Genomic DNA, 46,094 nt, shown 5'->3' with positions numbered 1-46,094 from the left:
CCCACCTGACCCCATGCCGAACTCAGCAGTGAAACGCCGTAGCGCCGATGGTAGTGTGGGGTCTCCCCATGTGAGAGTAGGACACTGCCAGACATTCATTAGACGAGAAAGCCATCCTTAACCGGATGGCTTTTTTGCATTTATGGAGATAAATCATGGCATTCCAGTGCTGATTTGCTCATTTTTAAAACTCAATTCATCTGTATTAAATCATTACTTTCAAAAAATTAATGCGCTTTCCCTTGTTCAATTCCAATCCCTGTTTGTGAACGGATAAACTGGTTCCTGAACATTTTTCTTTCCTGTTGCCCCTGTGCCGATGCATCTGTTATTGAAAATAGCCACGCCCCAATAAATGCTAGAGACATAGAAAAAATAGCCGGATATTCATAAGGATAAATTGGTTTTTCATGGCCAAGTATACTGACCCAGATCGTAGGGCCAAGGATCATGAGCACAACCGCAGTCAGTAAGCCCAGCCCTCCGCCAATCATAGCCCCTCGCGTTGTCAGCTTGCTCCAATACATCGACAGCAAAATAATGGGGAAATTGCAGCTTGCAGCAATAGAGAAAGCCAGACCAACCATGAAGGCAATATTTTGTTTTTCAAATAAAATACCTAAGCCGATAGCAACAATGCCCAGAATAACAACAGTAATTTTGGAAACCCTTAGCTCATCTTGTTCGCTGGCTTGTCCTTTTTTGATCACATTCGCATAGAGATCGTGAGATACCGCTGAAGCGCCCGCCAGCGTCAATCCGGCTACAACAGCTAAAATAGTGGCAAAAGCAACCGCAGAGATAAATCCAAGGAAAAAATCACCGCCAACAGCATTGGCGAGATGGACTGCAGCCATATTAGTGCCACCAACCAATGCCCCGCTTGCATCTTTGAATGCGGGATTCGCGCTGACCAATAAAATCGCCCCGAATCCAATAATGAACGTCAGGATATAAAAATAACCGATAAAACCCGTGGCATAGAAAACGCTTTTACGTGCTTCTTTTGCGTCATTGACGGTAAAAAACCGCATGATGATGTGAGGTAATCCGGCAGTTCCAAACATTAACGCCAACCCTAAAGAGAGTGCAGAAACAGGATCGGATACCAATCCACCGGGTTTCATGATCGCGGGGCCGAGAGAATGCACTGCAATGGCTTCTTTAAACAGAGTATTAAAATTGAAGTTAACGGTTTTCATGACCATTAAAGCCATAAAGGTTGCCCCTGCCAGTAACAGGATTGCCTTGATGATTTGAACCCACGTAGTTGCCAGCATCCCGCCAAATAGCACATAAAGCACCATCAAAATGCCCACCAGAACAACAGCAATGTGGTAATTCAAACCAAATAATAGCTCGATAAGTTTTCCGGCTCCGACCATTTGAGCTATCAGATATAGTGCGACAACAACCAGTGATCCCATTGCAGACAGAGTTCGGATTGGCTGTTGTTTCAAGCGGTAAGAAGCAACATCGGCAAATGTATAACGCCCCAGGTTTCTCAATCGTTCGGCAATGAGGAATAGAATGATTGGCCAGCCGACAAGGAAACCAATCGAATAGATCAATCCGTCATAACCGGAGGTATAAACTAATGCTGAAATTCCCAAAAAAGAGGCCGCAGACATATAATCGCCAGCAATTGCCATACCATTTTGGAACCCGGTAATGCGACCGCCAGCCGTGTAATAATCTGATCGTGAAATGGTTCGCTTAGAAGCCCAATAAGTAATACAAAGCGTGAACCCGACGAATAACAGGAACATAACAATAGCCTGAATATTCAAAGGTTGTTTTTCTACATTACCTGAAATAGCTTCTGCTTGAGCCAGCATGGGGAAGAGGGAGGAAAATAGCGGTATTGAAGACAATACAATTTTTTTCATTTTCTCACCTCATTGAGGATAGTTGATACCAGACGATCAAACTCACCATTCGCCCGAATAACATAAATGCCCGTCAATATAAAAGAAACAAAGATAATCCCTACCCCAACGGGGATACCTCGGGTTATATTGCTCCCTTCACTAATCGGTGTTCCAAGCCATTGCGGGGCAAAAGCAATAAGGAAAATAAATCCAACATAAAGCACTAACATGATGATGGATAGCAGCCATGCAAAATGCCCTCGTTTCTTGATTAATTCCTTAAAGCGGGGATTATTTTCAATCTCTTGATAAATGTCGGCATTCATCAGGGTATCTCCTTGTTGATTTTAAACGACACACCTTAGGTCACATTATTAAGTGCCGGACACGGGATAGCCGTCACCGAGAGAATCCATGGCTATTGGCCATATCCCTACACAGTTCTGCATTTTTGGTGGTACGTTATTCAAGCCGCCTTGCGGCGGCCCATATGTTTTACGAAATGGTTTACGCCATTTTTATGGATTGTTTTTCTTCCAGCAGTTTTTCAACAACTCCCGGATCGGCCAGAGTAGAGGTATCTCCTAAGTTACTGGTATCCCCAGAAGCAATTTTGCGCAAAATGCGTCGCATAATTTTTCCGGAACGTGTTTTAGGAAGCGAATCAGTCCAATGGAGGATATCAGGTGTTGCAATTGGACCGATTTCTTTGCGAACCCAGTTCCTGACTTCGGTATATAGATCCGGGGTAGGTTCTTCGCCATGAACTAGCGTGACATAAGCGTAAACAGCTTGTCCCTTGATATGATGGGGAATACCAACGACAGCCGCTTCCGCAATTTTAGGATGAGCGACTAAGGCTGACTCAATTTCCGCTGTTCCCAGACGATGGCCTGAAATGTTCAAGACATCATCAACCCGTCCAGTGATCCAGTAATAACCATCTTCATCACGTCGAGCGCCATCACCGCTAAAATACGCCCCTTTAAAAGTTGAAAAATAGGTCTGTTCGAAGCGTTCATGATCGCCATACAGCGTGCGGGCTTGCGCGGGCCAGGAGTCCGTGATGACAAGATTGCCTTCATTTTCCCCTTCTAAAATCTCTCCAGAATTATCAACTAACGCCGGGCTAATACCGAAAAATGGCAAAGTAGCGGAGCCGGCTTTGAGATCGGTTGCACCCGGTAATGGTGTAATCATGAATCCACCGGTTTCGGTTTGCCACCAAGTATCAACAATCGGACATTTACTGTTGCCTATTTTTTTGTAATACCATTCCCATGCTTCTGGGTTGATGGGTTCACCGACAGAGCCCATGATCCGCAAAGATGTACGTTGTGTACCTTCTATGGCTTTGTCGCCTTCCGCCATTAGTGCTCTGATAGCCGTTGGCGCTGTATAAAGAATATTGACCTGATGTTTATCGACAATTTGGCAAAGCCTATTTACATCAGGGTAGTTAGGCACACCTTCAAACATCAGAGTTGTTGCACCGCAAGAGAGTGGCCCGTATAACAGATAGCTGTGCCCTGTTACCCAACCAACATCGGCCGTGCACCAATAAATTTCCCCAGGATGATAATCAAATGTGTATTTGAACGTTAAAGATACGTAGACTAGATAACCGCCGGTTGTATGCAGGACACCTTTGGGTTTTCCCGTTGAGCCAGAGGTATAAAGAATGAATAATGGATCTTCAGCACTCATCTCTTCCACGGGGAAATCAGAACTGACATTTTCGATCAGCTCATGCCACCATAAATCACGTCCATCATGCCAATTTTGGGTATTCCCTGTGCGTTTGAAGACAACCACATTAGAAACGCAGGTAACGGCGGAATTACTTAATGCTTCATCAACATTTTTTTTCAGTGGAATGGTACGGCCAGCACGTAAGCCTTCATCTGCGGTAATAATAAGTTTGGCATTCGAGTCGATAACCCGGCCAGCAATGGCTTCTGGTGAGAAACCACCAAAAATCACGGAGTGAATAGCTCCGATGCGGGTACAAGCCAACATGGCAACTGCGGTTTCTGGCACCATCGGCATATAGATAGCGACGACATCACCTTTTTTGATCCCCAAATTTTTCAAGACATTGGCGAACTGGCAGACGTCATGATGCAACTCACGATACGTTACATGGCGGGATTCTGTTGGATTATCTCCTTCCCAAATAATGGCTGTTTGGTTGCCGCGCTCTTCTAAATGACGATCAAGGCAATTGGCACTTAGATTCAGAGTACCATCTTCAAACCAGCGGATGCTGATGTGCCCGGGATCGAAAGACGTATTTTTAACTCTGGTATAGGGTTTGATCCAATCTACGACCTTACCTTTTTCACCCCAAAATCCTTCAGGATCCTGCAATGACCATTGGTAATCTTGTAGATATTGTTGTTTGCTTATCAGGGCAGTATCTGCGATATCAGCAGGAATCAGATGCTTGATTATTTGTGTCATATTTTTCTCTCCTTGCAATTGTTAATACTATGTCAAAACAAGGTTAACTAAAGTGCAAGTGAAATTTTTGTTTCTTTTTTGCGCGGAAGATCACGCAATAAAGAGAATGAATTTCATGGCATGATCATTTAATGCGGTGTATTTTTGTAACATAAAATAACAATTAAAAGCTAAATGTTAGAGTATAAATCTCAATTTACTGTTTTTGTTTGGATTTTATATCTGATTGAGTGGATGTTTAAGATGCATAAGGGAAACCATAGCAATGCTATGGGAATTGATAATTATTTTCATTATCATTCAATTCACTATAATAAATGGACTGCTCACAAGATGTGAGATTGATACATTTTAAACAATTGGAGATATGACATGAGCTATTCACTGCCTTCTCTACCTTATGCGTACGATGCCCTAGAGCCCCATTTCGATAAACAAACGATGGAAATTCATCACACCAAACACCATCAAACCTATGTCACTAATACGAATACGGCCTTGGAAGCTTTTCCCGAATTAAATAAACTGGATATTGATTCTCTCGTTCAGCAGCTTGATAAGCTCCCGGCAGATAAGCGTAATTTTGTTCGCAACAATGCGGGTGGGCACTCAAATCACAGCCTGTTCTGGAAAGGCCTAAAACTGGGAACAGAATTAAAAGGTGATTTGAAAGCCGCTATTGAGCGTGATTTTGGCAGTATCGATAGTTTTAAAGAGAAATTTGAACAGGCGGCTGCAACCCGTTTTGGTTCTGGCTGGGCATGGCTGGTACTGAAAGATGATGGAAAACTTGCAGTTGTGTCAACCGCGAATCAGGATAGCCCATTAATGGGTGAAGAGGTTGCAGGCGCTTCTGGTTATCCGATAGTTGGTTTGGATGTGTGGGAACACGCCTACTACCTGAAATATCAAAATCGCCGCCCCGATTACATCAAGGCATTCTGGCATGTTGTGAATTGGGATGAAGCAGCAAAACGCTACGAAGAAAAAATTAAATAATTAAATTAATAGATTGTTACTAAAATGCTGGTCATTATCGTGATCGGCATTTTTATTTTTCATTATTTCTCTTTATTATTTAACATATTTTATGTTTCAAGATAACAGGTGCAATACAATAATGAAGAAAAATATAATCATGATAGCAACAACCCTTATGGCATCCTCTCTAATGTTCGGATGTGCCCAGACAAATACGAGTGCTGAACGTAATGCCAGAAATTTTATTTATGCTTCTTATGACGATTTTGATCCTAATTTCAATACGCATAAATACAATAGCATCCAGCTTTCTATCCCTTTTTTCGAACAGTTTTGGCAACTGGGCAAAGAAGATAGAGAAGCAGGGATCACACAAGAAGAAGCACAGCAGCGCTTGCGTTACTTAACCAGTGATGAGTTTCTGAATTCCATTCCGCAAAAATCAAAATTTGCAGGCAAGTGGTACAACGAAAGTACGACACCAAAATGGGTTAAGGCTATGTCTGACGCGATATCAACGACTTACTTGGATGGCTACGAAGGCCGGAACTAATGCTTGCCTGTGCAGGAGGGAAAATGCACCCTCCGTTCTCTCTTTTTCTTTCCGTAATTAAGTGAAGCTTAACTTGCTGCCTCTATCCTGTCAGAGTAATATTTATACTCGTCTATTGAGAGGGAACAGTGATGTATTACCTACAGGCATATAGAGGCAAAATAATTTCTTCTGAAAAATTGGGTTCCAGTGCCATTAACAAATTGTTGGTTAATGGTCTGCTACAGCTGACCTCTCTTGGCTTGGAAGGTGATGAACAGGCAGAGAGCCGTTTTCATGGCGGCCCTGATCGTGCACTTTGCCATTACCCTATGGAACACTATCTTTTTTGGAAAAGGCAATTTCCTGAGTTAACGGAATTATTATCCCCGCCACTTTTTGGTGAAAATATATCAACAGAAGGGATGACTGAAGAGAATGTTTATATCGGGGATATATTCCAATGGAGTGAAGCCTTGATTCAGGTCACCCAACCACGTTCCCCCTGTTATAAACTCAATCTGGTGACAAACATCCGTGATTTTGCTGCAATTATGCAAGGCAGTGGGCGTTGTGGTTGGTTATACCGAGTTATCTCGCCAGGTTTGGTCAACGCTGGTGAACCGCTAAGATTATTAAGTCGCAATAGTGATGTTTCTGTAAAGGAAGCTATTTCCATTGCTTTCCATAGTCCCTTTGATGAAGAGCAATATCGTCGCTTAATGGGAGCCGCAGGTTTATCTGCCAGTTGGAATTTAACTATGCAAAAGCGTATATCGGATGGAAGAATTGAGGATTTCAATCGCCGTTTATTTGGAAGGTAATTTAATTCATAAATGACATCCCTTTTACCTTTCAATCTACAGCATTGTTAACTTCTGGCTATTCCTGCTAGATAGTTATTATTTATATGAAAGAGGATTTATTCTTTTCCCTCTGTATATCATATTTATTGAGGATGAACTTAATTCATTAATTATTTTAAAATGTAAAGGTTGAGCTATGAATATTCCAAAGAAAATACATTATTTCTGGGCGGGAGATAATATACCTGAAAATTTCATGGAAAATATCATGAAAATGAAATTAGCAAATGCTGGTTTTGAAATTAATTTGTGGTCAAATAATAAATCATTATTTTTAAGCACATTTAGATCTATGACAAAAAACGTTGGAGAGATATTTGGTTATGAATTTGATAAAGTTAAGCGTGGATCTAATTCTTTATATATTAGGGATATGAAGGATGCATTTAAACTATTAGATAGAGAATCATTAAAAAGAGCAGCATTAACTGGTGAACCGCCAGAAATAGACTTTTTATTATTAAAATCATTATATTACCGTAACGTTAATGGATGTTACCATAATTATGCTTTAGCGAGTGATATAGCACGCCTAGTCATTTTATATGTTGAAGGAGGCATTTATTTGGATGTTGATGTGGAATTGAAAGATTCTCTTTCAGATTTACTAAAAATAACGAGAGCTAAATTCAAAGATACTTATGCTCCTTTAGGAATTGCTTTTGGAGATATAACAGTTGGTAAAGAGCCAGAAGGTGATCTGGAAAATAGGGCATGGGTAAATAATAACTTTGGTGGAAATGCTATAATTGCAGCTCCACGTAAATCAGATAAAATATTGGGTATTTTAAGATTTTCTCAAAGTAAATTTAATGTAAATAAAGATTACTATGACATCAATAAAAAGGTAACACCATCAAACAAGCCAAGAAATATTAATTTACATTATTCACCAAATCCTATTTCTTCAGCCAATCATATTCGGTTATTAAATATCGCTGATCCTTCCAAACCGATACCAAATAACCCCATTAATCAAAATGGCTGGCAAGAGAGTGCATATAAAAAATATCCAAATGGAATGAAAGACACGTGGTCTGCTTCAAGAGTGATTCCAGATATTCGTTCAGATATTACCACAGGTAATACCGGGCCATATTTATATAAAGAATATTTAAAGGGCATTGATACGGATAGATTACCTACAAATATGAGGCCTTCTGCGAAATTTAGGATTGAAAAAAATGACGAGCGCCTATTTAGAAAGGTTGATGCGCAAAAATCGAGTTGGAGTACAGTAGGAAAAGAGAATATTGGGCATACTGATGATACCGAGTTCCCTTCTAGGTCTGGTTGGAATCGTATGTATCACAAGAGGATAATGGAATTTCTGAAGAAATGGTAATGTCGTGTTACGAAAAATCGGCAAAAATAAATGCCAAAGAATGAATTGAATCCTTTGGCATTATTTGTGAACGTTTATTTATGGGTGAGCAATCAAACCTACCGCATTATAGACTTTATCTAAAGTCGCCTGAGCACGAGCCTGTGCCTTAGCTGCGCCTTCTACCATGATTTGGTTGAGTAACGCCTCATCATTACGGAAATGATGGTAACGCTCCTGAAGATCTGCCAGCATTTCACATACAGCATCGGCGACAGCGCCTTTCAAATGACCGTACATTTTACCTTCAAACTCAGCTTCTAATTCAGGAATGGTTTTGCCGGTGACGCCAGAAAGAATATCCAACAGGTTGGAAACGCCAGGTTTGTTTTCCAGATCATAACGAACACGAGGCGGCTCTTCAGAATCGGTAACGGCACGTTTGATTTTCTTCGCCACGGATTTAGGGTCTTCCAGCAGGGCAATCACATTGTTGCGGTTATCATCCGATTTCGACATTTTCTTGACCGGGTCTTGCAATGACATGACGCGAGCACTGCCGCCTTGCGGGATAAAAGGTTCTGGCACCGTAAAGATATCGCCATATAACGCATTAAAACGCAGTGCTAAATCACGGGTTAATTCAAGGTGCTGTTTCTGGTCACCGCCAACTGGGACTTGGTTAGCTTGATAGAGCAAAATGTCCGCAGCCATCAAAACCGGATAATCAAACAGACCCGCATTGATGTTTTCTGCATAGCGGGCTGATTTATCTTTAAACTGAGTCATACGGCTCAGTTCACCGAAATAAGCGTAGCAGTTCAATACCCAAGATAATTGAGTATGTTGTGGCACATGTGACTGAACGAAGATGGTGCTTTTCTTTGGATCAATGCCGCAGGCGAGGTAAAGCGCCAGCGTATCCAATGTACGTTTTTTTAGTTCATTGGCATCTTGGCGTACAGTAATGGCATGCTGGTTAACGATGCAGTAGATGCAATCATAATCATCTTGCATCTTAACCCACTGACGTAACGCCCCCATGTAGTTACCGATGGTTAATTCACCGGAAGGCTGCGCGCCGCTGAATACAATAGGTTTTTGGGAGTTTGTTTTGTTTACAGTGGGTTCATTCATTTTATTACGCTTCCTGTTTTTTCGAAGTAGATAATTGTTTCAAAGTGGATAATCCAATCGTTGGGAGTAAATCCGGGAAATGATCCAATACATAATTGGGATGGCTTAATGCTATCGATTCTCCGTAGTTATATCCATACGTCAGCCCAACACAAGGGCAGCCTGCCGCTTGTGCCGCCAAAATATCATTACGGGAATCGCCAACGAAAAGCAATTCTTCTTTATGTAAGCCAAACATCCCCATTGTCAGATAGAGCGGGGCAGGATGGGGTTTTTTCTCTTTGACATCGTCACCACCCAATACCAATGAAAAGTATTCACTGATACCTAATGATTCCAGCAGTGGGGCAATAAAAGGGGTTGGTTTGTTCGTGATTATTGCCATTGGCAAGCCATGTGTTGCCAGCTCTGCTAAGGTCTCTTTAACATGGGGAAATAGCTGGCTGCCCGTGGTTACGCTGACTGCGTAGAATTGATCAAACAGTTTGCGAACTTCACTGTGCAGCTCGGAGGACAGTTCTGCGCCAGCCCATGTTAGTGCGCGCTCAACCATCACATCTGCACCGTTACCAACCCAGACAGCAACTCGTTCTTTGCCGGCAGCGGGTAACCCTTTGGCAATCAAGGCCTGATCCAACGCATCAGCCAAGCCGCCAGCACTGTCAACCAGAGTGCCATCTAAATCAAATGCGATGGCACGGATCTTTTTCACCTGTTTATCTGTCATCACGCAACCTTTGATAATTCACGGCGCATTTCATCAATCACCGCTTTATAATCTGGCTGGCTGAAAATTGCAGAGCCAGCTACGAACATATCTGCGCCAGCCTGAGCTGCTTCAGCGATATTGTTGGGTTTGATCCCACCGTCAACTTCAAGCAGGATATCGTGCCCGCTGTTATCAATAATGTTACGTACCTGACGCAGTTTATTCAGCGTTTCTGGAATGAAAGACTGACCACCAAAACCGGGGTTGACGGACATCAACAGGATCACATCCAATTTATCCAATACATAATCAAGGTAACTGAGTGGAGTTGCTGGATTGAAAACCAACCCTGCTTTACAGCCATGCTCTTTGATTAATTGCAAAGTACGGTCAACATGTTCGCTCGCTTCAGGATGGAAAGTAATATAGGTTGCTCCTGCCTTGGCAAAATCAGGGATAATGCGATCAACCGGCTTTACCATCAGATGGACATCAATCGGCGCGGTGATGCCATAATCACGCAACGCCTGACAAACCATCGGGCCAATAGTCAGATTTGGCACATAGTGGTTATCCATAACATCAAAATGGACAACATCAGCACCTGCTGCCAACACTTGAGCTGTATCTTCACCTAATCGGGCAAAATCTGCGGATAGAATGGATGGGGCGATCAGAAAGTCTTTCTTCATTATTATCTTCTCCAATTCATTGTTTATCCCCGTAATTTCACGGGCTGGAAACCTCAATCACTTTTGGCAGTATAACGCTAAAAGTTCATCAACCTTACTTCGGGCAAGAATATTTCTGCTTATTGTCCGGCGGGCTTTAACAATGTAAAGGGAAGCTTGGTGGTACCATTCCCGGGTCATCGGTGTGTCATGATTGGAGATAAGCACCGGAATACTTTGTTGAGACGATAGATAATAGGCTATCTGCGCCAGATTTTCTTGATCCTGAAGGTTAAAGTTATTTGTATGGTAGGCAGTAAAATTCGCCGTGGCCGAAAGCGGGGCATACGGCGGATCACAGTAAACAACCGAACCTTTTGGAGCGTTATTTAATGTGGTTTCGTAATGTTGACAGATAAAAGTCGCTTTTTGGGACTTTTCAGCAAACCAATAAAGCTCATCTTCTGGAAAATAAGGTTTTTTGTAACGCCCGAAAGGAACATTAAATTGCCCCCGTGAATTATAGCGGCAAAGGCCGTTATAACAGTGTCGGTTCAAGTAAAGAAACAACAGACTGCGCCGAAAGGGGTCTTGGCTTTTGTTGAACTCTTCTCTCAGGCGATAGAAATTTTCGGAGGTATTGAACTCCGATGTAAATAGTGGACGGGCATGACTAATAAATTCATCTGCACGAGATTTTACCGTGTCGTACAGATTGATCAGATCACTGTTGATGTCTGACAAGATGTAAGAATCATAATCGGTATTCAAAAATACCGAGCCTGCGCCAACAAATGGCTCAATCAAGCAATCGCCCGCTGGCAGATGACGTTTAATATCATCCACCAAGGGGTATTTTCCACCGGCCCATTTTAAGAAAGCGCGTTTTTTTTTCATGCCGTCAAATTAGTTATTCAATAATTTCAGAGCCGCAGATTGTACTCTGTTTAGGACAGCATATCAGCGCCTAATAAAAATAGTTTTATTTTTTCAGATCTTGCTGAACTTGTTGTAGTTTTCTGACCCATGGTTTTTTGGCCTGAATCTCCGCAGGGAATGAAGAGATGGCTTTTTTAGCATCAGAAACAGTATGATAGTTGCCTTGAATCAAAATAAACCAGATTTTACCATCGCGTTTGGTTTCATAAACCTTATAGTTGATAAGGTTATGTTTTTTTGCAAAAGCAATCAAGGTATCAGAGCGGCTTGCACTGCTTAGTTGGAGTGTGAATCGGTTTGCGGGGGCTTTCAGCAAATCACCGCCTGCATCAGCCACGTTCTTTCTGTTGGCCTGCTGAGTGCTTGTGACATGCCTGTTTTCTGCCTTGGGCTGACTTTCCCTGCCTTTATTTTCTATTATTCTTGGCGGCGTTTTCTCGGTTCTTTTCTGCTCCAGAGGGTTGGTCTGCTCTATAGGTTTGGTCTGAGATGGAGTCAGGTTTTTCTGTACTGAATTATTAATATTGCTTTGTTGTTGGTTCAGGGCATCTGAAATGTCACCGGGTAATTCTATACGCTGGTGATACCCGCCTGTCTCATTTCCAGTGACAGGAGCCAGATCTTGATTTGGTGCACTGCCAATAGACGGTGGAGGGCTGATTTCTTGAGTATGAGTTGTAGGGGCGGTAGTTGCAGGCATAGACGTGTTTTCCTGCCCATGACCTTGAATACTGCTCTCTTGCTCGTTGGTCGATACAGCAGAAGAATCAGAAAGGTTAATACTTTTTTCAGTTGCATTTGAAGATTGTTGCTTCTCATGCTCAGTGGGTGACTTTAAGGCTGAACTGATGGCTATGATCAGAAGCAACAGCACCAAGATGCCGACACCAATCATCATTTGCTGACGAGATACCGCCAGTTTAGGCCGATCGGTTTGGTTTTTAGAACGCGGGGGCCGGCGATCAGAAGTATCAGGTTTAAATTCGTTTTCTATTTTTTGTTTATTTTCTGGTTTTAATTCGTCCATATGCCTTCCCCACAGAGATAATTCTGCCAATTGTTGTTTAAGAGGTTTGGCAGTCTAACCTAACTGAAACTTAATGAAGTTCTATCTGATAATGTAGCTATTTTATAGTATAACAGCCAGATAATGATTCATTATTCAGATAATCGTGTAGTTAGCTGGTGGTTGGATAACATAGGCGAATCGCTTCCAGTATAACGTCCTGTTCGATATCGGAACGGAGTTTTGCTTCTCCTATCGCGGTAGGAAGTACCAAATGCAATTTTCCCGCAGAGACTTTTTTATCACGCATCATATGGGGTAAATAAGCATCCGGAGCCATTTCCTCAGGGCCGTTGACAGGCAGTTTGGCGCGTTCCAGCAGCTTTATGATACGCAAAGTATCCTGCGGTGAGAATGTGCCGACAAGCTCTGAAGCCCGTGCCGCCATGACCATACCGGCAGCAACTGCCTGACCATGCAGCCAGACACCATAACCCATTTCAGCCTCAATCGCATGGCCAAAGGTGTGGCCAAGGTTCAACAACGCCCGCATTCCACTGCGTTCCTGTTCATCCGCCGCGACAACCATTGCCTTCAGTTCACAGCAGCGACGTATGCAATAGGACATCGCTTGATTATCGAGAGCCAGTAATTGGTCTATGTTGTCTTCAAGCCAGCGGAAAAATTCACCATCCAGTATGATGCCATACTTGATGACTTCAGCCAGCCCTGCGTATAACTCTTGTGCAGGTAACGTTTTTAAGCAATCGAGATCGACAACAACAGAAGCCGGCTGATAAAACGCGCCGATCATGTTTTTGCCGAGAGGGTGGTTGACCCCTGTTTTTCCGCCGACAGAAGAGTCAACCTGAGAAAGTAACGTGGTGGGTACTTGGATGAAACGAGTGCCGCGTTGATAGCTGGCAGCGGCAAACCCCGTCATATCACCGATTACACCACCACCGAGAGCGATAAGTGTTGTGTCACGACCATGATTATTTTCCAATAGCGCGGAAAAAATATCGTTGAGCACAAAAAGTGACTTGTACTGTTCACCGTCAGGCAAGATAACTTCATTGACTCGAAGCCCCATTCCCAGCAATGTGGATTTTACCTGTTCAAGATACAGGGGAGCCAACGTTTCGTTGGTCACTATCATGACCTGTTGACCAGCCCGCAGGGATTTGAACGCCTCATTGCTGGAAAATAGCCCTTCGGCTATGGTAATTGGGTAACTTCTTTCACCTAACGTAACAGTCACTTGTTCCATATCAGCTTTCGCCTTATCGTTTGCTGTAGTGCGAACTTGCTATAATCAGTTTTTTTCCAGTAATTCAATGATTTGATTAGCGACGACTTTGGCGCTTTGCTCATCCGTACGGATAGTCACGTCAGCAATTTCCTCATAAAGAGGATTGCGCTCATCAGCCAAATTTTCTAAAACTTCACGTGCTGGTGCATCAACCTGAAGTAAAGGGCGTTTTTTATCGCGCTGGGTACGAGCTAACTGTTTTTCGATGGTTGTTTCTAAATAGACGACCACACCACGGGCGGACAGGCGATTGCGGGTTTCTTTTGATTTAACGGAACCCCCTCCGGTAGCCAGTACGATGCCTTGTTTTTCAGTCAGTTCGTTTATTATTTTTTCTTCGCGGTCGCGGAAGCCTTCTTCGCCTTCCACATCAAATACCCAGCCCACGTCAGCTCCGGTACGTCGCTCAATTTCTTGATCAGAGTCGTAAAACTCCATATTGAGTTGCTGAGCTAACTGACGACCAATAGTGCTTTTGCCGGCACCCATAGGCCCAACCAGAAAGATATTGCGTTTCTCTGCCATGTTTTTGGTATTACTAAGACTATTTGTTAATGATAACCCGCCCCGCCAATCAGATTAGCCGCGGGACCTAAACTGAAACCTCATGAGTGAGAATGTGAGATCAGATAGGAAAATTATCTCAGCACATCAACCTGTATTGCAACTATATAAATCTGGCACGAGCCTTTGCTGTTTGGCTCATGCATTTGCTGGCTGACTGAGAGCCTATTATCCATAGACTCTTACTTATGATGTTATGCCTATAATTTTTTAAGTTTCAGTTTTGCTGAAACTTAAAATTTACTGGCTATAGACCGACCTGCTCACTCAATTAGGTAATCCTTGTATGCTAAATTACTCTCAGCGTCAAATCCATAAACAGACTAGATAAAGTAAAATAGCGGGCTATCTGATAAAAAAAGCACAGTTACTTTAATCAACTGATTGATATTTATGCAGTATTTTTTTATTGATTAAATATCGGTCAATCGAGGTGTAATAAAAATTACGAGTTCCCTTCGGCTATGTTGTTCTCCATTTTGATTAAATAATGTACCTATCAAAGGAATGTCTGATAGATAAGGAACTTTTTGCTGGCTAATTATTTTTTTCTGTTGAAAGATGCCGCCCAGAATGAGTGTTTCCCCATTTCTGACCGTAACCTGAGTCACAATTTCCTGTTTATCGATAGCCAGATTTTCATTTCCCCCTTGGCTGATAGGAAAACCGGGGGCATTTTGGCTGATTTTCAATGCGAGACGGATTTTCCCTCCTTTCAATATATGTGGTGTCACTTCCATGCCCAGCACGGCTTCCTTAAATTGAACCGATGTTTTGTCCTTGTTCTGAACGATGTATGGAATATCTGAACCTTGTTTGATACTGGCAGATTGCTGGTGTGAAGCCGTTAACCTCGGGCTGGCAATAATATCGAGTTGGTTTTCCTGTTCCAGAGCACTGAGTTCCATTTCCAGCAGATTGGCATGGATGCGGGCGGCATTCAGTACCAACCGATGGCGTTGATTGCCTGCGGGTTGATGCAGATTCAGGCGGTTTACTCCCAGTACTTGGTTCAGTGGATCGGAAGTTATCCCCCAATGAATGCCCAATTCATGCAGTGCTTCCCTACTGCTGGTAACAATATGCGCCGTAATTTGCACTTGTTGCTGTGGCGTATCAATTTCTTTCAGCCAGATTTTGATACGGGTAATCGCATCAAACTTATCTTCCAATATCAGGCTGTTTGTCGCAGGGTCGTGTTCAACTTTTCCCCATTTTGTTAACAGTGCCGGGGTATTTTTCTGCAATTGTTCCGCAACTTGGCCGGCATCAGCATATTTCAGCGGGATTGCCTGATATTCGATTTCTTGCTCCTGCTCATTTTGATCTGCTGGGAAAAAATCAGCTTCATCGGCTATTGGGTTTACGGGAGGAAGAAAGGGATTCCTAGCGGGGATCTCGAAAGCTGAGTTATCCCCTATGTCATTGATATCATTTTCTATGGCAAGGCCAGACGCTGGTAATAACAGACTGATCAGCAGGATAAACGAGGGGTTGTTCATGGTCTTCCCCCATGCAACGAATTTGCAGGTGGATTTGCTGCCGGCAATGCGGAATCAGATGAAGGAATACCAGACGGATCTATATTTGATTCATCCGCTTCTGATAGAGCCATGCGGACAATTAATTTTTCATCATTAGGCGTTATTTCACTGGGCGTTATTGTGAGATGTTTAATCAATAGCGGTGGCTGCAATCGCTGAATTTCATTCAAAAAATGGAGAAACTGACCATAATTCATCGATAGGATGATATGCCAAAAAGTGTGATTATTTTCTCTATACGTTTTCCATTCCATCAATTGGCTGCCAGAATATGCGAGTGGTTGATGCAGCCTCTTGAGTATGGAGGTATTTTTTGTAGTTTGCGTTTCTGTCGGACTTTTTTGCGTCGATATCAAACTGCCTTGGCTGAGTATGGCGGTTATTTGTTGAATCTTTTGCCGGATGTCAGGCATGGAGGGCAACTCGGTAATACGTTGCTGTGAGAGCGCCACATTGTCTTGTTGTTCTGCAATGCGACTTTGAATGGCATGGATTTCATGCTGGCGCTCTTGCCAGACAAAACAGTAAAACCCCGCGAGCAGCAGGACAATAATCAACTGTTGTGCGAAAAATTGTTGCCAGACCGGCCGATGAAACCATTCGAGGTAATTATTTCCCACGGATTCCTCCCGCCAGCCAATCTGCGTCAATGGTAAACACTTTGATCTGATCTTCGGCTGTTATCATTTTTTTTAGTTGTACATTGATAAGGGTCGGGTCATTTGCCAAGTTATCCATAAAGTCTGATATTTCCGTATGGTTTTGGCTGTAGGCGGTAAAAACTAATTGCCCGCTGTCATCATTAAACGCAGTCAGCCAGCTTTTTGCCGGCAACAGATGGGGAAGTTGACGGAATAACTGCAAATATCGTTGATTCTGCGCCATGAAAACCTGTTTTTTCCTTAATCGTTGTGCCAAATCATGGTGCTGTTGCACAGACTGCTCTGTTTCTTTGATGGATCGCTGTAATTGCGCCAATTGGTGTTTAACATGCATGAACTGTTCGCGATGTTGCTCAATGCTGTTTGTCTGTTGCATGGTGATTAACACCAAAAACAGTGCCCATAATATGATTTGCAGACAAAGCAGCGCTCCCCATTTCTGACACCGGAGCTTCAGCCTTTTCTGCCGCCAAGGTAAGAAATTGATTTGATGCATCATTGATCATCCGGCCTGAGAGCAAGACCTGCGGCGATAATGAACGCATTCATTTTTTCTGGCAGCGGAGGCTGATAATGGCGGAATGCGGTTAAAAGTCGCCACGCATTTACCGAACAGGTAGGGCATTGTGCAAGAGCTTGCTTGAGACACTGCTCGTCTGTGGCATTTTCCGGACTGTAATAGACCGCATAACCTTCTGTTTCGGGCGTAACCGGTAATTGATTGATGATTTTCTCCAGATGGAGATCTGGTTGTAATGCTATCAATCCATAGCTGAATGCGTGGTTGGCGGGAGACACCCATAGCCAATCTGTTGTGCGTTTATGGATCAGCCAACTATTATCAGGAATACCGGCTTGTCTGGCGACATAACGCAACGCACAGGGCGCAATATCAATGGCATCAGGGGATAAATTGATATCCTCCAATAATCTTAGCCAGAGGTTGAGATCCCTTTGGCGGGTGGCGCTGATGCAAACTTGCCGGCCATGAACGCGATAGTCCAATGCAAGCTCACTGACGGGGAATTGTTTTTCAGCATTTGCATGAACAAACCAGCCGAGTTCAGGCTCTTGCAATGCCGTTTGGCCGGGCAAGGCGACCTGTTTCTGTAAGGTTTGCTGTACAGGGAGTGCTAATCTTAAGCTAATATTTCTAGGTAAAGTTTGCCGCCATTGTATTAAAATACGCAGTAATTTTTCAGGGTGTTGCAGCCGTCCTCCTGAGATAATTTCGTTTGATAAGTGATATTGCCAACAATTCCGCAGTTGCCAGCCATCCCGACGTTTGGTGGCAGCAAGGGCGCGAATGTAATGATCCTGGATATCCAGTCCGATATACCATTTAGACAAATGCATGTAGAAGATTTCCTTATCTACTATTTATTAGTTGTTAGCGAAAAGCGGTTCTGAATGAAAGCGCTTCTTCATGAAAGATCATATCCATAGCGCTGTATAGCCTTTATACTGAATCCCTTATACAGTCCTTTATACTATGTACTGATCGTTTATAAACTGCCCGATTAACATGGCGTGAGAAATTTCAGGTGAAGTTCATAAAGTATTTTTTGATCCTTGTCGTTGTTTGCATTTTATTGGGAACAGCCTCGATTTTTGGTTTATACAAATACATCGAGCCACAGTTACCCGATGTCGCGACGTTAAAGGATGTCCGATTACAGACCCCAATGCAGGTATTCAGTGCGGATGGCGAATTAATAGACCAATATGGTGAAAAACGCCGTTTGCCCCTGACCTTGTCAGAAATGCCTCCCTTGCTGGTAAAAGCCTTTATTGCCACGGAAGATAGCCGTTTTTATGAACATCACGGTGTTGACCCCATTGGGGTGATACGTGCTGTTTCCGTCGTAATGACATCCGGGCAAGCCTCCCAAGGTGCGAGTACCATTACGCAACAGCTTGCGAGAAACTTTTTCCTTAGCCCGGAAAAAACGCTGATCCGTAAGGCGAAAGAAGCATTTTTGGCGATTAAGATTGAGCAACTGTTAACCAAGGATGAAATTCTTGAGTTATATCTCAACAAGATCTACCTCGGTTACCGTGCTTATGGCGTTGGGGCGGCGGCTCATGTCTATTTTGGCAAGCCAGTCAATGAATTGACGCTGAGTGAGATGGCAATGATTGCAGGGTTGCCGAAAGCGCCTTCAACACTTAACCCGCTTTATTCTTATGATCGGGCGATCAACCGCCGCAATGTGGTATTGGGGCGGATGCTGGAGGAAGGGTATATCACTCGCCGTCAGTATGACGAAGCCAGAGAAGAGAAATTGGTTGCCCGTTACCATGTACCGCATATTGCTTTCTCAGCCCCTTATCTGACGGAAATGGTTCGTCAGGAAATGATTAATCGTTATGGGGAAAATGCGTATACCGATGGCTACAAGGTTTATACCACCATTACGCGGAAAACCCAGTTGGCAGCGGTGAATGCTGTCCGTACCAATGTGATTGATTACGATGTCCGCCACGGTTACCGTGGTGCACAAGAAGTGTTATGGAAAGCCAGCAAACCTGCGTGGAACCAAACACAGATAATCGATAAGCTGAAAACGTTGCCTAAGTACGGCCCTCTGGTGCCAGCGGTAGTGACGAAATCGAGCGCCAGCCAGGCAGAAGTGATGCTGGTGGATGGCAGCAAGGTTGATTTGACGATGGCAGGTGTTCGTTGGGCTCGCCCATTCAAGACGGATAGTTTGCAAGGCGTACCACCGCGTAGTGTCAATGAAGTTATCCGGGCGGGAGAACAAATTTGGATCAGGAAAGTCAATGATATCTGGTGGCTGGCGCAGATCCCTGACGTTAATGCGGCATTGGTTGCCATCAATCCGATGAACGGCGCAGTAGACGCACTGGTGGGTGGATTTGATTTTGAATTGAGTAAATTTAACCGCGTGACTCAATCGTTACGGCAGGTTGGTTCCAACATCAAGCCATTCTTGTATACCGCTGCGATGGATAAAGGGCTGACACTGGCATCATTGCTGAATGATGCGCCGATCAGCCGTTGGGATGCGGGGGCCGGAACGGATTGGCGTCCGAAGAATTCACCTCCGACTTATGATGGGCCAATTCGTCTGCGTCAAGGTTTGGGGCAATCGAAGAACGTGGTGATGGTTCGTGCCATGCGTGCCATGGGCGTGGATTATGCGGCTGATTATTTGAAACGCTTTGGCTTGCCGGGTGAGAATGTTGTCCGCACGGAATCTTTGGCTCTGGGTTCCCCTTCGTTTACGCCAATGCAGTTGGTTCGGGGTTATGCGGTGATGGCAAATGGCGGTTATTTGGTCGACCCGTACTTCATCAGTACAATCGAGAACGATGAAGGAAAAGTCCTGTTTGAAGCCAAGCCTAAAATTGCCTGCCCGCAATGCACAAACATTCCGGTGATTTATGGTGACACAACGCGTTCCATAGAGCTGTCTGAGGATTCCATTGAAAATGTGGCGCATTCTGATGTTCCGCAAGATCCGGCTGTGCCGCCTCAGTCTGATTTAGAAAGCGTTTCGGCAAATACGGACTTTGACGACCAACAATATGCCCCTCACGTTATCAGTACGCCATTGGCATTCCTGATCCATGATGCCCTGAATACCAACGTTTTTGGTGAACCGGGCTGGATGGGGACAGGATGGCGGGCTGCCCGTGATCTAAAACGTCGTGATATTGGCGGGAAAACAGGAACAACCAATAGCTCGAAAGATGCGTGGTTCTCCGGTTATGGCCCGGATATGGTCGCGACAGTCTGGATTGGTTTCGATGAGCACAGCAAAAGTCTGGGACGCACACCGGCATTAAAAGGTGAAGGTGGCGCGAAAACAGCTCAGCCCATTTGGGATGATTTCATGAAAGATGCACTGGAAGGGGTTCCTGAGAAAATGATGGAGGCTCCGGAAGGCATTGTTTCTGTCACGATAGATAGGGCAACAGGCAAACTACCCAATGGAAGCGGCAATACCCGCAAAGAATATTTCATTGAAGGTACTCAACCGACGGAATATGCAACGCCGGATGTGGGAACAACGGTGACCGAAAACGGTGAAAGCCACGAGTTGTTCTGATTAAAATTGCTCTGAATGATGGCTCAATAGCAGCATCATGTCAGTTGCCGAATCCTAACTAACAGTAAAAGCCCCGTCAGAAAACTGGCGGGGCTTTTTTGTCATCGTTTATTTATTAATGTTGAACGATCATTTGTTCAGCTTATCTTTTACGGCTTTGGCAAACTGTTTGCCTCCGTCCACGGCGGTATAGTGGATGTGAATGTTGATATCCTCCAAGCGCCATATGTACGGTGTGTTTTTGAATATCTTATCGATAACTCTCTTGTCCGGAAATTCCAGTGTCCATGTCGATATGGCGCCGGTTCCTTCAAATGGCAGATAACGGTCATCATCAAACATCAGGGTGTATAACCAGTTATCCTTGGCAGCACTGCCATCATCTTCACTCAGGGAAGAGAGGGCGATTTGCTGTTGGGCACGCAAATTGGTCACAATATTTTTACTGCTGCCGGTTTTTCTGCTGGGGTCATAAAGCCAGTTCACGCCCTCACTATCTGCATTGGTCAGTGTTGAGCTGCCTGTCTGGGTCAGTACGGCACTGATTTCTGAGGAAGCGCCTGGAATAATCGTCCAATTATTCAGTGAAATCGATACGGAAATGCGTTTAATCTGACGCAGGTAATGGCCGGGATAATTAGCGTCGAACAGCTTGGAATTCAGCGTAAAGCTGACCATCTGTTTTTTCTCGATTTGATTCCTTAATTCATTTACAGTCAGCAATTCAGCCAAAGAGAGGGTCTTTTTGATGTTCATGCGGCGTTCATTGCGTTGCAACCATGCATTTTCCATTTGCAGCAGATCCAATTGCAATGATTCCCCCGCCAGCAGGCCACGATAAGAATCATTCCATGCCGTGGTCTTCATAAAGCTGCCGCGCTGATAATCCCCGACTTCATAGCGCCAGCTTGCTTCTGCCATCAGACACATGGAAAGAACAGCATCATAGGCTGGGGCATACAGGGCTGCGAGGCGCCCCATCAGCCACTGATAAGTCGGTACAACCAAGAAGCCCGTTGTCATAAACTCATACAGTTCGCGGGCGGCATCTTGCTGTGCTTTTGCTTCCCGCAGGGCGATAGAGGCACTTTTTATCAGTAATTCCTGTTCCTGTAACTGACGGTCGATGATATTAATTTCACTTTGTGCTTGTTTATACTCTATTTCCCACTCTTGACGCCGACGTTCATATGCTGCACCACTTTCGAGTTTATCGGAAATAATCTCTAATTCTTCAGAGGTGGTTTGAGAAACAATTGCAGCACTTCGGACTATTTCCCCATACTTGGCGCCACCAAATGCTAATCCGTAAATATTAGGTACGGTATCTGCAATCGCAGCAGCAAGAAAGAAGGGCGCTGCGGCCATTTTGGTGACACTGGAGGCAGTCTTGAGGGCGAGTGATGTTATCTCCAGCGGGGAAAGGTTTTGTTCGTAGAGTCGGTGATAATGTTCATATCGCTCTTGGGCCATCTTTTTGCTTTCTTCCAGTGTAGCTTTGCCCAGTTGGGCAATCTGGACGGCTTCCTGCTGCAATTCAATGGTAAAAGCAGACAGCCGGAGTGCCTGTGATTGCTCCAGAACGCCCTGTTCTGCATCGGTTTCTTTTTCTATTGCACTAAATAGCCTGTGTCCCATTTGTATCAGTTGCTGCACGGCCTCATTGGCACGCTTTAATATGGATGGGAAACGATAGGGCGGAATTTGTTGTGGTATCTGACTCAATTGGTTGAGCATATTGCCACGATTGCGTTGTATCAGACTGCTGCTATCCCCGATACTTGAATAGAGTGGCAGTGGCTGTACTTTACCATCCAGCGTCAGGCCATGGCGCAGGTTATAGAGGCGGCTCTTGATTGTCTGTTGGTATTCAATTAATTGGGTATTGAAAGGAGACACGAAATGGTTAATGTTGGTTGATTGCACCCCTGGGAGAAAGTCTTTCTTGATATTCTCAAGTGTGATGGGATGCCAGCGTGTGATACTTAAACCTTCCGGCAATGCTCCCAGCAATTGCAGGGCTTGTTGATAGCATAAATTGGCTTCATTCAGGCTGTCTCTGCTGAGTTGGCGATAGAGATTATCCCCTTCTTGTATCCAGAGCTTGATCTGGAAATGGAAGAGGGCTTTCTGGTAAAAAATAGGTTGGCTGTAAGCCATTGTATCTGGATCGTATTCTTTGGCAGAAGGACGCAGATTGCTCCCATTTTCGATAATGGGGCGGGAATTCCACATGCGTATTGAGCCATAGGGATCGAACAGATGGTTAAGCAACCAGCGTCTGGAATCGTAAAAACGTTGTTCTTCTCTGAGTCGATAGGCAACCAAGAACGGCAGATGGAAGAATAATTCCCAAAAATACTGCCCATTGGCACCGTGAAAATCGACTTTTGTCGGTGACGTTTTGTCGTCCAGCTCAGGTTCGGGCAAGGATTGCGTATCCCAAGCCAGCACCCGTTCAATGGATTGAGTGGCGCGGGCAACTAATTGTTTACCAAACAGGGTATTCAGCCGTATGGCGGTGGTAGATTGGAACTTCAAGCCCTCGATATCCAGGTATTGGGCCTGTTTGTCATTTCTGCGTAAGGTGATGACAGGGATCTTGTCGTTTTCTCTTATGCTGACCTTGTAGCGATTGACTACTTCCCCTGTGAACTCGATTTTCTTATCAGAATTAGAATAAGCGGTTTCTAATGTTGAATATAAATCAACGTGATAGCGATCATCGAAATTCGTCTCAAGGGAGATGGGAATTTCTCCTGTGGTGGCATCACCATTAAGCTCGACTTCTTTGGATACAGCGGGAATATCGCTTGGAAACTTAACCCGTAGTGTTAATTGTGATTTTGTATATTCCCATTGAGGGCTGACCGTCAATCCCCAACCCCCAAACATTTTTTTCTGTTCTCCAATTCCGACACTCAACTTATTTTCTGTTAGATTCCATTGCTTGCTTCGTTGGAGGGGGGCGCCATTAAACCACATAAGATCGGCAAACTTAGTGACGCTTTTGTCTTTCCATTCGTTAGGCGATACCGTAAACAGAATGATCCCATCATAATTCACACTGAATGTTGTTGCTGGTGGGGTATCACCTTTCCAGGTAAGGTTAAACGTCTTCAGACTGTTTTTACTGCCAGGCACCTGTATCGAAAGTGTTCCTACAAGAGGTGGGTTTGTATTTTCATCAATAGGGATGCTTCCCGTGAAATCATTGGAAGGTAATATTGACAATAATTTACTGACATCAAAGTTTTTAAACGTTGTGCCTTTCCCTTTTGGATTTCTTTTGATCAGCGTATTTGTTCCGGTCAAAATCAGCTGGTTTGTGGCCTTACTTAATTTTGCTGTCAGATTCAGAATTGGCTCGGGATCATCATCAACTGACGTAACCTCGACAAACTTTTCTGTGCCGGCATAATCAAGTTGTAGGGTTTCCGGATTTTTGAATAACCTGTACCAGTCTGAAATAAGGGCGGTTTCTTTCGGAAGGGGCAGAGTTTTCTTATCTACCAGCAGTAAGTCGCGTAATTCCAGAAAATAATCCTTATTTTTCTTCCAATTACTGGGAAGTTCATTGGTTGAGTCATACAACAAAACACCCATCCACGGGTCATTTTCTCGTTGCTCATCCACCATCACCATTGAGATCAAGCCAGGCTTGTATTTTTCATTTTTCAGATAAGGGTTTTCTTTGTCGGCGATACGTTTGCCATTTGAGTCTACGGGGTATTCACCATTGGCATCAGTACCATCCAACCGATAGAGGGTATTTGGTGCACTCCATTCACCATTGTTTTGCTTATAGGCAAATTTCAGATTGATCGCGCGGTAATCTGACGGTTTTTGATCCAATCCCATCAATGGGCTGGTTTCCCGTTCAACCCAGATGGCATATTGTCGGCCAGAAATCACAATTGGCCGCAGCGCCAGTAAAGTTCCTGACACCGAGAGTGTTATTTTTTCCCATTCACTCCATGCCAACGGGCTGATGACATCATTGGTATCGCGCATTTTGATATCGAGAGTACGCCAGTAATATTCCACCGGCTCAGCATTGTTTTTACCGATGAAGTGATAGCGATCGTTTTTCGGGTCAGTACCGTCAATGTAGCCACTTATCGATTGCAAATTGCTGATGCGTTCAAATTCGGTTAAATAGCGCAGAATGGCAGTTTGGATCACACTGTTGTTTAATCGTGTTTGACCTAAATCGTTTTCTAAGTCGGCAAAGGCACGGGTTTTACGTAACCGGGAGGTTGGATCAATGTAGTTTTCAGGAAAGTTATCCTGTTTTCTCCATGCCTGCCAATGGGCATATTGGCTAAGATTGCGGTTCCAGTGCTCAATTCGTTCATTGCTGATAGTTTGTACACCATAGTCCATTTCCAGATGGGAGAACAGACGGAACAGGTAGCGTTGCAGACTGGCAATTGCAAAAGCCACTTTGCTGGTACTGATGCTGGAGGTGACTTGCAGGTCGGTCAGAAAATAATTTGAAAGATCATCGACGGTAGTGATAGTTGGCAATGTGTCGTCAGATGTTGCCCAGCGTTTCAATAAATAATCGATTAATGCATCCCGCCAGATTTCATTCAAAGCACCTTCCAGTTTCGGTTGTATCTCGACAGAAGTGGCGGCAAACAAGGCACTGCTGACTTGATACCAATCATCATAACCGGATTGTGCAGTCAGTTTAGCGACATCCAGTAAAGGTTGGGCGGATATTTCACTTTTTTCCGCCAGTACCTTGAGGCGCATGATGATGCTGATATCAACGATATTTTGTGCCGCTTTTTGCTCAAAATCGGTGGCTATCCTGAGGATTTCTTTATCTGACCAACCCATTAACCCAGCCAGATTGGCCGCCGCTTTTTCGGCTGTCCAGGCATTTGACGCCGACGGATCTTGCCCAATTTGGTTGGCTTGGCGAAGGTAATAGAGCGCGTCGTCCTCAGTTTTATTCTCAGGCAATAAGTTCAACCAATCACTGTAGCGGCTGAGGCGGTGAATGAGGATTAAATCAACAGTGAGCGTGTTATCTTCACCGACATTGACGTTAAACCAGTCGGGGTTCTTTATCAGTGCCTCTATGCTTTTTTCTGTCAACTTGAATAAAATACAAATCGCAGCATACCGGCTGAGGTTATACCAGAGAACAACCGCTTTATTTTTCCGTTCTTGATCGTCAGAGCGCCGGGCCAGAGCAAGGGTATTAAGCAGGAAATCGGCTTGGGTGCTTCCTGTCCATTTCAGTAATGGTATGGAGAGGGAACTTTCGATATCGAAGGCATGGCTGATGGCATTAATGAACAGATCTTGCTGGGCAATAAACGTCTTGATAAAGAGAGCTGTTAACGTTTGAGTCCACGTATCACCGTATTCTTTCCAATCAGCATCGTTGGCTAATTTTTTTAGAATTTCACTCACCTTGTCGGTTAATGTTTTTCCTGTATCTTCGACCAGAACAACTCCGGATTTTTCATCGACTAATTCAGCGAGCGCCTTCATCCAGATTACGGGCGTTTCTTTGGCCTTAAATTTCTGCATTTCAGAGGCAATTTTATCTTCGCTGAGCAGGGCATTACTGATGTCAGGCATGACAGCCCTGATCTTGTTGAGCCAGTCAATATTTTCAATCTCTGCCGACGTATTGTTTTCCAATGAAGTACCGCTTTCCAATACAGCAGGGGTCAGCAAAAAGCTCAGGATTGAAGGGGCTAATTTGTGTTGCTTAACCCACCGTGTGGCATTCATGAATGCGATCAGAATATCAAGAACATCAACGAGTTTGGCATCTTTAGCCAGCATAGGAATACCGGCCAGTTGTTGCAGGTAGTCAGGATGATCACGATTCAGGAGCAATAACAGCTCAACCCCTTCCTTAACGGATAATTTCAGTAATCTGGGTAGTGCAACCAGCCTATAAAGGGCTGAAACAATATCCAGTGAGCGTTTCGGATCGGGGAGCGGATCGGTTTCTTTTAGCGACGGATTTTGTGCTTTTATGATTAATTTCAGCAACTCTTGGCAGGTCGCATCATCAATATTCAATCCCGTGCACAATTGATTGACAGTCAATGCATCTGCCCCATCGGTGGCATCGAGTTTAAATGGCTGATTATCCAGAACCAGAACAGAAGAAGATGCCGCTTGTTGTGACAATCCTGAGGCATTGAACAGCCTATCAAAGAAAGAGAGTTGATCTTCAAGGGCATAGGGGCTGATATGACCGATAAGCGCAGCAAATTGTTCTGCGGTAGCACCATACTCGTGTTGGAAATGCAGGAATACGCCTAACGTGCGCAGTGTGGCCTCAGTAATCACATAGCCCGTCTGTTTTTCTGCCTTCCGTGCAGTTGCCAGCAATAAATCAAGCTGTTCAGCGTTGAGTTTCAACGCTTTTTGAATATGCAGGAAGCGTTGGATACGGTCAAAGTTATCATTACTGGCACTTTTCAGTTGGATGACATCTTTGGCTGTTTCTGTATCTTTTGTTTTTTCCAGATAGAGCGCAGGTGATTTACCTGCATTGATGTATGACGCGACGTAATCAGCACCGGAAGGAAATTCGGTTCCGGCATTGGCAGGTTTGGCAACATTGCCGGAGTACTTGACGGTACTGTGTGTCACCGTGTCATCGCCGGATATGCCATTAACTGCAAATAGTTTCTCTGCATCTTGGGAACTCAGCCCGGTTTGCTGAGTAAATACGGTAAGGCGGGACAGCATTTCAGCGGCGTTGGCTGCCTCGCCTTTGAGGCCAAAATATTTCTCAAAGAAATCTTTTTGATTGCTTTGCGATTCTTCCAGCAACAGCGTTTGAAGTTTTGGTGCCAGCATACTGCTGACCATCATCGCTGTTTGCAGAGAATCGGCACTCAAGTTGCCATCAATAAAATTGGGGTACTTGCTATCGGCTTGTTGGATCAGTTCCAGCAAGGGGATCTCTTTTGCAGCCAATACCGCCGTTGTTTGTTTTAACGGAAAATGAAACGGCAAGGAGAGAGGGTAATGGATTTCAGCGAGTGAATTCGTCAAGGGCTGTTGCTGGTTGATATGCTTCTTCGCTTTTTCGGCGAGGACTTCAATGACAAGCGGCAATAGATTGACGGTTTTATTTAAGTTTGTACTATCAAGCAGCAATTTTTCAATATCGGGACGCCGCTGATTGAGAAACCCCGTGCCGTCTTTGCTGGCTTTACTTTCAAACATTCTGACTTGCTGATACAGATCAACCAAATAGGCCAGCGGGCCATCGTTGGTTTCTGGTAATTCAGGGAAGCAATAAAGATCTGGATTATCATCAAAGAGATTTTTGTAACTAATGGTTTCATTATTTGTGTTAGCCATACATGATCACCTTTTAGATCGAAAATGTGGGAAAAGAGAAAGCAATATTTCTATATCCAATCGATAACAGTGAGTTATGTGTTGCTGGTAGATAAACAGGGTTAGACTATGGTGATGTAATGATGGTTATCCAGCCTAAAATATATTCAGCTTCTAATCGTTTTTTAAAAAATGATTCTGTTTCAAGGTGGTTACGGAAGGAAGCACGAAATGCAGTGAATGTTTTTATAGAAATGGGAGAGATATTTTTGGGCAATGAATTAATATCAAAGATATTGTAAATATGAACATTTATTATTTTTTATCAACTATATTATTTTTTTTAACAAAAATGTCCTCTATTTTAAGTGGTTATTTTGTCGTGCTTAATACGTTTAAAACGGGCATAAAATAAATATTGATATTAAATAAACTACGTTCATACCCGTTTATTGCGAAAGGAAATAACTAACCTCTCCCATTATTTTTTGCTTGAAGATATCGCTGTGCCAAAAATAGGGCGCTGACATTTCTGGCCTCATTGAAATCGGAATGATCTAATAACGACATCATGTCAGAAATAGGCCAACGTATTTGTACCAATGGCTCAGGTTCATCACCTTCCAAACATTCTGGATAAAGATCCTGAGCAATCACGATATTCATTTTGCTGGAAAAATAAGAAGGAGCCATGGTTAATTTTGTCAACAGTTCGAATTTTCCTGCCCCGAAACCAATTTCTTCTTTTAGTTCACGGTTGGCTGCTTCAAAAACGCTTTCCCCAGCATCAATTGCACCTTTGGGAAAACCTAGCTCGTATTGTTCAATCCCAACGGCATATTCGCGAATAAGCACTAATTCCTCACCAATGACAGGAATGATTAATACTGCTTCACGATTTGAGGGTTTCATTCGTTCATAAACGCGTTTTACACCATTGCTGAATTCAAGATCAACAGATTGGATGTTGAACAAGCGTGAGCGGGCAATATCATTTACATTTAGTATTTTGGGTTTTTTAAAATCAATCATGCTTGCCCCTGAAGGTTGTTATGTGTTGGATAGTTAAAAATAATAATGAACTAAATTAGTTAAAATAACTTGTATCACTTAATGTGGGTGGTGAAATTCAGTGCAAATACAAATTTTGCTTTAATATGGCCGATTATGTTAGTAAATGATAGCGATTATCGCTTGAATGTATTTTTGTTGCTATCTTACCCTTGCAAGAAAACAGTATTTTATGGAAAGGTATGAGAAAATTTATACAACCTTTTGTTAATGAACATTAAAAATAAAAGGCAAGAATAGGAATAGCCTGATTCTGAGTGTTTCACGAGATTGTTATTCTGCTGATCTCTGTATTGCTGTCATGGGCGTGGGGAAAAAATGAGCTCTTTAGTCATTATATTGGCTATTTTTATCATTAGCCTGATTATAATGGCTTCCTTTCTGATTTTCAGATGGAGGCGACTTGATAACGCGCGTTATCTATCATCAATAGCTAAAACAAGTCGGCGTAAACTGAATACCGATGAACTTCAATCTATTGAACATTACCTGAGAAACGTAACTCAATTGGTTAAATTGGACAATAGACCCTTGTCAGGCTACCCGGTATTGCCTATCAAAAATGATAATGTTTATACCATTAATCATGCCATCACCCGCTTCTCTGCGGTCAAGGAAGAGTTACACCACTGGCGCTATTATATTGATGATACAGAAATACATTTTCCGGTGTGGCTTGAGCCGTTCATCAAGCAGAAAAACACCATAGAGATTATCCAGACTACACCTATGCCGATGGTCATCGCTGTCAATGGCCACTTTTTGAAAGACTATCAGCAAAATCTGTTTGCTGCGCGTGTCACGACAAAAACGGAACACGCTTCAATTCAAAAAAACGGTAATTCTAGCGCGAAATTACTGCATGTCCGCAAGGAAACTCCGGAAGAGTACAGGTTGCGTTATGCAACCGGCGGCAAGGAAGGCGTTTTGATGGGCATTGGCCTGTTGGTATGGTTTGTGGCTCTTTTCTTGCCCATTCAGATGTTGCCGTGGCTCATGTTGGTCTCGTTCTTGTTTATGCTGGCCGGTTTCTGGTCACATTTCCGTTTTCCTTCCAGTCGGAAACTATTAAATATTAATTGCTTCAACGGAATACCGAAACGTTGGGGGGTGTTCAGTGAATTTGCCCCAGAGAAAAGAAAAAACATCTCTCTCGGCGGCATTGATCTTGTTTATCCAACTCATTGGGAGTCGTACATTTCTTATGATCTGGATCAGAACACCGATATAGATATGTATGCCAACAACAATGTGACTCGGCAGGGGCGTTATCTTTCTTTGCATGAAGAAGAAAAGCACTATCCGTATCAGCGCTATAGAAAAAACCTAGTGCTGGTGATTTTCTCCGTGATTATCATGTTGCTGCTTTATTCCTACCAACCCGCAAGCCTCTCCATGAGACTCAGTTTGGCTTGGTTGTATGGCAGCAATACCAAAGTTATCAATAGTGTTGCTGAGCTGCAAAGCGTCAATTTAAAGGAAGGGGATGTATTGAAAGTCAAGGGTGTTGGCATGTGCTATGAGCCGCCTAACTTTCTGGCTGAGTACAAAGTCACATTGTTTGCGCCATTTGATTGCATCGGTATTTATTGGAATAAAGAGACGCCATTGCCGATGCTGGAGTCCGATATTGTTGAAAATGCATCAGCGCTGCTCACAACTGTCTATGAACAATTGCATTCGTCTAGGCGTAAAGGCAGGAGCAGTCCCAGCTTGAATCAAGCCATTGCAAAGTCCGGATTGGTTCCGGTTGATAATTATGCAAAAATCGTTTTGAAAGCGCACAAATTATGCCCGAAAGAAACGGATTGCCTCCGTTTGAAGAATGCGCTGGTTAACCTGGGAAGCGCCACGTCTTGGGGTCAGTTGCTGGCAGACAGTAAAGCGAGGGTAACGCAAGGCTATAAGGTGTTAATGCGGGCGGGCAGTGCGGATGCGCTGGAAAAGCTGGTTGATGCCACGACTGAAGAGTTTATTTATGGGGAAATCAATAAATTCGCATCGGCAATGAATAGCCCGTTGCCGGGGGGAGTGCTGCTGCGCAGTGATGAAAGCCGCCCATTGCTTGAATATCCGATGCGGATAAACAACATGTTTGAAAACACCCCCATGGATCGGTGGTTGGAGTTACAGCATATTTCCGAGCTGCTGATGCGAACCCCTTTTGAAACCGGCGGCATTGTGACGGAGCTGTTTGAAGATCCCAATGGGACACTCAATATCATGTTGCACCGCGAGCCGGATACAACCACTCTCATTCGTTATCTTGGCAGTTGCTTGCTGATGGCGATGTTACTGGTGGTATTCACCATTAATGCTATGTTGATAGTAATGAAAAGATACAAAAACAAGCGGCGCCTTGAATATATCACCCTATACTATGACAACTGTTTCGCCTCTTTTTCAACAACACCTATGGATTAGCGGGGAACAGGTATGCTGTGTTACTCTCAATCCGTTTTTTGTCTGCGCTGAATAACAATTTGAATTTAGGATCGAGGGAAAAATTACCATGCTGAATTCAGACACAACTCAGACTGTCCGCCTCGATAAATGGTTGTGGGCGGCGCGTTTTTACAAGACCCGTTCTATCGCTCGTGAAATGATTGAAGGGGGAAAAATCCATTATAATGGGCAACGGAGCAGGCCGAGCAAACTGGTTGAGTTGAATGCCAAGATCAAACTGCGTCAGGGAAATGAGGAAAAAACAGTGATAGTCTTGGCGTTGAGCGACCACAGGCGTGGTGCGACTGAAGCTCAACAGCTTTATCAGGAAACGGCAGAAAGTATTGCCAATAGGGAAAAAATGGCATTGGCCCGTAAAATGAATGCGCTTGCGATGCCACATCCTGACCGCCGCCCGGACAAAAAAGAACGGCGTGAACTAATTAAATTTAAGCACACAAAATTAAAAGAGTCGGAAAATACCTAATAGATTTCGAATCGAAATAAGAAGGGCATATAACCGCCTCAGTGAAATGAGAGAAATTTATGATCAAGCATGACCAATTACACCGTTTTTTGTTTGAAGGCCATTCTGTCAGAGGGGAACTTGTTTCCGTCAGTGAAACTTATCAGCAGATGCTGGAAAATCACAGCTTCCCTCAACCTGTACAGCAGCTATTGGGTGAATTGTTGGTCGCAACCAGCCTATTGACGGCTACATTGAAATTCAATGGTGATATTACGGTACAGATTCAGGGAGACGGGCCGGTTAAGCTGGCGGTGATTAACGGCAACAATCAGCAACAAATGCGTGGTACAGCCCGCATTGATGGTGATGTGAAGACCGAAAGCAGCCTGCGGGACATGATAGGCAACGGTTATATGGTCATTACCATTACGCCAACAGAAGGTGAGCGTTATCAAGGTGTCGTGGCACTGGAAGGTGAAACGCTGGAAGAGTGCCTGGGTGCCTATTTCAAACAGTCTGAACAGCTGCCTACCCGTCTGTTTATCCGTACTGGCATGCTGGATGGAAAAGTGGCTGCCGGAGGCATGTTATTGCAGGTGTTACCGAATGAGCATGACGGTAATGAAGAACTGCTGGACCATCTGGTACAACTTACTGCAACCATTAAGGGTGAAGAATTGTTTACGCTGGATGTGGAAGAAATCCTGCATCGTCTTTATCATGAAGAAGACGTCACTCTCTATGAACCTCAGCAGGTAGCATTCCGTTGTACCTGTTCCAGACAGCGTTGCATTGATACTCTCATGACGTTGCCGGAAGCTGATTTACAAGAGATTTTGCATAGTGATGGCAAGATTGACATGGGATGTGAGTTCTGCGGCAAGCATTACGTTTTTGATGAAAATGACGTCAGTGAAATAAAAGCGACGAAAACAGCACAGTTGCACTAATTTTATGTAATTGCAGATTTTGGTGGTTGCACCTTTTTCCTGTGACTACCATCTGCATGACTATTTTTAGGGCGTAATTAACGCCCTTTTTACTATGAATCATCCTTCCATTTCGTGCCCTGTGTCTCATATAAGTCCAAAAAAAATAATGTAATTCCATTTTTTTGATAGCAATCGCTGTTAATTAGTCATAATTATTTATTATCCCGCGCAGAGACAGATATAAGATATAACTGACCAGGAGCAACAAATGAGCGTTACAGGTATTACTGAGCAGGAACTTGCGGTTTATGGTATTCGTGATGCGGGTGGAATCGTTTATAACCCAAGTTATGAATTGTTATTCTCTGAAGAAACTCAATCCTCTCTTCAAGGGTATGAGCGTGGTACATTAACTGGCCTTGGCGCTGTTGCAGTAGATACTGGTATTTTCACGGGGCGTTCTCCAAAAGATAAATACATTGTCCGCGATGACGTTACTCGCGATACCGTATGGTGGGCAGATCAGGGAAAAGGCAAGAACGATAACAAACCGCTCAGTCAGGAAACTTGGTCTCATCTTAAGGGATTAGTCACTCAACAGCTTTCAGGCAAACGTTTGTTTATCGTGGATGCATTCTGCGGAGCCAATGCGGATACCCGTTTGAAAGTGCGTTTTATCACAGAAGTGGCGTGGCAGGCGCATTTTGTGAAAAACATGTTTATCCGTCCATCAGATGAAGAATTGGTTGGTTTCACACCGGATTTCATTGTGATGAACGGTGCGAAATGTACAAACCCACAATGGAAAGAGCAGGGGCTGAATTCCGAAAACTTTGTTGCTTTTAACCTGACAGAACGGATGCAGCTAATTGGCGGTACTTGGTACGGCGGTGAAATGAAAAAAGGGATGTTCTCAATCATGAACTACCTGCTGCCGCTGAAAGGCATTGCCTCCATGCACTGTTCCGCCAACGTGGGCGAGAAAGGGGATGTCGCTGTCTTCTTCGGCCTTTCTGGTACGGGTAAAACCACACTTTCCACCGATCCTAAGCGTAAGCTGATTGGTGATGACGAACATGGCTGGGATGATGACGGCGTGTTTAACTTCGAAGGTGGTTGCTACGCGAAGACCATTAATTTGTCGAAAGAAGCTGAACCCGATATTTATGACGCCATTCGCCGTGATGCGTTGCTGGAAAATGTTACCGTACTGGCAGATGGCACTGTTGATTTCAATGATGGCTCCAAAACAGAAAACACCCGCGTTTCTTATCCTATCTACCACATTGAAAACATCGTTAAGCCAATCTCCAAAGCCGGGCATGCCACTAAAGTGATCTTCCTGACAGCAGATGCTTTCGGCGTATTGCCTCCGGTATCCAGACTGACGCCAGAGCAAACGCAGTATCATTTCCTGTCTGGCTTTACGGCAAAATTGGCGGGAACTGAGCGTGGTGTAACAGAACCCACCCCGACTTTCTCCGCGTGCTTCGGCGCGGCATTCTTGTCACTGCACCCGACACAATATGCGGAAGTTCTGGTTAAGCGCATGCAGGCATCCGGTGCGAAAGCGTATCTGGTCAATACTGGTTGGAATGGGACGGGTAAACGTATCTCCATCAAAGATACCCGTGCGATTATCGATGCTATCCTCAATGGCGACATTGAAGATACTGATACCATCCAACTGCCGATTTTTGATTTGGCGGTTCCGACCACTTTGCCGGGTGTTGATACAGGGATCTTAGATCCTCGCAACACCTATGCGGATAAAGCGGAATGGGATAGCAAAGCAAAAGATTTGGCACAACGCTTTACCGATAATTTCGATAAATATACGGATACTGCTGCTGGAGCAGCATTGGTGAAAGCCGGCCCTAAACTGTAATACCGCTTTGAATAAAAAAACCTGTCTAATCAGACAGGTTTTTTTTGAAATCACGAATTCTTTTTATGGGATGGCAGGTCGAAAATTAAAATCTCACTTTCTTGGTTTGCGCTTATTTGAAGGTGGGATTCATCCCAAATGGCAATACCGTCACTGGTGGTGGCGAGGGTTCCATTAATCATGATTTCGCCTTTCACAACCTGAACCCAGATATTGCGTGATTTTTCGATAATGTATTCACTGTGCTCGTCACGCATTAATGCCCAGCGCCACAACGTCATATCCTGAAAAACTTTCAGCGAACCGGCACGTGCATCGGGGGAAAGGATTAATTGGCGGCTTTCAAGCGTATCAAAGCGGCGTTGTTCATAACGTGGAGTCAGGCCGGTTTTTTCTGGCATGATCCAAATTTGGTAAAGGTGCAATGAGCTATCATGATGCGGGTTATATTCGGAATGACGAATGCCGGTACCGGCACTCATGATTTGGAATTCTCCTGCGGAGATTTGCCCTTTATTTCCCATGCTGTCTTGATGCTCTACGGTTCCGGATAACACATAGGTCAATATCTCCATATCCTTGTGAGGATGCATGCCGAATCCCTGCGCCGCATCAATGACATCTTCATTGATAACTCTGAGCACAGAAAAGCCCATGAAATTTGCATCATAATAGTTGGCAAATGAAAATGTGTGCCAACTGTCCAGCCAACCGTGGTTGGCATGACCCCGCTCTATGGCCCGACGTAAGAAGATCATTTCAAAATTCCTCAATGTTTTTTTGTAGTTTAGCTAATGAAGTGAAATATAAAAGATTGTAAATTTAACCTTGGAGTTCAAAACATTTGAATAAGAAAAAAGCAGCGGGATAAGAAAAAAAATAGGAATAAGAAATAAGCTGATAGCAGGCAAAAAAAAAGCCAGCATCAAGCTGGCCTATAAAATAAACACTGGAAGCAATGTGAGCAATGTCGTACTTTCACATGAACCCTGAAGGTGGTGCACTGAAAGTGTGAGTAATGATAATGGTTCTCAATATCATTTGTAAAGTGTTTTTTTAATCAATTTTAGATGTTTTTTTAGGAAGCTGATTAATTAACCCCCAATTCCATCTGATAAAGATATTGTGTGCCTGTATCGTGAAATTCATAGGGAGCCAATTGATAGCCCCTTAGCCACAACAAAAACCAACCATCATTGCTGTCCGGGCATAGCCCTGCAAATCGGAACCCACCTTGTTTGAGTGGTGAACACCATTCAAGGGAGGCTTCACACGCAGGCAGCTTCAAGTAAATTAACTGTCCGGTTGGAAAATCAATGACCTCTGATAAAAAATCCGCAGAGATATCGTACAGAGTGATATCCAGGCGGCGTCCGGTTTTCTTGATGATAAACGGCGCAGAGGCAGAAGAACGACGACATATCTGCTGCTCATTTGGTGCTGACTCACCAACATGCTGGCTTATTTGACCAATCCAGTTTTGCCAAGACTGTGGCCAGTTCAGTTTAGGCAACGGCAACGACTTAAGCGGCAAAATCCCTTGCACGATACTTTCTGGTTCCGGCAGCCCGAATGGGGAATCAACATAATCCAGCATCAGGGCGGTAGAATAAAAACCTAAATTTCGCGCGATATACTGACTTTTCGGATGCGAACAAACCTGTTTTATCGTCAATAAGTTATAGTTCTGCTCTTTGGCATAATGACACAGATGACCACCCAAGGACTTAGCCACACCGTAGCCCTGAAAATTAGGATCTACGGCGATAAGCGCCAACTCCGCGTAATGTTGTTGCACCGTATCTTTAACCAATGAAGCATGACCAATGAGCCGCCCTTGATGGAATGCCAAAGCCGAATACCATTGCCCCGTGACTTGATAACCATCAATCAGTCTTGGCAGATAGATGTCAGGATAGACATATGAATCCCCATAGACTTCACGGAACAACTGGCTGATCCTTTTGTCATCACCAGACTGGTAGCTTCGAATCTGAATAGCTGAAGAAGAGATTGTCATCGATTTCAACCTTAATTATAGCTACGCAGATCCACAACCCGTTGCAATTTGCCTGAACGTGGATGCGTATACATACCATCAATGTTGGTTTGGAAGATTTCCAACATATTTTGAACTATGCATTCCTTGCCCAGATTAGGAAAAGCAGTCAGTACGGTATGGCGTATTTTATCGAGATCGACCGTTTGCTGGCTTGCCACTAACAACCTGATTTTGTCTTTCCCAGCCTGTTGCGATAACTCTAATTGCCAAGCCAGAAGCTCCGAGTGCTGCGAAAGTTGGCTTGCCAAGTCGTCAGGGAATAATGAAAGTGTACCAACCCGGATACGGTAGCCCAGATTAGCGCGCCCTTGCAGGGCGAATTTACGGCCAGCCTGTTCTGATTCACTCCAGCACGCCAGATCGCCTGTGGGGTAGCGAATTATTGGCATGAGCTGGCGTTGCAGGTTGGTGACAACCAACAAACCTTTGCGCCCCGGTGTCGTGATTGGCTCGTGGGTGACTTCATCCAAGATTTCAATAATCGTGTCATCATCAAATACCCGGTGTTCGCCCTGACTGCATTCGGTATCTGCGAAGCCTATCAAGCCGGCATCCACACTGGCACAGCCGATCGAACCTAACCGGGCATTAGGAAACACTTGCTGTATGATGGCGGACTGGGAATCAAACAGACTTTCCCCACCGTAAAGGATGGTCTCCACCATGGGCAACGTTTGTCCGATATCTTTCAGATAATGGGCAAAACGGATTAATTGCACTGGCACACCCGCCAATACGTTGATGTTGTGGAGCCGAATATTCTTGACCAGCAACTCGTCTTCCACTTTGCAGGTAAAAGGAAATTCCAGAATCGGAAAAGGAACATTCGACAGTGCGCCATGAATGAAGATAAAACTGGTGTAAAGGTCGCCGGCAAAAAATAGATTCGCTACCCGATCACCCTGTTTTAATTGATGGGCAATACCTTGGCCAAAGCTGCCAATAAACGCTTTCCACTCTTGCTGGCTGAAAACAGATAGTCGCCCGTCGCTGGTGGAACCGCCTGTTTTATAGACATGACCGCCTTCCAATGGTGCAGTCAAAACCGGCCATGTTTGCAACTCGCTGGAATGTGCCCAGTAATTACTGGGCTCAACGAGGGGTAAATCTTCCAACGTCCAATTCTGCGGAATGGATTTGTAGAGATCTTTATAATAGGCAGAATGCTCGCGCGCATGATGGAACAAATCAATTAATGTCGTTCTGGTCATCATCTTAATTTCACTCAATTAATATTTACGCAAATCAATGAACAAAGGGGTTTTTCCGCTGTGTGAATTACGACGGAAATCAGTGGCTGAAGTAGAAATAACATCCAGGCTCAGTAAGCGGCCTTCGACAACTTCGGCGAGCTTGTCATCCTGCAATAAACGCTGGCGCACAGCGTCCGGATCGGCGTGATCAACCAACAATTGAACGGAATCGACGCCGTGATCGTCATGATCGATGATCCACTGTACCGGTAACGCAAGCAGTTCAGAAAAATCGGCCAGATTGACAAAAATGCTGCCTATCCGTAACAAGGATCCATGACGTCCCATAAGGCGGAAGCGGGGCGCAGACAGGCCACAAGAACAAGGTTCATCTATCCAATGGCCGAGATCGCCCAAATCGTAGCGCTGAACAGGCTGGGCTTCGCGATGTAAAGACGTAAAGATCAGGCGGCCTGTTTCACCTTCAGCTACGGTTTGATTGTTTTCGACATTGAGAATTTCCAGCCATTGGGTATCGGCCATTAAATGGAAAACACCATCCTCGCTGGCAGCACATGCATGGCCTACTGGGCCTGCATCCACTGAACCGTAGATCGTTGAGCGAATCAAAGTGATGCCAAAGCTGGTCAGGAAAGCCCGCTGGTTCATATTCAGGTGTTCACCACCCAAGAACAGTTTACGGATGCCGCCGTACTCACGCAGTTTGGCTTCTTCATTCAGGAATAAGCGATGCAGTGTACTTGGCATGCCCACCAATGTATTAATGCGCTGGTTGACGATGATATCGGCAATTTCACTGAAATCGTTGTCGGCTGGCCCGCCCATTGGATATTGAGCAACATTCAATTTATCCAGGATGGTGAAAAAGCTCATCATTCCGCCATACAGTTTTCCGCCATACAGCAGGTTCATGACTCGATCCGTTGAGGGTTCAAGCCCTGATGAGAACACCCCATCGGCCGCAGCCTGCATTTGTCTGTGGTAATCCTGATAGCTATAGGCCGCGAGTTTAGGCGTGCCACTACTGCCACCACTGCGGAAAAACAGGCGGGATTTTTCATTCGGCACCAAGGCCTGAAAATCCGTCTTATTCAATACAGGAAGATTTTCCAATCCCTGTGGCCGTGCTGGGGGAACATCAAGGTGAGCACAACCCGCCATTAAGCCGGGCGCAAGGCTGACAGATACTCGTTTGGTCAGACGTGCCAGAGCATAAACACCATCATGCGGCTCACCGCTGTAACCGCCATGCATTTGGCCCGCAGGAGTAATGCGGCTGACACCCGCCGCGAACAGGGCATGGCTCATTTCGACGATATCGTCTTGATGGGTCATCAAGGCACAGCTTTGCAGGTGGTTGCGCCAAGGTTGTAAAATCGTGCACAAATGCTGGCGGGGTGCCGGGCGTACTTGCAACGTGCGGAAAAGCGGGGAAGCCGCCAGTTCTTCTTCATGTCGCCATATTACCCGCCATCCATCAGCCCGCCAGACTTCACCCTGTACCTGCGTAAAAGCAAAATCGAGTTTCTGGAACGCGGTTTGGGTCGTAATTTCTGCGGCTTCCTGAACATCAGGTTTGAGTGCCGGATGCGATCCAGCGCGGCGTTGCAGTGCTGCGGCCATGCGTTGCCCGATATGCTGCAAAACTTCCGGATCTTCACTATCGACCAGCAGACATTGTGGGCTGGAGCAGGCTTGTTGATCATAAAGGCAGACATCATCAGCCAGAGCATCCAACTGGGCATCATCGACAGTGTTGGGATTTAACCAGCCAAAACTGATGCGATGTCCCCAATCTATCCAGCGACAACCGGATGGCAATTGTGCGCGGATAGATTCCAAGGCGGCATTGCTGCCCCAAGCGGAAACGGCATCGGCCTGGCTCATCAATTCGGCCAGTTGTGTGACAGGCAAGGGTAATACCGCTACCCGATCAGCTAAATTGCCGGAAATATCGTGCGCCAAAAATGCGTCCAGAAGTTGCGTGCTAAATCCATTATCGCTGCTGCTGGGGCGCAACCAGTTGATATTCCCGACCAACAGACTTTCTATCACTGCCATAAAGGGCAGCAACTCCGCGTTGGAAGGGGTAATGTGGACGACCAACCCCAGCGGTTTCCATGTTTCATACCGATTTTGGTCATAATCGAACCGACGCAGGGAAAAGGCATTTTGCCCCAGCTCCCGCTCCAGTTTAGCTTCCAGCGCTTCACGTTGGCAGAAAGCGCTGAGGGCTTCGCGGGCTTTTGCATCCAACAAAGGATGAGAGTCCAGATTGGACAAATAGTCAGCAAAACCCTGTGCACAATCCAGCACCTGCTCGGCAGTGTGGGGATGAGCCAATAGCTCCGGCAGTTGCTCACGTAATTTTGCAATTTTTTGTTCTACAGGCAGTTGTTCTACTGACTGTGCTGGAGCAACCGTATTATTTTTCTTTGTTACGGAAACAGTATTTGTGGAAGACATATCAAGATCTCTTAATCAATTCTGAAGCGGCAATCGCACAACTACGACCTTTGCTGGTGCCAGCACGGCCAAGCAACTCAAACCAATCCGTATTCAGTTCACAACCACAGCTTTCAGCGGGATGCAGAACGGCCAGATCGCTCGTGACAATGCTGTGAGCCGGGCAGGAAGTGATAAAAGGCGATGTAAAATGCAAAAAGCCCGGTTCCCCATAAGGCTGGCGCGATAAATCGGCGGTGTGGCGTGCATAAGCCCGTGCATAAACAGGCACGTGAAAATTATGGTGAGAGCACTCAACATAAGGTACGGGGTGCTCTACTGAGCCGTAACCATCGCGGCAGCGAATATCAGGAATACCCAATTGCTCTGTCAGGCGTTGATACAGTTCTTTTTTGGGAATGGATTTATCGGCGTGTGTCTTCCAGCCTCCGCCGAGAAATACCAGTGATTCCGGATGCAACTTCAGAGCAGGCAGCCCCATTTGTTCCATTCTTTGCAGGGTAAACCACAAAAAGGCCGGAAAGCCGAAAATACGTACAGGCAATCCTTCCTGCGCAAATTGCTGGAGAGCGGTAATAGTCCCGAAAGGATCAAATTCATTGCCTTGCCCGTTATGGCGCAAAGCATAATAAGCCCGATTGACCGGCGCATATTTGCAGAGAAACTGATCGGTATAGGCCGTCCCCAGAGTGACAGCGCCGGCAGGTTCATAACTAAGCAGCAAATAATTGCACGGTTGATCAGGTGTATTCCAGCCATAATAGTCGAAAATACAATCCACCATATACTGGGCTGCGGTAATACTTTCAGCGTCGTAGCGCATGCGGCTTTTCTGGCCGGTTGTTCCGGAAGAGGTCAATTCCAGAGCATCTTTCGCGCTGTCACTGAGGATCAGGTTACGTTTGAAGTAATTAGCAAATAAAAGCGGCAAACTTGACCAATCATCCACTTCCATTATTGTTTGCTTATTCAACCCATGCTCCATCAGCCACTGCTCATAACCAGGGGTATGTTCGCAGTGGTATAGCGTCAGTTCACGCATGGCGGCATCAAATAATGCATCATATTCGGCACAAGCACGATAAGGATGTGCGATAGAACACAGTGCTTTGACGTGAGGTAAATTTTGCATATTAATACTCATTATTAAGTAACAACTATGTTAAATTCTTATTTAAAATAAATTTAATTAGTTTTTTTGTGCGTATATGGGTGTAATAAGTTTTAACAAGATTTATTTATTATTATGGCTAATAAACAAAGTACTTATTTACACTTAATTTTTGAGCATTGTTGGAGGATGATGTTGGTGTTACTGACAATAAATAAGGCTGTAATTTAATATATTTGCCGTATTTCGATATTTGGTATCGAGTTTTACTATTTTTGTAGTCAATGTCAGTTTGGTATTTGCGGGGCGCATTATTCCAAACCGCATGGTAACAATCAAATTGTTTTTCTAATGTTTTGTGCAGAATAAGGAGATTGTGGCTATCATTATTTAATAGGCATATTTCATTATTTATTATATTAAATGACGAATGTTTTAAGGATTTCGTTTTATTTTTACGGAAGAAATTAGCGTTAAATTAATAACCTTATGTTAATATCACTAAAGAAAATTTATTATGGTATTTTTTATTCTCTCGCATTAATTGAGTTATAAATATAAGGCTTGGCTATTAGATGATGGAGGTTATTATTTATGCATATTAAGAGTTATAAACTATATGAAATGAAAAAATAATTAATATCTATCACTATCAGGCTAAATAGTGAAAGTAATATAGTTAAGATCTAAAAAAGCCAAGGATAAATCGTATTTTTGGCATGCATTTTTTCATGAAAAAATACGGGAATAATTTTATTTATGGAAAAATCGAATAAACCAAAACCTAAGTCACGTATTAGAAATATTTAATGGCTAATCTATTTACATTAAATTTTGGTGATATTATGTTTAAATTCCCTTCAGGGGGAAATAATTAAAAATCAACATTCAAATAGGAGAATTTCATGGACTATCAGCCACTGGTGTAATTTAAGTAAATTAACAGGCATAAGTTAATTAAGCAGCTTATGCCTGTTTGCTTGGGTGATTTGGGAAACTATTATGTTGAAATATATTGGTATAGCAGCTAATGAATTTGATACCTATCTTGATTATGCTTTATTGAGTATCGTTGCTATATATATGTATCATGCAACCCCATTAGAAATGGGATGGCTTGGCGCTTGTTTTGCCTTGCCATTTTTATTCTCCAGCCATTTTTTTGGTAAATTATTCGATAAAGGGAAAATTCACCAATGGAGAACCATTCTTTTCACAATAAATACCCTAGCAACCCCATTGTTGATTTTTACCGGAAATATTTATGGCTTGTTTGCAATAGCTTTTGTAAAAACGTGGTCAAGATGTGGTTTGAGTATTTCAAACATCAAACTCAATAAAAATGATGATGAGTCCAAAAGATTTTTTGAAATTTATGGTTATTTAATTAATATCAGCAGGGTATTAGTTCCCTTGATAGTGGTCTATCTCTATAACTTAATCGGGATTTGGACGGTTATTGTTTTTTCATCTGCCCTGAATTTTCTCAGTGTCCTAACCTCACAGATAAGCCTTAAATTACAGGATGGTATGCACGCTCAAGGCATTGATGCTGCCGGGCAAGCGGCAACCCAGTACTCATTTTTTAATGAAATGAAGGCGAGCAAAGATCTCTTTTATTTGGTAGCAGGATACACGATTGCTAATTTTGCCTTTTTTCTGAGTAATGACATGTTAGGGTTGTTTTTTAAAACTGTCGGTGAGAGCGAAAACAGTATCGGTATCATTATATCATTACTTGGCGTGGGCGGAATTATTGGCACAAAGCTGGCGTCCTTATTAAATAAAACGTTGCGTCCAGTCATGATATTAATGGCGTCAATGCTTATTAATTCAATCGCATTTTTTATATTCGGATTTCTGAATTCTGAATTTATATCTGTTTATGTGTTCTACTTCGGAATTATCCTGATAGGAATATCATCCGGCGTTACTTTTTTTGCCATAAGGCTTGGTGTTCGGGAAATTGTTGGATATCAAAATGTGGGAAAAGCAACGGGGATGATTCAGGTATTATCTTCAGTGGTTGCTATATCGATGCCAATTATCGGAGGGTATATTGCCAGCATGTACTCTCTGGATGTGACCTTTAAACTGACTAGTATTATTTTGTTTGTTCTATTGATGACATTTTTCTATGTATTTTATTTCTCTAAACAAAGGCGTTAATTTTATGCAAAACCCACCGAAAATGAGTGAAATAAATTTCTTAGATGATAAACATTATGGTCTTTATTTAAAAGGTAAATCAAAACAGACTTGGGATGTTGATTTGGATTGGAGTCGGGCCACCAATGATGATTTTCCAGATGAATATAAAAAAGACGCCATCATCGTGGCAAGCCTTTCGGCGCATGTAGAACTTATCGGCATGGAAAATGCGGCAGAGCTTATGCTGCAATCAACGGATTTTTCCTTAAAGATTGGGCTTGCACAAGCGGTCAATGATGAAGCAAGACATGCCGAATTATTTGCCCGGTATGCCATTATGGCGAATGGTAAAATCCTGGATTTATCCAGCACCCGCGAGCTTTACTTAGACCATTTTCAAAAGCTCAATACGTTTGATGAACTATTCCTCAGTCATGTGTTTTTAGAAAATGGTGCCCTTGAGCAATTTAACCTTTTCATTCATGCCTTCGGAGAAGGTAGCCTTATCGGTCAAATCTATAAGGGAGCCATGCATGATGAAGCCCGACATGTTCAGATGGGGATAAACTATTTTCGGCAATTGATCGCATCTGATCCGCTGAAATATGAACTGGTTGAAAATCATCTTAATACTTTCAAAAAAATATTACAGGTTAATCCTGAGGGGATCGCTTGGTTGTCTAAAATAAGCCGTATTCCCGCAAATGATATTGAGCGGCGCGTTCATGCAAGGCACGATAATTTCATCAATAAAATCACTGAGGAAAAATAAATTTTTGAGTATGTTAAAGCTATGCTTTGGTTAATAACTGAGCAATAAGGCGATGTGATTTATATTCTTCATCAGGTTCCGTGAATGATACGCGAAAATGAAAACCTCATTTTGTTAAAAGATAACATCTTGAATATAGCCCCGTTCCGGTGGTTATAGCTCATTTTTTGTTGCAAAGAAAAATTGCACAGAAAATTAAATATCAATGACGCTTATATTGAAAGGCTAGGGAGAGAATATGTCTGAGCTTTTGCAATTCAAAGATACGTATATTTTTTTTGATGGCAAGGTGGTGTTGAGAAATTTTCTGTCGGAGGGTGTAAAAGTAACGATGGGATATATGGCGACCGGAGAATTCCGGTGGCTAGCTGAAGAGCCTGAACGATTTCATATTCTCTCTGGCAAGGCGGAATTTATTGTTGGCAGTGATAAATTGATTGCAGAACAAGGCCGTGAAGTTTTTGTTCCTGCTGGCTCCACCTTTACAGTGAATGTTTCAGAGCCTCTCGATTACAGGTGTTATTATGATTAATCTCGGCATTATAGGCACAGGCTTAATGGCTGGAATTATAGCCGATAGTTGCCGTAGTGCTGATATTAATGTATTGACCGTTCTTTCAAGAAATATTTTAACGGCTCATGGTTTTTGTGCGAAACATGGTATACCCGAAAAGCAGGGAACGATAAACGAAGAACGCTTTTTTTCAGCCCCTAATCTGGATGTTGTCTATATTGCTACGCCTACGGCAGAAAAAGAAAAATTTCTCAGGCTCTGCCTGCAATATAACAAGCACGCTTTAATTGAAAAACCTTTCCCTAATACCGCGCCCATGCTGGAACTTCTTCAGGAAGCTGATAATAAAGGGCTGGTATGGTTAGATGCTGCGCATTTTATCCATGCTAAGTGGTATGAAATGCTCGATTCTCTAATCATGGAAAAAGTAGGCATGATTGATAGGGTTGAGGCCTCATTTTTCTGGCCGGATCAGAATAAAGGCCAGATTAAATTCAATCCTCTTCTCGAACCTGATGGGGTAATGGGGGATCTTGGGTGGTATCCGCTACGGTTGATTAGCAAGTTTATCCCTTTTGAAACCATCACACATGGTTCAAGTCTGTTATTGCGTGATAATGGTAATGCGATCGTAGAAATGAACGTCAGTGGTCATGCAGAGGATAATATTACCTTTATCGGTGCGGCTTCTTATCGTGGTTCCGTTGTTAAACAACGGTGTGAAATTTCTGGCACACTTGGAAGGCTAATACTGAACGACTTCGTGATGCCCTATTGTGGCTCATTTGTCTATGGCAACCTCTCGCCAGATATGTGCATTGAAATTGAGCACGGAATGAAGCCGTTATTAGATCGTGAAAGCATGAGGATTTCTTTACCGGAACGACAACACGTTACCATGCTGAGAAACTTTTCCCGCTTTATACACTCATCAGATTCTGAGATGCTTAAATCGCTACAGACTGAATGCAAAAGAACAATGCGCCTATCCGGCTTTATCAGGGAACTGT

The 46,094-nt window shown here is 43.8% G+C and carries 34 protein-coding genes and 1 rRNA gene (1 of these 35 cut by a window edge); 14 read left to right on the top strand and 21 right to left on the bottom strand.

Going from position 1 to position 46,094, the window contains the following annotated elements; translation table 11 throughout:
- A 5S ribosomal RNA gene (gene rrf / locus BM100_RS08745) occupies nt 1–93 on the top strand; the annotation flags it as partial.
- A 134-nt stretch (nt 94–227) separates the two neighbouring features.
- Here the strand turns inward: rrf and actP are convergent.
- The 3 genes from actP to acs form a co-directional block, all read right to left on the bottom strand.
- Complete coding sequence (actP, locus tag BM100_RS08740; RefSeq protein ID WP_092509982.1) at nt 228–1,889, bottom strand: cation/acetate symporter ActP; 1,662 nt, start codon at nt 1,887–1,889, stop codon at nt 228–230.
- The gene (locus tag BM100_RS08735) at nt 1,886–2,197 is read right to left on the bottom strand and encodes a DUF485 domain-containing protein (protein WP_092509980.1); all 312 of its coding nucleotides are present in this window, start codon (nt 2,195–2,197) and stop codon (nt 1,886–1,888) included. The genes actP and BM100_RS08735 overlap by 4 nt, the downstream gene beginning before the upstream one ends.
- Nucleotides 2,198–2,378: 181 nt before the next feature.
- The gene (acs, locus tag BM100_RS08730) at nt 2,379–4,334 is read right to left on the bottom strand and encodes an acetate--CoA ligase (protein WP_092509979.1); all 1,956 of its coding nucleotides are present in this window, start codon (nt 4,332–4,334) and stop codon (nt 2,379–2,381) included.
- 372 nt (nt 4,335–4,706) lie between these two features.
- Here acs and sodA point away from each other — a divergent pair, with 372 nt between their 5' ends.
- The 4 genes from sodA (at nt 4,707) to BM100_RS08710 (ending at nt 8,058) form a co-directional block, all read left to right on the top strand.
- Nucleotides 4,707–5,333 (top strand): superoxide dismutase [Mn], encoded by a 627-nt coding sequence (sodA, locus tag BM100_RS08725; protein ID WP_092509977.1) that lies wholly within the window; start codon nt 4,707–4,709, stop codon nt 5,331–5,333.
- 121 nt (nt 5,334–5,454) lie between these two features.
- On the top strand, nt 5,455–5,868 hold the full coding sequence (locus BM100_RS08720; protein WP_092509975.1) for an Exc2 family lipoprotein: 414 nt from the start codon (nt 5,455–5,457) through the stop codon (nt 5,866–5,868).
- Between the two features lie 131 nt (nt 5,869–5,999).
- Nucleotides 6,000–6,671: a 6-hydroxyaminopurine reductase gene (gene yiiM, locus BM100_RS08715; protein ID WP_092509973.1), complete on the top strand. Its 672-nt coding sequence runs from the start codon at nt 6,000–6,002 to the stop codon at nt 6,669–6,671.
- 178 nt (nt 6,672–6,849) lie between these two features.
- Complete coding sequence (locus BM100_RS08710; protein WP_092509971.1) at nt 6,850–8,058, top strand: glycosyltransferase; 1,209 nt, start codon at nt 6,850–6,852, stop codon at nt 8,056–8,058.
- 78 nt (nt 8,059–8,136) lie between these two features.
- Here BM100_RS08710 and trpS read toward each other — a convergent pair whose 3' ends face one another.
- From trpS to pilM, 11 genes are all read right to left on the bottom strand, one after another.
- On the bottom strand, nt 8,137–9,174 hold the full coding sequence (gene trpS / locus BM100_RS08705) for a tryptophan--tRNA ligase (RefSeq protein WP_092509969.1): 1,038 nt from the start codon (nt 9,172–9,174) through the stop codon (nt 8,137–8,139).
- Between the two features lie 4 nt (nt 9,175–9,178).
- Nucleotides 9,179–9,901 carry a phosphoglycolate phosphatase gene (locus BM100_RS08700; protein ID WP_092509967.1) on the bottom strand — a complete coding sequence of 241 codons (723 nt, stop codon included), beginning with the start codon at nt 9,899–9,901 and terminating at the stop codon, nt 9,179–9,181.
- On the bottom strand, nt 9,901–10,575 hold the full coding sequence (gene rpe / locus BM100_RS08695; RefSeq protein ID WP_092509965.1) for a ribulose-phosphate 3-epimerase: 675 nt from the start codon (nt 10,573–10,575) through the stop codon (nt 9,901–9,903). Before rpe ends, BM100_RS08700 begins: the two co-directional genes overlap by 1 nt.
- A gap of 57 nt (nt 10,576–10,632) precedes the next feature.
- Nucleotides 10,633–11,451, bottom strand: coding sequence for an adenine-specific DNA-methyltransferase (gene dam / locus BM100_RS08690; protein ID WP_092509963.1), 819 nt, complete (start codon nt 11,449–11,451; stop codon nt 10,633–10,635).
- A gap of 85 nt (nt 11,452–11,536) precedes the next feature.
- Complete coding sequence (locus BM100_RS08685; protein ID WP_092509961.1) at nt 11,537–12,520, bottom strand: SPOR domain-containing protein; 984 nt, start codon at nt 12,518–12,520, stop codon at nt 11,537–11,539.
- Nucleotides 12,521–12,671: 151 nt separating this feature from the next.
- Nucleotides 12,672–13,769 (bottom strand): 3-dehydroquinate synthase, encoded by a 1,098-nt coding sequence (gene aroB, locus BM100_RS08680; RefSeq protein ID WP_092509959.1) that lies wholly within the window; start codon nt 13,767–13,769, stop codon nt 12,672–12,674.
- A 45-nt stretch (nt 13,770–13,814) separates the two neighbouring features.
- On the bottom strand, nt 13,815–14,336 hold the full coding sequence (aroK, locus tag BM100_RS08675) for a shikimate kinase AroK (RefSeq protein WP_038237472.1): 522 nt from the start codon (nt 14,334–14,336) through the stop codon (nt 13,815–13,817).
- A 452-nt stretch (nt 14,337–14,788) separates the two neighbouring features.
- The gene (gene pilQ, locus BM100_RS08670; protein WP_092509957.1) at nt 14,789–15,877 is read right to left on the bottom strand and encodes a type IV pilus secretin PilQ; all 1,089 of its coding nucleotides are present in this window, start codon (nt 15,875–15,877) and stop codon (nt 14,789–14,791) included.
- Nucleotides 15,874–16,539, bottom strand: coding sequence for a hypothetical protein (locus tag BM100_RS08665; protein WP_175494930.1), 666 nt, complete (start codon nt 16,537–16,539; stop codon nt 15,874–15,876). The genes pilQ and BM100_RS08665 overlap by 4 nt, the downstream gene beginning before the upstream one ends.
- Complete coding sequence (locus tag BM100_RS08660) at nt 16,529–17,080, bottom strand: PilN domain-containing protein (RefSeq protein ID WP_092509955.1); 552 nt, start codon at nt 17,078–17,080, stop codon at nt 16,529–16,531. Before BM100_RS08660 ends, BM100_RS08665 begins: the two co-directional genes overlap by 11 nt.
- On the bottom strand, nt 17,077–17,937 hold the full coding sequence (gene pilM, locus BM100_RS08655; protein WP_092509953.1) for a type IV pilus biogenesis protein PilM: 861 nt from the start codon (nt 17,935–17,937) through the stop codon (nt 17,077–17,079). Before pilM ends, BM100_RS08660 begins: the two co-directional genes overlap by 4 nt.
- A gap of 188 nt (nt 17,938–18,125) precedes the next feature.
- On the opposite strand from pilM, the gene mrcA reads away from it, so the two are divergent.
- Nucleotides 18,126–20,657, top strand: coding sequence for a peptidoglycan glycosyltransferase/peptidoglycan DD-transpeptidase MrcA (mrcA, locus tag BM100_RS08650; protein WP_092509951.1), 2,532 nt, complete (start codon nt 18,126–18,128; stop codon nt 20,655–20,657).
- Nucleotides 20,658–20,786: 129 nt separating this feature from the next.
- Here the strand turns inward: mrcA and BM100_RS08645 are convergent, their stop codons facing one another.
- Together BM100_RS08645 and nudE are read right to left on the bottom strand one after the other, a co-directional pair.
- On the bottom strand, nt 20,787–28,010 hold the full coding sequence (locus BM100_RS08645) for a Tc toxin subunit A-related protein (RefSeq protein ID WP_092509949.1): 7,224 nt from the start codon (nt 28,008–28,010) through the stop codon (nt 20,787–20,789).
- 447 nt (nt 28,011–28,457) lie between these two features.
- A complete protein-coding gene (nudE, locus tag BM100_RS08640) occupies nt 28,458–29,021 on the bottom strand; it encodes an ADP compounds hydrolase NudE (RefSeq protein ID WP_092509947.1) in 564 nt (187 codons plus the stop codon).
- Between the two features lie 357 nt (nt 29,022–29,378).
- Here nudE and BM100_RS08635 point away from each other — a divergent pair, with 357 nt between their 5' ends.
- The 4 genes from BM100_RS08635 (at nt 29,379) to pckA (ending at nt 34,794) form a co-directional block, all read left to right on the top strand.
- Nucleotides 29,379–31,484 (top strand): IgaA/UmoB family intracellular growth attenuator, encoded by a 2,106-nt coding sequence (locus BM100_RS08635; RefSeq protein ID WP_092509945.1) that lies wholly within the window; start codon nt 29,379–29,381, stop codon nt 31,482–31,484.
- Between the two features lie 88 nt (nt 31,485–31,572).
- Nucleotides 31,573–31,992: a ribosome-associated heat shock protein Hsp15 gene (gene hslR / locus BM100_RS08630; protein WP_092509943.1), complete on the top strand. Its 420-nt coding sequence runs from the start codon at nt 31,573–31,575 to the stop codon at nt 31,990–31,992.
- A gap of 59 nt (nt 31,993–32,051) precedes the next feature.
- A complete protein-coding gene (gene hslO, locus BM100_RS08625) occupies nt 32,052–32,924 on the top strand; it encodes an Hsp33 family molecular chaperone HslO (RefSeq protein WP_092509941.1) in 873 nt (290 codons plus the stop codon).
- Nucleotides 32,925–33,174: 250 nt separating this feature from the next.
- Nucleotides 33,175–34,794, top strand: a complete 1,620-nt coding sequence (pckA, locus tag BM100_RS08620) for a phosphoenolpyruvate carboxykinase (ATP) (RefSeq protein WP_092509939.1) — start codon at nt 33,175–33,177, stop codon at nt 34,792–34,794.
- A 50-nt stretch (nt 34,795–34,844) separates the two neighbouring features.
- On the opposite strand, the gene BM100_RS08615 is transcribed toward pckA, so the two are convergent.
- The 5 genes from BM100_RS08615 to BM100_RS08595 all read right to left on the bottom strand — a co-directional run bounded on the left by BM100_RS08615 (nt 34,845) and on the right by BM100_RS08595 (nt 41,668).
- Nucleotides 34,845–35,552: a pirin family protein gene (locus tag BM100_RS08615; RefSeq protein WP_092509937.1), complete on the bottom strand. Its 708-nt coding sequence runs from the start codon at nt 35,550–35,552 to the stop codon at nt 34,845–34,847.
- Between the two features lie 332 nt (nt 35,553–35,884).
- Nucleotides 35,885–36,814: a GNAT family N-acetyltransferase gene (locus BM100_RS08610; protein ID WP_092509935.1), complete on the bottom strand. Its 930-nt coding sequence runs from the start codon at nt 36,812–36,814 to the stop codon at nt 35,885–35,887.
- Between the two features lie 11 nt (nt 36,815–36,825).
- Nucleotides 36,826–38,070: a phenylacetate--CoA ligase family protein gene (locus BM100_RS08605; RefSeq protein WP_092509933.1), complete on the bottom strand. Its 1,245-nt coding sequence runs from the start codon at nt 38,068–38,070 to the stop codon at nt 36,826–36,828.
- Between the two features lie 15 nt (nt 38,071–38,085).
- A complete protein-coding gene (locus tag BM100_RS08600; RefSeq protein WP_092509931.1) occupies nt 38,086–40,536 on the bottom strand; it encodes an acyl-CoA reductase in 2,451 nt (816 codons plus the stop codon).
- Between the two features lies 1 nt (nt 40,537).
- Nucleotides 40,538–41,668, bottom strand: coding sequence for a LuxE/PaaK family acyltransferase (locus tag BM100_RS08595; RefSeq protein ID WP_092509929.1), 1,131 nt, complete (start codon nt 41,666–41,668; stop codon nt 40,538–40,540).
- A 981-nt stretch (nt 41,669–42,649) separates the two neighbouring features.
- Here BM100_RS08595 and BM100_RS08590 point away from each other — a divergent pair.
- The 4 genes from BM100_RS08590 to BM100_RS08575 form a co-directional block, all read left to right on the top strand.
- On the top strand, nt 42,650–43,816 hold the full coding sequence (locus BM100_RS08590; protein ID WP_092509927.1) for an MFS transporter: 1,167 nt from the start codon (nt 42,650–42,652) through the stop codon (nt 43,814–43,816).
- Complete coding sequence (locus BM100_RS08585) at nt 43,785–44,570, top strand: ferritin-like domain-containing protein (protein ID WP_139216942.1); 786 nt, start codon at nt 43,785–43,787, stop codon at nt 44,568–44,570. Before BM100_RS08590 ends, BM100_RS08585 begins: the two co-directional genes overlap by 32 nt.
- 238 nt (nt 44,571–44,808) lie before the next feature.
- Nucleotides 44,809–45,102 (top strand): pyrimidine/purine nucleoside phosphorylase, encoded by a 294-nt coding sequence (locus tag BM100_RS08580; RefSeq protein ID WP_092509923.1) that lies wholly within the window; start codon nt 44,809–44,811, stop codon nt 45,100–45,102.
- Nucleotides 45,095–46,094, top strand: partial view of a Gfo/Idh/MocA family protein gene (locus tag BM100_RS08575; RefSeq protein WP_169924676.1) — the 5' portion only. 11 nt of this gene lie beyond the right edge of the window; only the first 1,000 of its 1,011 coding nucleotides appear in the window; its start codon is at nt 45,095–45,097; its stop codon lies off the right edge, out of view. Before BM100_RS08580 ends, BM100_RS08575 begins: the two co-directional genes overlap by 8 nt.

The sequence above is a fragment of the Xenorhabdus mauleonii genome, from assembly GCF_900113945.1.
GTDB lineage: Bacteria > Pseudomonadota > Gammaproteobacteria > Enterobacterales > Enterobacteriaceae > Xenorhabdus > Xenorhabdus mauleonii.
The sequence above is the reverse complement of the archived record's forward strand: the minus strand, read 5'-3'. Positions and strand labels throughout refer to the sequence as shown.

Coding starts and splice junctions, on each gene's coding strand:
- actP (WP_092509982.1), bottom strand. CDS start 1,889: ATGAAAAAAATTGTATTGTCTTCAATACCGCTATTTTCCTCCCTCTTC.
- BM100_RS08735 (WP_092509980.1), bottom strand. CDS start 2,197: ATGAATGCCGACATTTATCAAGAGATTGAAAATAATCCCCGCTTTAAG.
- acs (WP_092509979.1), bottom strand. CDS start 4,334: ATGACACAAATAATCAAGCATCTGATTCCTGCTGATATCGCAGATACT.
- sodA (WP_092509977.1), top strand. CDS start 4,707: ATGAGCTATTCACTGCCTTCTCTACCTTATGCGTACGATGCCCTAGAG.
- BM100_RS08720 (WP_092509975.1), top strand. CDS start 5,455: ATGAAGAAAAATATAATCATGATAGCAACAACCCTTATGGCATCCTCT.
- yiiM (WP_092509973.1), top strand. CDS start 6,000: ATGTATTACCTACAGGCATATAGAGGCAAAATAATTTCTTCTGAAAAA.
- BM100_RS08710 (WP_092509971.1), top strand. CDS start 6,850: ATGAATATTCCAAAGAAAATACATTATTTCTGGGCGGGAGATAATATA.
- trpS (WP_092509969.1), bottom strand. CDS start 9,174: ATGAATGAACCCACTGTAAACAAAACAAACTCCCAAAAACCTATTGTA.
- BM100_RS08700 (WP_092509967.1), bottom strand. CDS start 9,901: ATGACAGATAAACAGGTGAAAAAGATCCGTGCCATCGCATTTGATTTA.
- rpe (WP_092509965.1), bottom strand. CDS start 10,575: ATGAAGAAAGACTTTCTGATCGCCCCATCCATTCTATCCGCAGATTTT.
- dam (WP_092509963.1), bottom strand. CDS start 11,451: ATGAAAAAAAAACGCGCTTTCTTAAAATGGGCCGGTGGAAAATACCCC.
- BM100_RS08685 (WP_092509961.1), bottom strand. CDS start 12,520: ATGGACGAATTAAAACCAGAAAATAAACAAAAAATAGAAAACGAATTT.
- aroB (WP_092509959.1), bottom strand. CDS start 13,769: ATGGAACAAGTGACTGTTACGTTAGGTGAAAGAAGTTACCCAATTACC.
- aroK (WP_038237472.1), bottom strand. CDS start 14,336: ATGGCAGAGAAACGCAATATCTTTCTGGTTGGGCCTATGGGTGCCGGC.
- pilQ (WP_092509957.1), bottom strand. CDS start 15,877: ATGAACAACCCCTCGTTTATCCTGCTGATCAGTCTGTTATTACCAGCG.
- BM100_RS08660 (WP_092509955.1), bottom strand. CDS start 17,080: ATGATGCATCAAATCAATTTCTTACCTTGGCGGCAGAAAAGGCTGAAG.
- pilM (WP_092509953.1), bottom strand. CDS start 17,937: ATGCATTTGTCTAAATGGTATATCGGACTGGATATCCAGGATCATTAC.
- BM100_RS08645 (WP_092509949.1), bottom strand. CDS start 28,010: ATGGCTAACACAAATAATGAAACCATTAGTTACAAAAATCTCTTTGAT.
- nudE (WP_092509947.1), bottom strand. CDS start 29,021: ATGATTGATTTTAAAAAACCCAAAATACTAAATGTAAATGATATTGCC.
- BM100_RS08635 (WP_092509945.1), top strand. CDS start 29,379: ATGAGCTCTTTAGTCATTATATTGGCTATTTTTATCATTAGCCTGATT.
- hslR (WP_092509943.1), top strand. CDS start 31,573: ATGCTGAATTCAGACACAACTCAGACTGTCCGCCTCGATAAATGGTTG.
- hslO (WP_092509941.1), top strand. CDS start 32,052: ATGATCAAGCATGACCAATTACACCGTTTTTTGTTTGAAGGCCATTCT.
- pckA (WP_092509939.1), top strand. CDS start 33,175: ATGAGCGTTACAGGTATTACTGAGCAGGAACTTGCGGTTTATGGTATT.
- BM100_RS08615 (WP_092509937.1), bottom strand. CDS start 35,552: ATGATCTTCTTACGTCGGGCCATAGAGCGGGGTCATGCCAACCACGGT.
- BM100_RS08610 (WP_092509935.1), bottom strand. CDS start 36,814: ATGACAATCTCTTCTTCAGCTATTCAGATTCGAAGCTACCAGTCTGGT.
- BM100_RS08605 (WP_092509933.1), bottom strand. CDS start 38,070: ATGATGACCAGAACGACATTAATTGATTTGTTCCATCATGCGCGCGAG.
- BM100_RS08600 (WP_092509931.1), bottom strand. CDS start 40,536: ATGTCTTCCACAAATACTGTTTCCGTAACAAAGAAAAATAATACGGTT.
- BM100_RS08595 (WP_092509929.1), bottom strand. CDS start 41,668: ATGCAAAATTTACCTCACGTCAAAGCACTGTGTTCTATCGCACATCCT.
- BM100_RS08590 (WP_092509927.1), top strand. CDS start 42,650: ATGTTGAAATATATTGGTATAGCAGCTAATGAATTTGATACCTATCTT.
- BM100_RS08585 (WP_139216942.1), top strand. CDS start 43,785: ATGTATTTTATTTCTCTAAACAAAGGCGTTAATTTTATGCAAAACCCA.
- BM100_RS08580 (WP_092509923.1), top strand. CDS start 44,809: ATGTCTGAGCTTTTGCAATTCAAAGATACGTATATTTTTTTTGATGGC.